At 70.7% G+C, this 57021-nt stretch carries 50 protein-coding genes and 2 pseudogenes (2 of these 52 only partly in view); 26 read left to right on the top strand and 26 right to left on the bottom strand.

Annotated features, from left to right (window positions below):
• Positions 1-196 carry the 5' end (the start) of a phytoene desaturase family protein gene (gene crtI, locus AQJ84_RS23670; protein WP_030038029.1) on the bottom strand. It extends 1343 nt beyond the left edge of the window, so 196 of the gene's 1539 nt are visible here — the first part of the coding sequence; its start codon is at positions 194-196; the stop codon falls past the left edge of the window.
• The gene (locus AQJ84_RS23665; RefSeq protein WP_053191008.1) at positions 193-1551 is read right to left on the bottom strand and encodes a polyprenyl synthetase family protein; all 1359 of its coding nucleotides are present in this window, start codon (positions 1549-1551) and stop codon (positions 193-195) included. The genes crtI and AQJ84_RS23665 overlap by 4 nt, the downstream gene beginning before the upstream one ends.
• 481 nt (positions 1552-2032) lie before the next feature.
• On the opposite strand from AQJ84_RS23665, the gene AQJ84_RS23660 reads away from it, so the two are divergent.
• The 3 genes from AQJ84_RS23660 to AQJ84_RS23650 are packed head-to-tail and all read left to right on the top strand — an operon-like array spanning position 2033 to position 5556.
• Positions 2033-3226: a lycopene cyclase family protein gene (locus tag AQJ84_RS23660; RefSeq protein ID WP_053191006.1), complete on the top strand. Its 1194-nt coding sequence runs from the start codon at positions 2033-2035 to the stop codon at positions 3224-3226.
• 48 nt (positions 3227-3274) lie between these two features.
• A complete protein-coding gene (locus AQJ84_RS23655; protein ID WP_030038031.1) occupies positions 3275-4000 on the top strand; it encodes a class I SAM-dependent methyltransferase in 726 nt (241 codons plus the stop codon).
• Positions 4000-5556 carry an FAD-dependent oxidoreductase gene (locus AQJ84_RS23650; protein ID WP_053191004.1) on the top strand — a complete coding sequence of 519 codons (1557 nt, stop codon included), beginning with the start codon at positions 4000-4002 and terminating at the stop codon, positions 5554-5556. Before AQJ84_RS23655 ends, AQJ84_RS23650 begins: the two co-directional genes overlap by 1 nt.
• A 277-nt stretch (positions 5557-5833) precedes the next feature.
• On the opposite strand, the gene AQJ84_RS23645 is transcribed toward AQJ84_RS23650, so the two are convergent.
• The 3 genes from AQJ84_RS23645 to AQJ84_RS23635 form a co-directional block, all read right to left on the bottom strand.
• Positions 5834-6358, bottom strand: a complete 525-nt coding sequence (locus AQJ84_RS23645) for a GtrA domain-containing protein (RefSeq protein WP_030038034.1) — start codon at positions 6356-6358, stop codon at positions 5834-5836.
• Between the two features lie 318 nt (positions 6359-6676).
• Positions 6677-7504, bottom strand: a complete 828-nt coding sequence (locus AQJ84_RS23640) for a class I SAM-dependent methyltransferase (protein ID WP_030038035.1) — start codon at positions 7502-7504, stop codon at positions 6677-6679.
• Between the two features lie 301 nt (positions 7505-7805).
• Positions 7806-9929, bottom strand: a complete 2124-nt coding sequence (locus AQJ84_RS23635; protein ID WP_053190999.1) for a SpoIIE family protein phosphatase — start codon at positions 9927-9929, stop codon at positions 7806-7808.
• Positions 9930-10254: 325 nt separating this feature from the next.
• Here AQJ84_RS23635 and ku point away from each other — a divergent pair, with 325 nt between their 5' ends.
• Positions 10255-11343 (top strand): non-homologous end joining protein Ku, encoded by a 1089-nt coding sequence (ku, locus tag AQJ84_RS23630; protein ID WP_037802165.1) that lies wholly within the window; start codon positions 10255-10257, stop codon positions 11341-11343.
• 193 nt (positions 11344-11536) lie between these two features.
• Positions 11537-12295, top strand: a complete 759-nt coding sequence (locus AQJ84_RS23625; RefSeq protein WP_051869565.1) for a GAF and ANTAR domain-containing protein — start codon at positions 11537-11539, stop codon at positions 12293-12295.
• 292 nt (positions 12296-12587) lie between these two features.
• Here AQJ84_RS23625 and denD read toward each other — a convergent pair whose 3' ends face one another.
• The 5 genes from denD to AQJ84_RS23600 all read right to left on the bottom strand — a co-directional run bounded on the left by denD (position 12588) and on the right by AQJ84_RS23600 (position 18297).
• Positions 12588-13634 carry a D-erythronate dehydrogenase gene (denD, locus tag AQJ84_RS23620; protein ID WP_030038038.1) on the bottom strand — a complete coding sequence of 349 codons (1047 nt, stop codon included), beginning with the start codon at positions 13632-13634 and terminating at the stop codon, positions 12588-12590.
• Between the two features lie 283 nt (positions 13635-13917).
• On the bottom strand, positions 13918-14772 hold the full coding sequence (locus AQJ84_RS23615; RefSeq protein ID WP_030038039.1) for a carbohydrate ABC transporter permease: 855 nt from the start codon (positions 14770-14772) through the stop codon (positions 13918-13920).
• A gap of 2 nt (positions 14773-14774) precedes the next feature.
• A complete protein-coding gene (locus AQJ84_RS23610) occupies positions 14775-15782 on the bottom strand; it encodes a carbohydrate ABC transporter permease (protein WP_030038040.1) in 1008 nt (335 codons plus the stop codon).
• A 63-nt stretch (positions 15783-15845) separates the two neighbouring features.
• Positions 15846-17189 (bottom strand): ABC transporter substrate-binding protein, encoded by a 1344-nt coding sequence (locus tag AQJ84_RS23605; RefSeq protein ID WP_030038041.1) that lies wholly within the window; start codon positions 17187-17189, stop codon positions 15846-15848.
• An 88-nt stretch (positions 17190-17277) separates the two neighbouring features.
• Positions 17278-18297 carry a LacI family DNA-binding transcriptional regulator gene (locus AQJ84_RS23600; RefSeq protein WP_030038042.1) on the bottom strand — a complete coding sequence of 340 codons (1020 nt, stop codon included), beginning with the start codon at positions 18295-18297 and terminating at the stop codon, positions 17278-17280.
• A 181-nt stretch (positions 18298-18478) separates the two neighbouring features.
• On the opposite strand from AQJ84_RS23600, the gene AQJ84_RS23595 reads away from it, so the two are divergent.
• The 6 genes and pseudogenes from AQJ84_RS23595 (at position 18479) to AQJ84_RS43140 (ending at position 25570) form a co-directional block, all read left to right on the top strand.
• Positions 18479-19816 carry a glycoside hydrolase family protein gene (locus AQJ84_RS23595; protein WP_030038043.1) on the top strand — a complete coding sequence of 446 codons (1338 nt, stop codon included), beginning with the start codon at positions 18479-18481 and terminating at the stop codon, positions 19814-19816.
• Between the two features lie 375 nt (positions 19817-20191).
• Positions 20192-21349 (top strand): DNA topoisomerase subunit B, encoded by a 1158-nt coding sequence (locus tag AQJ84_RS23590; RefSeq protein ID WP_030038044.1) that lies wholly within the window; start codon positions 20192-20194, stop codon positions 21347-21349.
• A gap of 154 nt (positions 21350-21503) precedes the next feature.
• Positions 21504-22148 carry a class I SAM-dependent DNA methyltransferase gene (locus AQJ84_RS23585; protein ID WP_051869568.1) on the top strand — a complete coding sequence of 215 codons (645 nt, stop codon included), beginning with the start codon at positions 21504-21506 and terminating at the stop codon, positions 22146-22148.
• A 358-nt stretch (positions 22149-22506) separates the two neighbouring features.
• Positions 22507-24210: a SpoIIE family protein phosphatase gene (locus AQJ84_RS23580; protein WP_079022647.1), complete on the top strand. Its 1704-nt coding sequence runs from the start codon at positions 22507-22509 to the stop codon at positions 24208-24210.
• Between the two features lie 321 nt (positions 24211-24531).
• Positions 24532-24825: pseudogene (locus tag AQJ84_RS44280) on the top strand (zinc-dependent alcohol dehydrogenase); the annotation flags it as partial.
• A gap of 295 nt (positions 24826-25120) precedes the next feature.
• The gene (locus AQJ84_RS43140; protein WP_030038049.1) at positions 25121-25570 is read left to right on the top strand and encodes a protease inhibitor I9 family protein; all 450 of its coding nucleotides are present in this window, start codon (positions 25121-25123) and stop codon (positions 25568-25570) included.
• Between the two features lie 364 nt (positions 25571-25934).
• Here AQJ84_RS43140 and AQJ84_RS23565 read toward each other — a convergent pair whose 3' ends face one another.
• Positions 25935-26708, bottom strand: a complete 774-nt coding sequence (locus AQJ84_RS23565; protein WP_051869531.1) for a dienelactone hydrolase family protein — start codon at positions 26706-26708, stop codon at positions 25935-25937.
• 109 nt (positions 26709-26817) lie between these two features.
• Between AQJ84_RS23565 and AQJ84_RS23560 the strand changes: the two genes are divergently transcribed.
• A complete protein-coding gene (locus AQJ84_RS23560) occupies positions 26818-27300 on the top strand; it encodes a MarR family winged helix-turn-helix transcriptional regulator (RefSeq protein ID WP_030038052.1) in 483 nt (160 codons plus the stop codon).
• A 479-nt stretch (positions 27301-27779) separates the two neighbouring features.
• On the opposite strand, the gene AQJ84_RS23555 is transcribed toward AQJ84_RS23560, so the two are convergent.
• Positions 27780-29282, bottom strand: a complete 1503-nt coding sequence (locus tag AQJ84_RS23555) for a DUF1996 domain-containing protein (protein WP_030038053.1) — start codon at positions 29280-29282, stop codon at positions 27780-27782.
• 505 nt (positions 29283-29787) lie between these two features.
• Between AQJ84_RS23555 and AQJ84_RS23550 the strand changes: the two genes are divergently transcribed.
• Positions 29788-31014: a lactonase family protein gene (locus AQJ84_RS23550; protein ID WP_225877112.1), complete on the top strand. Its 1227-nt coding sequence runs from the start codon at positions 29788-29790 to the stop codon at positions 31012-31014.
• 185 nt (positions 31015-31199) lie between these two features.
• Positions 31200-31376: a hypothetical protein gene (locus AQJ84_RS45130; RefSeq protein ID WP_374935290.1), complete on the top strand. Its 177-nt coding sequence runs from the start codon at positions 31200-31202 to the stop codon at positions 31374-31376.
• A gap of 161 nt (positions 31377-31537) precedes the next feature.
• Here AQJ84_RS45130 and AQJ84_RS23545 read toward each other — a convergent pair whose 3' ends face one another.
• Positions 31538-32326 (bottom strand): IclR family transcriptional regulator, encoded by a 789-nt coding sequence (locus AQJ84_RS23545; protein WP_030038055.1) that lies wholly within the window; start codon positions 32324-32326, stop codon positions 31538-31540.
• A 116-nt stretch (positions 32327-32442) separates the two neighbouring features.
• Here AQJ84_RS23545 and AQJ84_RS23540 point away from each other — a divergent pair, with 116 nt between their 5' ends.
• From AQJ84_RS23540 to AQJ84_RS23520, 5 genes are all read left to right on the top strand, one after another.
• Complete coding sequence (locus AQJ84_RS23540) at positions 32443-33402, top strand: 5-dehydro-4-deoxyglucarate dehydratase (protein ID WP_053190996.1); 960 nt, start codon at positions 32443-32445, stop codon at positions 33400-33402.
• 160 nt (positions 33403-33562) lie between these two features.
• Positions 33563-34900 carry a gluconate:H+ symporter gene (locus tag AQJ84_RS23535; RefSeq protein ID WP_030038058.1) on the top strand — a complete coding sequence of 446 codons (1338 nt, stop codon included), beginning with the start codon at positions 33563-33565 and terminating at the stop codon, positions 34898-34900.
• 71 nt (positions 34901-34971) lie between these two features.
• Positions 34972-36300: an enolase C-terminal domain-like protein gene (locus AQJ84_RS23530; protein ID WP_037802176.1), complete on the top strand. Its 1329-nt coding sequence runs from the start codon at positions 34972-34974 to the stop codon at positions 36298-36300.
• 424 nt (positions 36301-36724) lie between these two features.
• A complete protein-coding gene (locus AQJ84_RS23525; protein ID WP_030038060.1) occupies positions 36725-37075 on the top strand; it encodes a hypothetical protein in 351 nt (116 codons plus the stop codon).
• A gap of 133 nt (positions 37076-37208) precedes the next feature.
• Positions 37209-38210, top strand: a complete 1002-nt coding sequence (locus AQJ84_RS23520; RefSeq protein ID WP_053190994.1) for an aldo/keto reductase family protein — start codon at positions 37209-37211, stop codon at positions 38208-38210.
• 173 nt (positions 38211-38383) lie between these two features.
• Here the strand turns inward: AQJ84_RS23520 and AQJ84_RS23515 are convergent, their stop codons facing one another.
• A complete protein-coding gene (locus tag AQJ84_RS23515; protein WP_259294298.1) occupies positions 38384-38884 on the bottom strand; it encodes a Rossmann-fold NAD(P)-binding domain-containing protein in 501 nt (166 codons plus the stop codon).
• A 56-nt stretch (positions 38885-38940) separates the two neighbouring features.
• Between AQJ84_RS23515 and AQJ84_RS23510 the strand changes: the two are divergent.
• A pseudogene (locus AQJ84_RS23510) lies at positions 38941-39264 on the top strand (CoA-transferase); the annotation flags it as partial.
• 23 nt (positions 39265-39287) lie between these two features.
• Here AQJ84_RS23510 and AQJ84_RS23505 read toward each other — a convergent pair.
• From AQJ84_RS23505 to AQJ84_RS23485, 5 genes are all read right to left on the bottom strand, one after another.
• Complete coding sequence (locus AQJ84_RS23505; RefSeq protein WP_053190991.1) at positions 39288-41660, bottom strand: glycoside hydrolase family 65 protein; 2373 nt, start codon at positions 41658-41660, stop codon at positions 39288-39290.
• A 122-nt stretch (positions 41661-41782) separates the two neighbouring features.
• The gene (locus AQJ84_RS23500) at positions 41783-42664 is read right to left on the bottom strand and encodes a universal stress protein (protein WP_030038065.1); all 882 of its coding nucleotides are present in this window, start codon (positions 42662-42664) and stop codon (positions 41783-41785) included.
• A gap of 151 nt (positions 42665-42815) precedes the next feature.
• Positions 42816-44540 (bottom strand): GAF domain-containing sensor histidine kinase, encoded by a 1725-nt coding sequence (locus AQJ84_RS23495; RefSeq protein WP_053190988.1) that lies wholly within the window; start codon positions 44538-44540, stop codon positions 42816-42818.
• 160 nt (positions 44541-44700) lie between these two features.
• Positions 44701-45375, bottom strand: coding sequence for a helix-turn-helix domain-containing protein (locus AQJ84_RS23490; protein ID WP_030038068.1), 675 nt, complete (start codon positions 45373-45375; stop codon positions 44701-44703).
• A 19-nt stretch (positions 45376-45394) separates the two neighbouring features.
• Positions 45395-46468, bottom strand: coding sequence for a zinc-dependent alcohol dehydrogenase family protein (locus AQJ84_RS23485; protein ID WP_030038069.1), 1074 nt, complete (start codon positions 46466-46468; stop codon positions 45395-45397).
• Between the two features lie 407 nt (positions 46469-46875).
• Here AQJ84_RS23485 and AQJ84_RS23480 point away from each other — a divergent pair, with 407 nt between their 5' ends.
• Positions 46876-47457, top strand: a complete 582-nt coding sequence (locus AQJ84_RS23480; RefSeq protein ID WP_030038070.1) for an Rv1733c family protein — start codon at positions 46876-46878, stop codon at positions 47455-47457.
• Positions 47458-47482: 25 nt separating this feature from the next.
• Here the strand turns inward: AQJ84_RS23480 and AQJ84_RS23475 are convergent, their stop codons facing one another.
• Entirely contained in the window at positions 47483-47983 is a 501-nt protein-coding gene (locus AQJ84_RS23475) for a flavodoxin domain-containing protein (RefSeq protein WP_030038071.1), read from the bottom strand.
• Positions 47984-47999: 16 nt separating this feature from the next.
• Positions 48000-48734, bottom strand: coding sequence for a CBS domain-containing protein (locus tag AQJ84_RS23470; protein WP_053190986.1), 735 nt, complete (start codon positions 48732-48734; stop codon positions 48000-48002).
• 215 nt (positions 48735-48949) lie between these two features.
• On the opposite strand from AQJ84_RS23470, the gene ppk2 reads away from it, so the two are divergent.
• The gene (gene ppk2 / locus AQJ84_RS23465; protein WP_030038073.1) at positions 48950-49753 is read left to right on the top strand and encodes a polyphosphate kinase 2; all 804 of its coding nucleotides are present in this window, start codon (positions 48950-48952) and stop codon (positions 49751-49753) included.
• Positions 49754-49758: 5 nt separating this feature from the next.
• Here ppk2 and AQJ84_RS23460 read toward each other — a convergent pair whose 3' ends face one another.
• Together AQJ84_RS23460 and AQJ84_RS23455 are read right to left on the bottom strand one after the other, a co-directional pair.
• Positions 49759-50622, bottom strand: coding sequence for a universal stress protein (locus tag AQJ84_RS23460; protein WP_053191062.1), 864 nt, complete (start codon positions 50620-50622; stop codon positions 49759-49761).
• 5 nt (positions 50623-50627) lie between these two features.
• Positions 50628-50912 (bottom strand): universal stress protein, encoded by a 285-nt coding sequence (locus AQJ84_RS23455; RefSeq protein ID WP_078631540.1) that lies wholly within the window; start codon positions 50910-50912, stop codon positions 50628-50630.
• 275 nt (positions 50913-51187) lie between these two features.
• Here AQJ84_RS23455 and AQJ84_RS23450 point away from each other — a divergent pair, with 275 nt between their 5' ends.
• The 3 genes from AQJ84_RS23450 to AQJ84_RS23440 all read left to right on the top strand — a co-directional run bounded on the left by AQJ84_RS23450 (position 51188) and on the right by AQJ84_RS23440 (position 53239).
• A complete protein-coding gene (locus tag AQJ84_RS23450; protein ID WP_030038076.1) occupies positions 51188-51655 on the top strand; it encodes a Crp/Fnr family transcriptional regulator in 468 nt (155 codons plus the stop codon).
• A gap of 37 nt (positions 51656-51692) precedes the next feature.
• Positions 51693-52334 carry a CBS domain-containing protein gene (locus tag AQJ84_RS23445; protein ID WP_030038077.1) on the top strand — a complete coding sequence of 214 codons (642 nt, stop codon included), beginning with the start codon at positions 51693-51695 and terminating at the stop codon, positions 52332-52334.
• 203 nt (positions 52335-52537) lie between these two features.
• Positions 52538-53239 (top strand): response regulator, encoded by a 702-nt coding sequence (locus AQJ84_RS23440; protein WP_030038078.1) that lies wholly within the window; start codon positions 52538-52540, stop codon positions 53237-53239.
• A 118-nt stretch (positions 53240-53357) separates the two neighbouring features.
• Here AQJ84_RS23440 and AQJ84_RS23435 read toward each other — a convergent pair whose 3' ends face one another.
• Positions 53358-53819 carry a membrane protein gene (locus AQJ84_RS23435; protein ID WP_030038079.1) on the bottom strand — a complete coding sequence of 154 codons (462 nt, stop codon included), beginning with the start codon at positions 53817-53819 and terminating at the stop codon, positions 53358-53360.
• A gap of 64 nt (positions 53820-53883) precedes the next feature.
• On the opposite strand from AQJ84_RS23435, the gene AQJ84_RS23430 reads away from it, so the two are divergent.
• The gene (locus AQJ84_RS23430) at positions 53884-54582 is read left to right on the top strand and encodes a helix-turn-helix transcriptional regulator (protein ID WP_374935280.1); all 699 of its coding nucleotides are present in this window, start codon (positions 53884-53886) and stop codon (positions 54580-54582) included.
• A gap of 268 nt (positions 54583-54850) precedes the next feature.
• Here the strand turns inward: AQJ84_RS23430 and AQJ84_RS23425 are convergent, their stop codons facing one another.
• The gene (locus tag AQJ84_RS23425; RefSeq protein WP_030038081.1) at positions 54851-55618 is read right to left on the bottom strand and encodes an alpha/beta fold hydrolase; all 768 of its coding nucleotides are present in this window, start codon (positions 55616-55618) and stop codon (positions 54851-54853) included.
• Positions 55619-55817: 199 nt separating this feature from the next.
• On the bottom strand, positions 55818-57021 hold the 3' portion of the coding sequence (gene secD / locus AQJ84_RS23420) for a protein translocase subunit SecD (RefSeq protein WP_225889138.1). 1022 nt of this gene lie beyond the right edge of the window; only the last 1204 of its 2226 coding nucleotides appear in the window; the start codon falls outside the window, past its right edge; it ends in the stop codon at positions 55818-55820.

Genomic DNA, 57021 nt, shown 5'->3' with positions numbered 1-57021 from the left:
TGGTCAGCACGGTCGGTCCCGTGTCCACCCGGTAGCCGCCTCGGTCGAGGCGTCCGGCGCGGCCTCCGGGCTGCGGGTCGCGTTCGACGACGGTGACCCGGCGTCCGGCGCCGAGGAGGTGGAGGGCGGCCGAGAGACCGGAGAGACCGGCGCCGACGACCACCACGTGGTCCGTGCGCCCGGGCACCGTCCTCATCGCACGGCTCCCTCGGACTCCGCGGCCAGGGCCAGGGAGACGGAGACTGCGTGGCCGGGAGGAGGCGGCGCGCCGCTCCCGTCGGGCAGCGGCAGGCCGGCTGCGGAGCGCAGCAGCCGGTCGAGCCGGCGGCGGGGGCCGGTGTCCAGGACGGCCCGGTTCAGGTGACGCGTCCCCTGCTCGGCCAGCCGGGCGATCTTGGCCTCCACGGTCGCGCGGGCGCCGGTCGCGACCAGCACCTCACGGACCTGGTCGAGGTCCGTCTCCGTGAGGTCGGCCGAGCCCAGACGCCGACGCAGCACGGCCAGTGCCCGGTGGTCGCCGGCCGCCTCGGCCCGCGCCTGCGCGACGGCGACCAGGTAGGTGGGTTTTCCGTCCCGGACGTCGCCGCCGGACGGCTTGCCCGTGCTCCGGGTGTCTCCGAACACGTCGTGCAGGTCGTCCCGCAGCTGGAAGGCCATGCCGACGCACCGGCCGGCCGAGCACAGTGCCCGGGTGGTGGCGACGTCGGCACCGGCGACGGCGGCACCGAGCGCCATCGGGCGCTCGACCGTGTACAGGGCGCTCTTGAGACACGCGGCGCGGACGGCCCGCGCCACCGACCGCACCGAGGTCGCCTGCCCCTGTACGTCGAGGTACTGCCCGGCCACCATCTCCGTGCGCATGGCGCTCCAGACGTCCCGCACCCGACGGTCGGTGGCGGGTGCGGTCACCGCGGCGGCGACCAGGTCGTCCGCCCAGGCGAGGGCGAGGTCCCCGGCGAGGATCGCCGCGGCTTCTCCGAGGCGTTCACCGCCTCGGTCGGGAACCGCGTAGGCGTACTGCGCCGTGACGTCGGCGTGCAGGGAGAGGCGGCCGCGGCGCAGCCTGGCCCCGTCCATGACGTCGTCGTGGACGAGGGCGCATGTCTGGACGAGTTCGAGGGCGGCGCCGATGTCCAGGACGGCCCGGGCGTCGGCGGGATCGGTGCCGCCGCAGGCCCGCCAGGCCCACCACGCGAACTGGGAGCGCAGGCGCTTGCCGCCGTCCTGGGTGAAGCGGGCCACCCGGTCGGCGATGTCGCGCTTGAACACCGGGTCCAGGCCGGCCGCCCTGGTCAGATGTTCGTCGAGGGCGGCGTCGAGGGCCCGGGTCACGGCGTACGGGACGTCCTGGTCGGCGCCGCGCACATCGCGGGCGTCCGCCGGGTAGGGCGACTGCGGGCGGTCGACGGACGCGTCGGGAATCTCCGGCGGCGACGGCAGAAGGAGACCGGGAGGAAGCGGGTCCGTGGTGCGCGGAAGCTGACGAGAACCGCTGCGGGGACCGGGCGACGGCCCGGCAGCGCCATGGTCCTTCGTGTCGGTCGAGCGCATGCCGCTTCCTCTCGTTGTCCGGTGGCCGGTCGTCATGCATTCCGTGCGCGGGCCACCGGCGGATGCGCGCGGAGCGAAAAGAATCGACGCCCATGCGGAGGCGGCGGCGCCCATGCCAAGCGGTGGCGCCCATGGCTCGCGGGCGTGCCGACGGTCTCTTTGCAGCGAGCACGTTCCGCCACGCCCCTCTCGCGATGCCAAGGAGCGGGGTGCCCTCTCGCGATGCCAAGGAGCGGCGTGGGCGAGGCCTGACGGCCATGGCCACGGCCTCGCTGCGCCGCGCCCGCCGGGTGTGGCGGTGACGCCGCGTGCGGAACCCGCCTTCGCCCGTGGTCGGTGGCAGAGCGGGAACCTGCGCCTCGGCCGCATCCGAACCGCGGTGTGCGGCGGAATGTTCGTGGCAGGCGCTCCTGCGCGGTCGCGCCGGAGACGTGTTCGTGGCAGGCGCTCCTCCGCGGGCGCGCCACAGAGGGGAGACGTGGTGATCGAGGCGGACGTCGCCGTCGTCGGCGCGGGAGCCGCCGGCCTCTCCCTGGCCCACCGGCTGGCACGCCCCGCACCCGGTGCTCCGCCGCTGACGGTCGCCCTGATCGCGGCGCCACCGGGACCACTCCAGGCGCCGCGACGCACCTGGTGTTTCTGGGAGGCTGGCACCGGCCCCTACGAGGCCGCCGTCACGGCGTCCTGGCAGCGCCTGCGCGTACACGGCCCGGATGGCCGTGCCCACACGAGGGACATCGCGCCGCTGCGGTACAAGATGATCCGCTCCGACGACTTCGAACGACTGGTCACCCGTGACCTGGCGGCGGCTCCCACGGTCCGACGGGTGGAGGCCGCCGTTGACACCGTGCAGAACGTGCACGGCGGCGCCGAGATCCTCGCGTACGACGCGGCCGGCGACCCCTGCCCGGTGAGCGCCCGCTGGGTGTTCGACTCCCGTCCGCTGGGCGGTCTCCCCGCCGCGCGCACCACGCTCCTGCAGCACTTCCACGGCTGGTTCGTGCATACCGAGCGAGTGGTGTTCGACCCACTGGTGGCGGAGTTCATGGACTTCCGCACGCCCCAGCCCGCCAAGGGTCTGTCGTTCGGCTACGTGCTGCCCACCGGTCCCCACCACGCCCTCGTCGAGTACACGGAGTTCTCCCCCACCGTGCTGTCCCCGCGGGGATACGAGTCGGCGCTGCGCCGCTACACGCAGGAGGTGCTCGGACTCGGCCGTTTCGCCGTCGTGGGGACCGAGACGGGCGTGATCCCGATGACCGACGCGGTCTTCGCCCGCCGGACCGGCGAGTCCGTCTTCCGTATCGGCGCCGCCGGCGGCGCGACCCGCCCTTCGACCGGCTACACCTTCGCGTCCGTGCAGCGGCAGGTCGAAACCGTCGCGTCCGCGCTGCGGGCAGGCCGCCACCCGATGCCTTCCCCGGCGCACTCGGTGCGCTCACGGGCGATGGACGCCGCCCTGCTGCGGGCTCTGGACACCGGCCGCATCGAGGGGGCCGCGTTCTTCACGCGGCTCTTCTCCCGTGTCCCCGCCCAGCGGCTGCTGCGCTTCCTCGACGGCGGCACAAGGCTGCACGAGGACCTCGCCATCGGCGCCCACGTCCCCGTGCTGCCCATGCTCCGCTCGGTCGCGGAGCTGCCCTTCCTGCCCCGCCGCCCCTCCGACCGGCCCTGACCGCCGCTGCCAGGGGACCCATCCCCCCACCTCCCCCCAGGAGTTCGAATGACCTTGTTGCGCGACGCGGATCTGGCCGTCGCCTTCGACCACGCCGCCCGCAGTTACGACGCCCTCGTGGCCGCCAATCCGGGCTATCACTCCCATCTGCGCCGCTCGGTCCGCCGACTCGGCCTGGGGCACGGTGAGGGCCGCCGCGTGCTCGACCTGGGGTGTGGCACCGGCGCCTCGACGGCCGCTCTCGTCGCGATGCTGCCGGGCGCCGAGATCATCGCCGCGGACGCCTCCGCGGGCATGCTGGAACGGGCGGCCGCCAAGCGGTGGCCGGAACGGGTCACGTTCCTGCACACCCCGGCGGAGCACCTCGACCAGGTCGGCGTCCGCGGACCGCTCGACGCGGTCTTCGCCGCCTACCTCTTCCGCAACACCGCGGATCCCGACGGAGTGCTGCGCGCCGTGCACGGTCTCCTCGCCCCCGGTGGACGGCTCGGCGTCCACGAGTACACCCTCAGTGGCCGCCTGATCGACCGTGCGGTGTGGACGGCCGTGTGCGGGGGCCTCGTGCTTCCCGTGGGCAGTGCCCTGGGAGACAGTCGTCTGTACCGCCATCTGTGGCGCAGCGTCGTCGAGTTCGACACCGTCGAGGAGTTCGCCGCCCGGGTGCGCTCCGCCGGGTTCGACCACGTGCGGGTCCTGCCCTTGCCGGGCTGGCAGACCGGCATCACCCACACGATCGTCGCGCGGCACACCGACACCGCCCCGGAGGGGAGTTGATGAGCGAGCGGATCGCACCCACCGCACGACGCGGCCGGGACCGCCGGGCCCTGATCCTGCCCGCCCACCCGGGCGCCGACCGGGTCGGCGGTCCGGGCGCCCCCACCACCGCCGTCGTCGGCGGTGGCATCGCGGGCCTCGCGGCCGCGACAGCCCTCGCGGAACGGGGCGTACGGGTCACGCTCCACGAGCGCGAACCCGCCCTCGGCGGACGGCTCTCCGGCGCGCCGGTGACGCTGCGCGACGGCAGCACCGCCACCATGAGCCGCGGCTTCCACGCCTTCTTCCGCCAGTACTACAACCTGCGCGGACTGCTCCGTCGAACCGACCCTGGCCTCCAGCGTCTGGCGCCCCTGCCCGACTACCCGTTGCAGCACGGCAGCGGACTGCGCGACAGCTTCCGCCGGGTCCCGCGAACACCGCCCTGGAGCGCACTGGGCTTCGTGGCACTGAGCCCCACCTTCGGCGCCCGCGACCTGCTGCGCATGAATCCCGTCGCCGCACTGCCCCTGCTCGACGTCCGGGTCCCCGAGGTGTACGGGCGTCTGGACTCCGTCAGCGCCCATGACTTCCTGGCGGCCATCCGCTTCCCCGAGGCCGCCCACCACCTGGCGTTCGAGGTGTTCTCCCGCAGCTTCTTCGCCGACCCACGACAGCTGTCCGCAGCCGAGATGGTGCTGATGTTCCACATCTACTTCCTCGGCTCGGCCGAGGGCCTGCTCTTCGACGTGCCCAACGAGCCGTTTCCGCAGGCACTGTGGGAACCACTGACCGACTATCTGTGCCGTCACGGCGCCGACATCCGGACGGCGACTCCCGTCGAGAGCATTACGCCGACTCCCGACGGCGGGTTCACCGTCGCCACGGCGGAGGACGAACGACCGTACGACACCGTGGTCCTGGCCATGGACACTCCGGGCCTGCGGGCGGTGGTCGGCCGTTCGCCGCGACTCGGCGACGCCCGCTGGCGCGAGCGGGTGGGGCAGTTGCGCAGCGCGCCGCCCTTCCTCGTCTCCCGCCTGTGGCTGGACCGGCCGGTAGCGCACGACCGGCCGGGATTTCTGGGCACCGCCGGTTACGGCACCCTCGACAACGTCAGCGTGCTGAACCGCTGGGAGGGCGAGGCCGCCCGGTGGTCGGCCCGCACCGGCGGTTCGGTGGTGGAACTGCACGCCTACGCGCTCGCGGTGGACTCGGGGCAGGACGTGGAACGCAGGCGTCTGCTGGATCAGTTGCACCGGGTGTACCCCGAGACCCGCTCGGCTCGGATCGTCGACGAGCGGCACGAGTGGAGGGCCGACTGCCCGCTGTTCACGGTGGGCTCCTACACGGACCGCCCTGCCGTCCGCACCCCTGACCCGGGACTGGTGGTGGCGGGGGACCTGGTGCGCACGGACCTGCCCGTGGCGCTGATGGAGCGTGCGGCGACCAGCGGCTTCCTCGCGGCCAACGCCCTGTTGAGGCGGTGGGGCGTGCGGGGACAGACCCTGTGGACGGTGCCGAACGGGGGGCGGGGGGCAGTCCTGCGGGCCTTGGCGCGCGTCACGGAAGGGTGAAGGCAGCACGACAGGTGCGGCCCGGCACAGTGCGCCATACGCAACAGATCCCGCCCCCTGGGTCAGGGGGCGGGATCTGCAGCACAGAGCGCCGGGCAGGCCTTGCACCTGCATCTCCCCGCAGGAAGCGGGACGTCTTTCCTTGGACCACCAACGCACAGTCGGACACCGGGAGTTCCGGCAGCCAGCTCAAGATCGAGTATAGCGGGAGAGAGGGAGATCCATGCCACTCACGCCCGGCGACCCGCGCGGCCCGCCGGGCCCGCCCGGCACACGGTCAGGCGGCGCGGCACAGCACCGCCGAACCGGCCGGTGTCGCCGCGCGGGTCACCGTCGCGTGCACGGGTCGGGCGGGGCCGGCGGTGGCCGCGACCTGCGAGTGGTTCCGTGCGAAGACGACGAGGCGCAGCACCGCGAAGCGTCCGATACCGGCGAGTGCGGAGGCGGACAGGTAGACGGCCTGCTCGAGCACCGCACCGGGTGCCTCCACCAACCGCTGCAGGACAAGCATCGCCCCGCAGGTCACCGCGTACGCGGCCGTCGCGGATCCGGCCGACTGCGCATGCTGGCTCCAGGTCGCGCGCCCGCCCGCGCCGAAGGTGAAGCGGGCGTGCAGCTCGGTGGCCAGGAGCGTGGAGATCACGGTGACCAGGGCGTTGGCCAGACCCCAGGGCATCCGGGAGGCGAGGGCTGCCACGGCGAAGCTGGAGGCGAGCCCCACTCCGCCGCCGCAGAGCACGAAGCGGGCCAGGGAGGTGAAGGCGCCGGGTGCCACCTGCTGCCGGCTCTGCGCTGTCTCCATGATCCGACTCCCTTGGTCGCCCACTCCGCGAAGCACGGACCCCTGGACCTGCGAGGCCCTCGGCCCGTCGTTTCTCATGACAGAAACGCTACGTTGCATTCACAGAACGGGCAACAAAGTATTTGCGAAAGCTCAACATAATCCCAGGTCAAAGCAGATAAATCATTGCAATGGTCCGGAGCTAACGCAACAAGCCCCACTCATAAAGTTGCAATGGAATGAAGGTGAACGCTAGCCGGTCACACCGGCCACGGCTCGATCCGGGGCGCGGCGTCACAGCCGACAGCTCGGGGACGGGTCATCGCGGGTCATCGCGGGTCATCGCGGGGCTTCGCCGGGTTTCCATCCCCAGACGGTCAGCATGCCGGCCGACAACGCGGCGCATTCGTCGGAGTCCAGGTACCGGATCGCCTCGTCGACGCCCGTGCCGTCAACCAGGCCGGTGGCGAGCATCGCCTCTCTGCTCCGTTCCCACGTGTCCGCCCAGAAGCGGCTGAGGGGACTGCCCGGCAGCAGCGGCGGCACATGGATCTCGGCAGCGATGGACTCGAGCCCCGCCCCACGCAGCAGATGTGGGTACGACGGCACCCAGGAGACATCGGTACCGATAGTGGCCCGCAGCCCCTGCCACATCGCCCGCATCGCCGCGCCGTACGGCGTGCCGGGCACCCGGTCACTCGTCAGGTCGACCGCGTCGCTCAGCACCAGCACACCGCCGGGCGCGACGAGTTCGGCCAGAGCTGTGATCAGGCGTTCGCGCTCGGGCAGGTGCATCAGCACGAAGCGTGCGTGGACGAGCGAGAACCGGCCGGGTACGGCATCCGGGGCCGTGATGTCGGCCTCCAGCACGTCAAGCCCGGGCACGGGCCGCGCGCTCACGAAACGCACGTCCCGGTCCACCGCCAGCACGCTCTCCGCCCCGGCCTCCTCCAGCAACCGGCGAGAGACCGTGCCCGTTCCGGCACCCACGTCAAGACAGCGCCACCCCGGGCCGACCCCGAGGGCCCGCAGCCGCGCCATGGTGATGTCGTCGTACGCGAGGGCACCGAAGTCGATGCGCTCGCCCTCGCCCGCCTGTTCGGGACGGAAGACGGCCTCGCCGTAGCGGCCGCCATCCGACGCGTCCCCGCGCGGAGCGGTGGTCACGTCGCGGTCGGCGTGACGCCGAGGGTGTCGTCCTGGACGGGTTCCAGTGCCGGGTGGGCGAGGGACTGCGACATCGGGTCGTCGAACGGTGTCATGGCCGGACCTCTTCACACGGTGGGCTGTGCCGGGCAGCCCCTCCCACGGCCGCCAGACCGATCCTGCACCGGCCGCCGCCCACACAGCCGAGGCGCGCCGCACCTCAGCCGATCGGCCCTGGAGCCCGGCCCACGCGGCAGTCGAGCCGGCAACCCGGTCACGGCCAGACGGCGGCTCGTGTGAACAACGCTTCAGGTCAATCCATCTAGCGCGCGTGGATGAGCAGCAGCGCGACGTCGTCGCTCTGGAGCGCGGGCTGCCCGGCGTGGTCCACCAGGCTGTTGGCGAGGATCTCGATGTCCCGGGTGCGGGCCTGGGCCAGCCGGTCGGCGAGGCTGTGGATGGCGTCCTCGATGTCGACGTCGGGCGCTTCGATGAGTCCGTCGGTGTACAGCGCCAGCACGGAGCCGGGTGGCAGGCAGATCTCGGTGGTGGGGTAGTCGGCTGCGGGGTCGATGCCGAGCAGGAGGCCGGGCTGGAGGGGGAGGACTTCGGTGTGGCCGTCGGGGTGGCGCAAGATCGGAGGTGGATGGCCGGCGGTGGCCAGACAGGCGTGGTGACGGGCCATGTCGAGGGCGATGTAGACACAGCTGGTGAACAGGCCCGGGTCGAGGTCGACGAGCAGGCGGTTGGTACGGGCGAGGACCTCGCCGGGGGGTTCGCCGGCGGTGGCGTGGACGGCGGTTCGGACCTGTCCCATGAGGGTGGCGGCCTGCACGTTGTGGCCTTGGACGTCACCGATGGCTGCGGCGGCGGTCGTCTCGTCGAGGCGGATGAAGTCGTAGAAGTCGCCGCCGATACCGGTGCCGCGCCCGGCGGGGAGATAGCGGGCTGCCACCTCGAGGCCGGGGATGCGGGGCAGCGTACGGGGCAGCAGGCCGGCCTGGAGATTGTGGGCGAGCTGGTGTTGGGCGTCGTAGAGATGGGCGCGGTCCAGGGCCTGTGCGATCAGTCCGGCGAGGGCGGTGAGGACAGCACGTTCCTGCGGGGTGGAGAGATGGGGCTGGTCGTAGGCCAGAACCATGGAGCCGACGGGGCGGCCGGTGGTGATCAGCGGCAGGAACGCCCAGGAGGCCATGCCGTCCACGAGGACGGCGGGGGGATGGACCCGTTTCAGCTCCTCGAAGCTGGCGAAGAAGGAGGGGATGCCGGTGGTCAGGACATGCACGGCAGGGGTGTCGGCGCTCAGGGGGGTGGCGTCGAAGCTGTCCATGAGGTCGGCGGGATAGCCGCGGTGGCCGATGATCCGCAGTCGCCCCTCCTGTGTGGTCATCAGGGCCAGGGCCCGGGCGCCGAAGGCCGCCAGGACCTGGTCGGCGACCCGGTCGACGACATCGCGCACGCCGACGGCCTCGGTGAGGGCGACCGCGAGATGCGTCAAGGCGTAGAGGGCGGTGGCCCGGCCCGGTTCGGCGGGCGGCGCGGGGTGGACCAGCCGCGGAGGGTCTGCGTTCTGGGCCGCAGGAGTGGGGACGATGCGCACACTGATGCCGCTGGCGTCCGGGTAGAGGTGGAAGGACAGCCAGTGCCCCGGTGGGCGCAGCGTGGTGAAGGACGTGGGCTGGCGGCTGAGCGCTGCGGACCGGTAGCGGTCTTCGGCGACGGGGTTGTCCAGCCACGGCAGCGCCTCCCAGGGCCGTGCTCCCAGCAGGTCGGACACGTCGACGCCGAGGAGGTCGGCCGCGGCGATGGTGATGAAGGTGATCCGGCCGTCCACATCCAGCGAGCAGCAGCCGTCGGGAAGACGCTCGGCGAAGCCGACCGCGGCCTGTGCCTCGTCGTGCCCGGCGGTGCGGGTCCGCGGCGGAGGGAGTATCCGCGGCTCGGAACCCGGCAGCACGGGACGACCGCTGTCGGCGGCCTGCCGAAGGATCACGCCGAGGCGGTCGCAGACGCTCCGGATCTCCTCACGTTCGTGCATGCTCAGCGTCGGGGGGTGGGATGCGGGCCAGTGCAGCACCAGGCCGCCCCACAGGATCGGGCCGGTCGTGATCGGGGCGGCCATCATGGCGAAGGGGTGGGGCAGGACGAGCGCCAGTTTCGGGTAGTGGCGTGCCCGTTCCTCTTGGGTGCCGATCCACACCAGGCGGCGCTCCCGCACGGCGTCGGCCACCGGGGTCGACGCGTCCAGCTTCACCCGCGCCCACGGAACGGCGATCCGCCACGAGACTCCGCTCAGCAGAGACAGCTGCATTACGGGCTCGTCCGGTGACGGCAGGTAGAGCCCGCATACGCTGGCGCCGATCTCCCGCACGAACTGCAGCAGGACGGACTCCAGCGCCTCCGGGCCGAAGCTCTCAGAGGTATCGGTGGACGCGGCATCGGTCACGCTCTCACCTGCCTCTGCAGATGCCGGGTGATCCCCCCACACGCCCGGAGCGACTTCGAGCAGCCCGTGCGTCGGTGCCCATCGGGAACCCGTGCGACGCGGCTCCGGTCCGACAACACCGACCATCTCCCATATACGGACAATACGCCTGCAAGGCGTCCTTCATGGGCGTACGGCGCTTCCCCGACGCTCCGACGGCTGCACGGTGCCACTCCCCCGGCCCGCGCCCGACGCGCGCTCCGGGTCATGAGGTGCCAGCGTGGTGTCGACAGGAGCATCTGCGCTCGTCGCGCCGATGAGGACGGACGGACTGGAGTGTGCGGTCATGGCACGTGCGATCTGGACCGGTGTGATCACCTTCGGGCTGGTCAGCGTGCCGGTCGGTCTGTACACGTCGACCCAGGACCACACCGTCCACTTCCACCAGCTGCAGCGCGGCAGCGCCGACCGGATCCGCAACCGTCGGGTCAACGAACGCACCGGCGAGGAAGTGGACGGCAAGGACATCGTGAAGGGCTTCGAGGTGGCCGACGGCGAGTACGTGGTCGTGGAACCGGACGAGCTGGACCGGATCGCGCCGGGTCGCTCCCAGACCATCGACATCAGCGACTTCGTCGACCTGGCCGACATCGAGCCCGTCTACTTCAACCGCACGTACTACATCGCCCCGCGCGGCAAGGAGTACACCAAGGTCTACGAGCTGCTGCGTGCCGCCCTCGCCGAGGCGGACAAGGTCGGGATCGCCACGTTCGTGATGCGCGGCAAGCAGTACCTGACCGCCCTGCGCGCGGAGGACGACATCCTGGTGCTCCAGACTCTGCACTGGGCCGACGAGGTACGCGACCCGGACAAGGAACTGCCCGAACTGCCCTCCGGCCGGGCGGGGAAGGGCAAGGAGCTGGACATGGCACTCCAGCTGGTCGACACCCTCAGCGGCCCGTGGGACCCGGCCCGGTACCACGACACCTATCAGGAGAAGGTGCGCGAGCTGGTGACGGCGAAGGCCGAGGGCCAGGAGATCGAGGCGGCGGAAGGGGCGCCGACCGCCACGAACGTCATCGACCTGATGCAGGTCCTGCAGGGCAGCATCGACCAGGCCCGCGGCGACCGTAAGGCGGCAGGTGAGCCGGGGCGGAGGAAGGCGGCCCCGACGCGCAAGGCGGCGCGCAAGCCGGCCGCGAAGGCGGCGAAGCAGACCGCCCGCAGGCAGGCGCCGCCGAAGTCGGCCCGTGCCTCGGCCACGGCCCGCGGCCGGCGCGCCACAGGCAAGAGCGAGCTACGGCAGCTGAGCAAGGCGGAGCTGTACGAGCGGGCCACCGAGCAGAACATCACCGGCCGCTCCAGGATGAGCCGGGAGGAGCTCGTCGACGCGCTGGCCGGAGCGGCCGGACGCCGCAAGAAGAGTGCTGCCTGACACCTGGTGAGCGAGGCGGCCGGGCGGTGATGCCGGAGTAGCGTGTGAAGCGGAGGCCACACCGCGCCGCGCTTGCACGGGCGTAAGGCCGTGGCCGCACTGGAGGCGTGCCTTCGGATCCTGGACTCCGAAGCCCCGGTGGCAACGACCGATGCCGACCCAGGGGGCCGTGGGCCTTGCGAAGGAACACATGATGAATGGCCATGACAGGTACGACAGCAGCCAGATCCATCAGTGGGTACTGGAGACCGACTCGGTGGAGGACTTCCTGCAGACGCTGGCCGACGCCGCCCTGGAGCTGTCCCTCGCCGAGGGGGCCGGAGTGACCCTGGAGGGCGACGGCCGGCCGGTCACCGTGGTCAGCGTCGGGCCCCCGGCACCGAAGCTGGACGAGAAGCAGTACGGCCAGGACGAGGGGCCCTGCCTGCAGGCGCTGCGCACCGGTGTGGAGATCGCCGTACACGACATGCTCGGTGAGAGCCGCTGGGGCGACTACCCCGCCTACGCCGCCGCCTGCGGGATTCGCTCCTCCCTCTCGCTGCCGATCGCCCCGCACACGCACACAGCCGGCGCCCTCAACCTGTACTTCGGTCCGCCTGCCGCGTTCGAGCACACCGACCTCGCCGCTCTGCGCTCTCTGGCCGCGCAGGCCACCGGTGGCATCGCCCTGGCCCGACGCATCAGCGACACCCAGGAATTCGCCGACCAGCTGCAGACCGCCATGCAGTCCCGCAGCGTCATCGACCAGGCCCTCGGCGTGATCATGGGCCAGCGACGCTGCACCGCCCAGGAAGCCTTCGGCATCCTGCGCTCCGCCTCCCAGCACCGCAACATCAAACTCCGTGACCTGTGCACACAGATGATCACCAACCTCACCGGTGAGTCCCCCACCCTCCCGGAATTCCGCCCCAGTGCGGGCGATGCCGGAACCGAGGGGCCGTCGGGACGCTGAGTAGGTGCTCGCGGAACGGCGTCACGGAAACGCCGTGGCCTCGAACACCCCCTGTCTGCACTACTGCGATGCGACGGCTTTGACCCAGTCCGCGACGGCGACGACATCCGCCCACTGCGGGAGGGCGATGATCATGATGCGGGCGGCAGACCGCGGGATCACCTCGCGGAGATGCCCAAGCGCGACGCCTTCGCTTCCTGCCCCCTACCCCCGCACCTGACGCCGGCAACTCGCGCAGGTCGATGTCGAAGTCGGTCAATGCCCCGTGTCAGCGACCGCGTCACTGACCGCGTCACTGACCGCGGACCGCGTCACTGACCGCGTCACTGACCGCGTCACTGACCGCGTCAGCGTGATCGGTGAGGTAGTCCCGCACCACGGACACGAAACTCGGGTCGGGCCGCAGACCGAGGCCTGCGGCGCGCCGGTTGTCGAAGAGGGCGGGCCACGAGCCGACGACTGCTTCCACGGCCGGGTCGGGGGCGAGGGTCACCAGGTCGGCGATCGGGTCGCCGGCCAGCTCCCGGAGCGTGGCGAGCATCTCGGCGACCGAGACCGTCAGGGCGGGCAGGTTGACCGGCATCGCGCCGTCCAGGCGCCCGGGCCCGGTGCCGAGTTCGGCCTCGGCTATGCGCAGGATGCCCTGGACGGTGCGTCGCGGCGAGGACAACGCCACCTGCAGGCCGGGGTCGACCGGGCAGACGGCCGGCCGTCCCGCGAGCGGCTCGCGGATGACGGCGGAGACGAAGCCGGAGGCGGCCGCGTTCGGCCGGCCCGGCCGTACCGCGACGGTCATCAGCCGGGCGATCCGCCCGTCGACGAAGCCGCGACGCGTCATGTCCGCGATCAGGTGCTCGCACATCAACTTCTGTGTGCCATAGCTCGATTGGGGCGTCGGCAGCGTCGTCTCGCTGATCACCGGGGCCGGCCCCGGTGTCGGGCGGGTGCCGTAGACGGCGAGACTGCTGGCGAAGACCACCCGCGCCACCGGCCCACCGGCCACCGACTGCGCTCTCGCCGCCTGGAGCACCGCGCGGGTGGTGTCCAGGTTCACGCGCATGCCGAGGTCGAAATCGGCCTCGCACTCGGCCGACACCGCCGCCGCGAGATGGAACACCACGTCCACCGGTTCCGCGAACACCTCGGTCAGGCGGTCGACCACATCACCCTGCACCACCTCCACCAGCGGATCAGCCGTCGACCGCGGGTCGGGCCATGCGACGCGGTCGACCAGCACCAGCCGGGTGACCGGCTCGCCGGCGAACACTTTCCTCTTCAGCAGTGCTCCGGCCAGCAGGCGTCCCAGGAAACCAGACGCTCCCGTCACTGCGATCCTCAACCGCACACCCCCGTACTCGCGACCGACACCCCACCATCCCGCAACCGGCCACTTTCCCGAAAGCCCACCGCGAGGACGTAGGCGGCGAAGTGCACGCAGCGCCAAGGAAATGTGGACCGGCTGCCAAGGACAGCCCGTGATCAACCAGATGTCCGCCCTGACCGGAATCCCGCACCTCTGAGCGGGCTGCTCACACCCGCGATGCCTGAACCCCCGCCCACCCACCCGGCAGTCCCCTGTACGCGGGCCGTCCGCCTACAGGGGACACCTCTCGGGCAGCGGCTCAGCCCTTGACCGCGGAGCTGGCCACGCCTTGGACGAACCAGCGTTGGAAGAAGACGAAGACGATCAGTACGGGCAGGACCAGGAGGACGCCGAAGGCGAGGGTCTGGCCGTAGTCCGGGGGCAGTTGGGCCTGGAAGACGCTCATCTCCAGGGGGAGGGGGCGTACCGAGGGGTCGGAGACCATCAGCACCGGCCACAGGAAGGAGCCCCACTGGGTGAGGAAGGTCAGGATCGCCACGGACGCGAAGGCCGGCTTCGACATGGGGACGACGATGGCGAAGAAGGTGCGCCAGGGGCCCGCCCCGTCGATGCGTGCGGCTTCCTCGATACTCGGCGGGATCGAGCGGAAGAACGTGTGGAACTGGTAGACCGAGAAGGCGTTGGCGATGAACGGGAGCGCCAGGATGTAGAGGGTGTTGCGCTGGTCGTTGAACAGGTAGAAGAGCGGGACGGCCACCGACTCGAACGGGACCAGCATCAGCAGCAGGACGAGGGTGAAGACGGCGTTCCGGCCGCGCCACTTCAGCCGTGACAGCCCGTACGCAGCCATCGAGTTGACGAACAGACCGCCGGTGACGACGACGAACGCCAGCAGCAGCGAGATGCCCATGAAGCGCCAGAAGTAGCCGGTGCTGTCTGAGTTGAGGCTGTCGAGGACGGCTGTGTAGTTGTCGAGGGACAGGTGGGTGGGCAGGAAGCCGGACAGGCCGTCGAGTACCTCGTCCGACGGCTTGAGGCTGCCGACGAACAGGTAGAGGACGGGCAGCGCGAAGACGAACGCCAGGACGGACAGGACGGCGTAGTCGAGGAAGCGTCGCAGGGGTGTACGGGTGAGGCCCGTGGTGCTGCTCATGGTCAGTCCTCGTTGTCGGGCCGGACGACGCGGCGCTGGATGAGGGTCAGGGCGACGACGATCAGGAAGAAGACGACGGTGATCGCGGACGCCTGGCCGATGTTGTTCTGGTCGAAGGCGGTGGTGACGGCCTGGTACATCACGGTGCGGGTGGCGTCCTCGTTGAGGCCGCCGCCGTCGATGAGGACGTAGACCTGGTCGAAGACGCGGAAGGAGAGCACCGAGGTGAGCAGGACGACGAAGACGAGGGTGCCGCGGATTCCGGGCAGGGTGACGTGGCGGAACTGCTGCCAGCGGCCGGCGCGGTCGAGTTCGGCGGCTTCGTAGAGCTCGCCCGGGATCTGCTGGAGTCCGGCGAGGAGGATGACCATCTGGAAGCCGACGCCCTGCCAGATGGACAGCACGATGATCGAGGCCATCGCGGTGGCGGAGTCGCCGAGCCAGTCGAGGGCGCCCCAGTTGCCGAAACTCACCGCGTGCAGTGCGGAGTTGAGCATGCCCTGGTCGCCGCGGGCGAGGATGAGCCGCCAGATCACGGCGACCAGCGCCATCGGGAAGACGACCGGCATGAAGAAGAAGGACCGGAACAGGCCGATCGCCTTGAGCTTGCGGTTGAGCAGGATGGCCAGTCCGAGGGCCAGGGCCGTCTGTACGGGGACGACGACCACGGCGAAGGTGAGGTTGTTGAGCAGGGCCCGCAGGAAGGGGCCGGACAGGTCGGGGTCGGTGAACAGCCGCCGGTACTGCTCCAGGCCGAAGAAGGTCGGTGCGAGCGGGGAGCCGAGGCGGACGTTGTAGAAGGAGAGGACGACGGCGTAGCCGAACGGGATGGCGACGAAGGCTATGAGTCCTGCGACGGCGGGCGTGGACATGAGCAGTCCGTGCAACCAGTCGCGGTTCTTGCACACGGTGCGCGCCTGACGCACCGGACGCTCGGGCTTGACGGCGGTCACGGGTGGGGCCTTCTCCCGGGCGTGGGGCGCGGCGTGCGCCGGTTCGGCGGAGGTCACGGATGGGTCCTGTTCCCGGCCGGGGCGGGCGCGGCACATGCGGGCCCGCCCCGGCCGACGGTCCTACGGGATCTGGTAGCCGGCGTTGTCGGAGAAGTCCTGGTCTATGGCGCGGGCGGCCTTGGCCAGGGCTTCCTCGGGGTCGGCGCCGCCGTAGATCGAGTTGAGGGCCTCACCGAACTTGGCGGTGACGGTGGGGTATCCGGCGGTCACCGGGCGGGTCACCGCGACGCAGGACTTGGTGATGTCGCTGTCACCGCAGGGCTTGGCGAGCTGGTCGGCGAAGAGCTGGAGCGGTCCGCCCTGCTTGTACAGGGGGCTCGCGGCGAGCGCGCTCGTGGTGGCGGGCGGGGCGCCGTTGGCCGTCGTCATCGCGGTGACGTTGGCGTCGTTGAGCAGGTAGTCCATGAAGGTGCCGGCGGCCTTGGCGTTCTTGCTGTCGGCGCCGATGCCCCACGCCCAGGAGCCCTGGCCGGTCTTGGGGCCGTCCCCGAAGTCGGGCAGTGGCAGGACGACGAGGTCGTCGCCGAGGGCCTTGCTGTAGGTGGGGTACATCCAGTGACCGACCCAGCTCAGGGCGACCCGGCCCTTGGCGAAGGCGTTGCCGTCGGTGTTGGGGTCGACGTAACTCTTCCAGAACTGGAAGGTCTTCAGCGCCGACACGGCTCCGGGCGAGTCGAGGGCGCCCTCGGCCTTGCCGTCCTTGAGCAGCGAGCCGCCGGCCGACCAGACGATCGGGGCGAAGCCGTAGGTGCCCCACTCGGTGGCGAATCCGTTGTTCTCCTGGACGTCGAGGGTCTTGCCGTCGGAGTCCTTGGCCTTGAGCGCCTTGAGCGCGGCCGTGAACTCGTCCGCCGTCCAGGCGTCGTCCACGCTCGTCGGGTACTTCACCCCGGCCGCGTCCAGCAGCTTCTTGTTGCCGTAGACGCCCAGGCCGGAGTCGTACATCGGCAGGCCGTAGTGCTTGCCGCCGATCTCGCCCTGCGCCTTGCCGGCGGCGGTGGCGTTGCCCATGGTCTTGACGGAGACGTAGGAGTCGATCGGGGCGAGCTTCTTGTTGTAGACGAAGTTCGCCATGGTCGGGCCGTCGAACTCCATCACGTCCGGCAGCTTGGAAGCGTCGGTGGTGGTGATCGTCTTGGTGTAGTCGTTGCCGGGCAGCAGGGTCAGCTCGACCTTGATCTTGCTCTGCGCGGAGTTGAAGGACTTCACCGCGGCCTGCAGCGCGGCGTCCTCGCTCTTCTGGCCCTGGTGGGCCCAGACCTTGATGGTGCCCTTGCCGCTGCCGGCCTCCGCCGACGCGTCGGTACCGCTGCCCCCGCCGCAGGCGGCCAGTGCCGCCAGGGGCAGGGCGAGAGCCAGGCCCGTACAGGCTGTGCGGCGGAACCTTCTGCTGGTCGAGCTCATGATCTGTGCCTCCGTGCTGTGGCGAGGGTCAGTGGTGCGGGCGGGTGTGCGAGGCGTGGGGGTGTGGGGCTCGGAGAAGGGGTCGTGGTCACTGCGGTCCGCGCGGCCGGGGTGGGGCCGTGGTCTCGCGCAGGACGAGGCGGATGGGCATCTGGACGTGCCTCGGGGGCTCGGCGCCGGGTTCGTCGAGCTGGCGCAGCAGCAGCCGGGCGGCTTCGGCGCCCTGTTCGGCGACCGGCTGGGCGACGGTGGTCAGGCCGACCACGTCGGCGAGTTCGTGGTCGTCGAAGCCGACGACGGACACGTCGTCCGGCGCTTTGAGACGGTGGCGGCGCAGGGCGCGCAGGGCACCCATCGCCATCTCGTCGGACTGCGCGAAGACGGCGGTCGGCGGGCGGGAGGCGGCCAGCAGCTCGGTCATGGCCCGCTCGCCGCCCTCGACGGTGTAGTCGCCGTCCGCCTCCAGGGCCGCGTCGTGCTCTATCCCGGCCTCGGCCAGGACGTCCAGGTAGGCGTTGCGGCGCTCGATGGGGGTGGTCCAGTGCAGCGGCCCGCTGGCACCCGAGATCATTCCGATGCGGCGGTGGCCGAGGTTGACCAGATGGCGTACGGCGCTTTCGGTGCCGGCCCGGTCGTCGATGCCGACGACGGTGAAGCCGGGCCGGGTGCCGCCGACCGTGGTGGCCAGCGGCACTCCCAGTGAGCGCAGCGCCGCCGACTCATCGTCGTCAGGGATGAGAAGTGACAGTACGGCGTCCACCCGCTTGCGGACCGGCAGTTTGGTGAAGAACCGCTTGCGGGTCTCCGGCGAGCCCAGGTTGTACAGCAGCACGTCGTAGCCGGCGGTGCTGAACACCTTCTCCGCGGCGTCCAGCACCGTGCCGAAGAACCAACGGCCCACGTAGGGGACCAGCACGCCGATGGTGTAGGTGCGGCCGCTGGCCAGGCTGGAGGCGGAACGGGACGCGGTGTAGCCGAGCTGGGCGGCGACGGCCGCGATCCGGTCGCGCACCTCGTCGGACACGCCAGGGCGGCCGCGCAGGGCGCGGGACACGGTGGACGCGGAGACGCCGACCGCCTGAGCGACGTCGTTGATGCTGGCCGTCACGGCGCAGTTCCTCCCGTTGGTTTCACATCGGTGTGATCTGTGAGTGACGTGACCGTAAACCCGACTACCTTGTTGCGCAAGCGTTTGCGTTCATATTTACTTGGGCCGATTCCGAAGAGAGTTCGTTTTGATCGATGGTCAGCGCATGCGTTTGAGCGCTGTGATCCGACAGGAAATGCGCATGCGATACGCCCCGCCCGGCCTCTGCGTGAACGACTTCGCCCTGCTCCGGGACGAGGACGGCACGTACGCGGTGCTGCACCTTCAGGGCCCCTGGACGGCCGAGTTCGACCACCTGCGGATGGAGACCTCCTTCGGCCGTGCCACCTCCACCGACCTGGTCGGCTGGAAGCCGCAGGGGCCCGTGTTCGGGGTGGGCCTGCCGGGCCGCTTCGACCAGCAGGCGGTGTGGACCATGCACCCCGTGATGCACGGCGCGGGAATGGCGATGTTCTACACGGGCGTGAGCGGGCTGACGGCCGACGGCTGGCCCGTCCAGTCGGTCGGCCTCGCGTACTCCGAGCGCACCGACGGCACCGGCTGGCGGCGCCACGGCACCGGACCGGTCGTCGAGGCCGACCCGCGCTGGTACCGCACCGGCGCTCAGATGGCCTGGCGCGACCCCTTCGTCGTGCGCGACGACGAGGGCGACGGATGGCTCATGGCCGTCTGCGCCAACGACGCCTCCCTCCCGGTCGAAACCGGCGGCTGCGTCGGCTGGGCCACCTCCGACGACCTGGAGCACTGGACGGTCCAGCCGCCGCTGGTCTCGCCGGGCGACGTGGACGAGTTGGAGTGCCCGGTCCTGGAACGCCTCGACGACGGGAGCTGGCTGCTGATCGGCTCCATCGGCGCCACCCGTGGCTTCGAGTCCTGGACGGCCCCCCGGTTGCGCGGTCCCTGGACCCGCCGCGGCCCACTCGGACCCACCGGCTCCTACGCCCCCCGCGTCATCGCCGCCCCGGACGGCTCACGCGTCGTCCTGCACACCACCCCCCGCCAAGTCGGCCTGACCGACACCGGGGACCGCTGCCGAGGCATGCTCGCCCAGCCCAAGTCCCTTGTCGTGCACGGCGATCGCGCGCCGCGCCTGGAATGGTGGCCCGGTCTCGACGCATGGCTCGGCGAGAAGACCGACCAGCCAACCCTGCACGCGGTGGGCGACATCGACATCACCGGACCCGTCGAGGTCACCCTGCGCAGCCACACCGACGGCAGGCGCTCCGCCCTCGCCGTGGGCTGCGACGGCGAGAACCTCTGGATCACCGGCCCCGACGGCACCCGCCTCGGCGAGACCGTCCTGGCCGCACCGGCCACCACGCTGCGCGTCCTCATCATCGGCGAGTACGTCGAGGTCTACGCCGACAACGTCTTCGCCCTCACCACTCTGTGCTACTCCGGGCGCCCCGCCGCGTGGTCGGCCGTGACCGGCGACGACCGCCGTACGATCCCGGTCCGCCCGATCAGGCTGCCCGACCCCGAACGCGACGACGCCTCCGCCATCTGGCCCGGCCCCTGAGCGACGTGCGAGTGGTGGGATGCAGGTACTGGTGCTGATCTAGCCTCCCTGGCTCTCCCTGGCCGTCCCTGGTCACCCCTGGTCGCGCTTGGTCGTTTTGGTCGTATTGGGACGTCGTCCCTGGACGACCTCCCAAGTACCGGAATCGGGGACCTCAAGGGCGTCGGAAACAGGGGCGTGCACGGCTTCGACGGGCCCCCGGGCGCACTGTGGGCACGGTGCGTGGCTCCTGGGTCGACCGCACCCTCGCAGGTCCTCACCCACCCGTCCACGCCCTTAGCGAAACAGCTCTGACCTGGCCTTTTCCTCGAATTCGCCTAGGCTGGGGACGTCTGCCTGACGCCCATGGGAGGGGACTTCGTGAGTGGGGAAGGTATGGGGTACGACGCTGCCCGTATCGAGGTGCTGGAGGGACGGGAAGCCGTCCGGAAGCGTCCCGGGATGTGGGTCGGCTCGACCGGCGAACGCGGCTTGTACCAGATGGTGTTCGAGGTCGTCGACTGGGCGGTGAACGAGGGACTGGCCACGGGTTCCGGCTTCGTCAGCGTCACGCTCACGCCCGACGGCGGTGTACGCGTCACGGACGACGGACCAGGGGTTCCCTTCGAGGCCGGGGTTGTCCGGGGCACGGACGCCCCGGGTCTCGAAGCGCTGCTGACCACCCCGCGCCCCGGGCCCGAGCGAGAAGGTCGGCACATCGTGGCCGTGAGCCATCCTGGTGCGGGACTCCTCGTCCCCAACGCCCTGTCGAGCCGGCTGACGGCCGAGGTGCGGCGCGATGGAGTCCTGCGAGTACAGGAGTACGCGCGCGGTGTCCCGGTCGCCCCGCCCGCCACCGTGTCACCCGCGACCGGAAGCGGGACGACCATCACCTTCTGGCCCGACGCCGACATCTTCGAGACGACACAGTGCTCGTTCGCCGTGCTGGCGGAGCGTTTCCGGCAGGTGGCCTTCCTCAACCGGGGTCTGGGGATCTCGTTGACCGAGGAGCGTGCGGCGGGCGATGCCCGCGCGGTGCTGTTCCGCTTCCCTGACGGAGTGCGGGACTTCGTGGCCGCACTCGACGCTGAGACAGGCGCGGGCATCCATCCGGACATCCTCTGCTTCGAGTGCGAGGACCCGCGGATGGCAGGCACGATGGAGGTCGCCCTCATGTGGATGAGCTCCCACAAGAGACCGGTGCGGGGTTTCACCAACAGCCGGGCCACTCAGGAGGGCGGCACGCACGTGGACGGCTTCCTCGACGGGGTGGTGGGCGCGGTCACCGCGTACGCGCGGCAACGCGGACTGCTGGGTGCGGCGGACCCCGGCCCCGACGCCGTCCGGATCGGCGAGTGCTGCACGGCAGTCGTGTCGGTGAAGCTCGACCGTCCCGAATTCCTCGGCGCGACGCGCGGCCTGTTGGGCAACGCCGACGTGCGGGGCTGTGTCGATGAGGCCGTCCGGCGACACCTCGGCGACTGGTTCGAGGAGCGGCCGGAGTGGGCCACGAGGGTGGTCAACCGGGTCGTCGGGGACGATCACCGGGACTGAAGGGCAGCGGAAGGCTCCGCGGACAGGCCGCGGCAACGGCCGACGACCAGCCGTCCGGACCCCACCCAAGTATGTACAAGTGTGAAAAAATTGCAGGCGAGGCAGAAGGAGGATCCCCGTGAGCAACCCTGCCGACGAGCTTGGCTACGGGAGCATGCGGCTAGACCGCACCGGCCAGGCCGAGGCCTTCGACGCCATCGGCGACGAGTACGACGACGCCTTTCCCCACAAGGAAGGGCAGGTCGCGTCCGCCGAGTGGCTCGTCAGGTCCCTCCCGGGCGGGTCCCGGGTACTGGACCTGGGATGCGGCACCGGAGTCCCGACCGCCCGCCGACTGGCGGAGGCGGGCTTGCAGGTGGTCGGTGTCGACCTGTCGGACAGGATGATCGGGCTTGCCCGTGAGCACGTGCCGACCGGGGTGTTCCACCAGGTGGACATCGCGGACCTGCGGCCCGGAGGATCACGGGACCTCGGCCGGTTCGACGCGGTGACGGCCTTCTTCTCCCTGCTCATGCTGCCGCGCGCCGAGATTCCCCTCGCGCTGCGGACCATCCACCACCTGCTGCTTCCCGACGGCCTGTTCGCGCTGTCGATGGTGGAGGCCGATGTGGACGACTTCTCGATCCCGTTCATCGGAAAGACCATCCGGGTGTCCGGCTATCTGCGGGAGGAACTGCGCGAGGTCGTCGAGGCGGCGGGCTTCGAGATCGTCGAGGAGTCCTCGTACACGTACGCTCCGGCGACCGCGGACGTCCCGCCCGAAGTGCAGATCTTCCTGCGCTGCAGACGACCCGCCTGACGACGCCTGATCTGCCCGCCCCCGACGCGGGCTCGTACGGCCGGAAGGACAACACGTGACGAAGCGTCTCGGAGTCGACGGAGACACCGGCGGGCAGGCAGCCGGGGTGCCTGGACCTGCCACCCGCTCGCATCGACGGCGACCACCCGCTCCGTCACCCGGGTCCGGCGACCAGGCCGACAAGGCCCGTACGCAGTCAGGTGAGGATCCCCGTTCCCAGGACAGCGGCCGAGCGAAGCGCAGGTCAGCCGCGCAAGCTCCCACAGGACAACCGAGCGGCACCCCGAACGACCTCACCGAACCGCAGACCGACAGGCTCCGGTACCTCGACGCGGCGACCCGACAGATCGCCCGGGGCATGAACCTCGACGAGACGTTGCACGAACTGTGCCAGGCGGCCGTACCGGCATTCGCCGACGTGGCGTTCGTTCACTTGTACGCCCCACTGCCGGTCGGTGACGAGACCGCCGCGCCCCACGGCGTCCTGCGACTGCACACCACGGACCGCGCACCGCCACGGAAGGCGGCCACCGGTGGGACCGGGCCACTCCCCCCAGCCGCCGACACCGTCCAGGCGGCAGAGGCCGTGCGACCGGCTGCCACCGGTCCGCTCGCCAAGCTGCTACGGGCCGGGCAGCCGGTGTTCGGAGACCGCCCGGGCATCCGTTCCGTGGTGGCCGAGCTGCTGGGGGTGGCGAACGATCCCGCCGCGGTGCCGCCCGGAAGACGGCTGATCCTCGCTCCGCTGCACGGCCGCAGCCACGCCATGGGCAGCGTCGTCCTGATCCGCGGACCCGACCGGGCGGACTTCACCGCCGACGACCTGATCGTCGCCTCACAACTCGCCACCCACACCGCACTCGGGATCCACAAGGCGGTGCTGTACGCGCATGAGGCGTCCGTCGCGGACACGCTCCAGCGCACGATGCTCCCGCCGTCGCTGCCCAAGCCGGCCGGAGTCCTGCTGGCCAGCCGCTATCTGCCCTCCTCGCGGACCGCGCAGGTCGGCGGTGACTGGTACGACGCGATCCCGCTGCCCGGCAACCGGGTCGCGCTGGTCATCGGTGACGTGATGGGCCATTCCATGACCTCGGCCGCGATCATGGGCCAGTTGCGCACCATCGTGCAGACCCTGGCCGGGCTCGACCTGCCGCCGGACGAGATCCTGCACCACCTCGACGAGCAGGCGGAGCGTCTGGGCAGCGAACACACGGCGACCTGCCTGTACGCGATGTACGACCCCGTACTGCACCGGTTGCTGGTCGCCAACGCCGGTCACCTGCCCCCGGTCCTCCTGCACCCCGACGGCAGCACGGAGGTCCTGCTGGTCCCGCCCGGAGCTCCGATCGGTGTGGGTGAGGGTGAGTTCCAGTCCTTCGAGATGCCCGCGCCGACCGGAGCGACCCTGCTGCTGTACACCGACGGCCTGGTCGAGTCCCGCGACTCGGACGTGCTGACCGGCGTGGACCGGCTGCGCGCACGACTGCGAGCAGCCACCTCGGGCTCCGCGCCCCCCGCGCTGGACGAACTGTGTGATCAGGCCCTCGGCACTCTGGGGGCGGGAGGCCGGGACGACGACATCGCGCTCCTCGCCGTCCGGTTCGAGGGCATCCTGCCGGAGACCGTCGCCTACTGGTACCTGGCTCCGCGTCCACAGACCGCGCGACAGGCCCGTCGGCTGACCCGCAGGACACTGCACGGCTGGGGACTCGACTCCCTGGCGGAGTCCACCGAGCTCATGGTCAGCGAGGTCGTGGCCAACGCCGTTCGCTTCGCCTCCCGACCGATCACCCTGCGCCTGCTCCGCACGGACGTACTGCGCTGCGAGGTGGGTGACGACTCGTCGCTGGTGCCGAGGATGCGGCACGCCCAGCTGAACGACGAGGGCGGCCGGGGCCTGTTCCTGGTGGACCGGCTCGCACAGCGCTGGGGAGCGACACGGGTGAGTACGGGCAAGGTGGTCTGGTTCGAGCAGCCGCTGCCCGTCAGCTCCCACACCGCATCCGTCACGTCCATCAACGACGGATCAGACCGCCGTTCCGCAATCGATCCGGTGGTGTAGACCACGTTGGCCACGTCCCGGACGGCGAGCAGTTGCACCGCGTACCTGCCTATTCGCCGGTGGCGCCGTTGACCCGCACGCCCCGCCCCGGTGCGGGGCGATGTGATCGACAGCGGCGGTGGCGGCAGCGCGGTGGCGGTGGCGGTGCATGGCCGACCGCGCGGTGGCGCCAAAGGCAGCGCGGCGGCGGTGAAGTCCAGCCCGGCCGGCTCGGCCACGCCGGTGGCAGCAGACAGCAGCGCGTACTCGGCGAGCTGTGCCGGACCGGATCGGCGAGAAGGCCGAGACGATTGGCGGCGATCGTCACCTGACCCCGGCAGCCCTCACTTGGCCATGTACGGCGCACCGATCGGCGGGAACTGGGGCGGCCTCTTCTCCGACCTGGTCCGCGTCCCGTGGGCGGACGCCATGCTCGTACCCCTGCCCGTCGGACTCGACCCGGTAGCCATGGCCTCGGCCAGCGACAACTGGTCCCTGTCCTGGCGCCTGGTCGCCCCGCACCTCAGGAACAAGCCCGGCGCCCGCGTCCTGGTCGTCGCCCGCGGCAGCATCGGCCTCTACGTGTGTGACATCGCTCGCGCGCTCGGAGCCTCCGATGTCCTGTACGTCGACCCACTTTGCCCGTGGCCGCCCAGGTCACGGAAGTCGAGGACCGCAAGATCCACGTCACCGGCTCCATTCACCACCGAAGCGGCCCCCTCCCCCTGCCGGGCACATGAATCGTTCCGCCGGTCCCGCAGGCCGCCTGGAGAAGCGCCCGTGAAGCATCTGTGCAGGGTAGATACAACTTTAAACCTCAAGATTCCATTTGGCTGCGACTCCTGTGACAGTGGATCCATGGGGAGATCACACATGTCAAGTCGACCGATTGGGACCCAAGTTGACCTCCAACCACCAGCATCGCGGGACAGTGGGCGCACTTCTGATACCCGTCCTGGCCGGAACCCTGGTATTCAGCGGTGCCGTGCTGCCCGCGCTGTCCGAGGCACCGGCCGCGGGACAGCAGAACGACTCGGGCATCTACGTCGTGCAGCTCAGTGATACGTCGGCCGCGTATGACGACGGCGCGCTGGACGCCGTCCCGGACGGGAAGAAGCTGCACGCCTACCATTACACGGCCCACGGTTTCACCGCCCGTCTCACCGGTGAACAGGCCGCCGCGCTGGGCGCATTGCCCTGCGTGACGTCCGTGACCCGTAGCACGCTCGAGGAACCGCCCTCATCGGTGCCTGCGAACCAGGGGCACGACCTGGCGCCCCCAGCTCCCTCGCCCGCTCCGCTGCCGGCACCTTCTCCTCCGACGCACCACGGCGAGGTTCCCGCCCCCGCGCCTCAGTCCATGGGCGGGCAGCCCGCATAGGTCCGCCGGCCGCCCGACGCGGCACCCGGGACAGCTCGCCACGGCGGTGGACGACGCTCCCATCGGCGGCCGCCAAGCCTGCACCGGCGCCAAGGCAGGGTCTGGCTCCACCTCAATCCGACCGACCGGCGCCGAGTCGTGCCGCCGGGGTGGTGTCGCCCAGATCAGCACCCTGATGCTCGACGACCTCGACGGCGGCAACCTGCTGAGCAGCAACCACACAACCACCAAGACCAGCCGCGCCGGCAACCACCGGATCAGCGCCACGTCGCGCGGACAGGACGCGACGCTGGACCGCTCCGCGTCGACCGGCAACTGGAACAGGCCGCCGAACAGCAGCTTCGGTGACGTCCGGGTTCTGCCGTCAGCTCTCCGGGAGTTCAGGGAGCCGCGGCGGCACGGGTTTCAGTCCGCCCAGAGTGAGGTCGAGGAGGGGGAGCAGCCGGTCCCAGTGGCGCTGCCGTGCGGAAGGGCTGAAGGCGTCGGTGTCGCACATGGTGAAGCCGTGGACGGTGCCGGGGTAGATCTCGGAGGTGTAGTCGACACCTGCGGCGTCCAGGGCCTGGTTGAGCTCGCCGAGGGCCTCGGGCGTCACGTCGGTTTCGGCGTGGCCGAGGTGGACCTGGGCAGTGATCTCGGCGAAGGCGTCGGGCCCGTCCGCGCCCACGGGGCCGTGGAACGCGGCGAGGGCGGCCACTGCGCCGGGGTGGGCAGCTGCGGTGCGCATCGCCAGGAGGCCGCCTATGCAGTAGCCGGTCACCGCGACCGGTCCGGCGCAGACCTCGGGCTGGGTGGTGAGGAACCTGAGGTAGGCGTCGGCGTCGCTCAGAACACGTTCGACGGTGTGCGCCTCGATCAAAGGCATCAACTGGGCCATGAGCGCGGGCCGGACCTCTTCTCCGATGTATTCGGGAAGTGCGATCAGCGGTGCCGGGCCCTGGCGGTAGAAGACGTTGGGGACGAGCACGTAGTACCCGTGCCCGGCCAGTTCACGGGCCATCTCCCGCAATGCGGGCCGGACGCCGAAGCCGTCCGCATACATCAGCACCCCTGGGTGCCGCTCGCCGTGGTCGGGGAAGGCGGCGAAGGCATCGGCCTGGCCGTCTGTGGTGGGGATCTGCAGTGTTCTGGTAGGCAAGAGCGTCCTTCATCGGAGTTCACTCGATAAACGTTCGTCGCACTAACGTTTTCGGCGCGAATGAACGTACATCGTTAGTCGGACTAACGCAATGGATAGGATGGGCGCCATGATCAGAGCCGAAGCCGCGGACCTGCCCGACGACGGCGCGCTCAAGACGCCCGACAGGCTGAGTCGGCGGGCGAGCCGACTGTTGTCGCAGCTGACCACGCGGTCGGACCGGCTGATCACCGAGGGACTGGCCCTGGCCGACGCCCGCAAGTGGCACTACGCCGTGCTCGCCTCACTGCAGGAGCACGGGCCGGCCAGCCAGGCGGAACTGAGCAGACGCTCCGGTATCTACCGCAGCGACATGGTCGGCGTGCTCAACGAACTGGCCGAGCGTGATCTTGTCGAGCGGGCGCCGGATCCCGATGACCGACGCCGCAACATCATCACGATCTCAGCCCGAGGCCGCATTCACCTACGCCGCCTCGACAAGGTCCTGGACGACCTCCACGACGAACTGCTCGCACCGCTGAGCCCGGCCGAACGCGACCAGTTCGTGCAGGTGCTCACCCGCTTGCTGGACCACCACACCGGGACCGCCTGACCCCGCGTTCCTACCGAACTCGCGCTTACCCCCGACTGATACACACGGAGCCTGAGCAGCGGCCGGCCCCGGCGCACGACCCTCACTCCGGGAAGTCCTGATCGGCTCCGCCATCGCCCTCGGCGTCATGACGGCGGTCTCGGTCGGCCTCGGCTGGTTCGTCGCCCGCCGGGTGCTGCGCCCGCTGCGCGTGATGAGAGCGGCCACACGGTGAAAGACCGGACAGCCAGGCACCAGCCCATCGAGCACCACGTGCGTCTCGCGCTGAAAACAGCAACACAGCGCTGAGAGGGCCCGCGACGCGTCCGTTTTCGCGGCAGTGGCCATGCCCGGCGCAACCGATCTGCCCCCTTGGCTCTTGGCCCCAGCCCCGTCACCGCAGCGCAAGTGGGGCGACAAACCGGGACACGACCAGCGCCGGCCCGTCTGCGGCAGCGATGGCCGCGGACGGGTCCGGCCGGTGGCTCAGCGCATACCGGTCACCGGCATTCCTGACCGGTGTTGATGCACTCCACCATGGTGTTCATCAGCTGCTCGTCGAAGACGTTGACGAAGTCTCCGTGGTCGGTGATCGGCTTGTGCATCTGCTCCGGGAAGCCGTCCACCGCGTAGAAGGCGCTCGACCGGCCGTTGTCGTTCAGGCTCGGCGCGTCCACGTCGTACACCAGGCGCTGCACCAGCTGCGGAATGGCCTTGAAGCCGGTCGGGCAGGCCCCGGTCTTCGGGTCGGTGAAGGCGACGTGCGCGCGGTGGTTGGCGCTGTCGGTGTTCCGGCCGTCCCAGCAGCTCTGGAACTTGGAAGTCCGGACCACACTGCTGCCCTCGGGACAGGTCGGGTACTTGTCCGTCAACTGCCGGTCCTCGAAGCCGGTGCAGCTCCAGGCGGCGTTGGCGTTGGCCGTTCCGTTGGTGAACGCCTTGGCGTCGCCGGTGATGATCCGCAGGAACCTGGGCATCGCCACGACCTTGCTGCTCGCGTTGCCCACGTACTCCAGGGTCACCTGGGAGGCAGTGAGGATCCTTCCGGTATTGCCCTCGGCACCGCCGCCCGGCTGATCGGCGTCGAACTCCTTGGTGCCGTCCTGCAAGCGGAGCACCGGCCAGTAGTACGACGACTTGTCGCCCTGGTTCTGGCAGCTGGTCTCGCCGCCCGCGAAGTCCTCGTCGCCGGCGAAGGCGTCGTTGGCCTGGTTGCCGACGTAGTCGTGCGTGTGGTGAGCTCCGTTGTCCACACCGGGCGCGACGATGATGTTGTCGCTGTTGTACAGCTTGTTCTCGTTCACCCCACAGTCCGTGGTGAACTTGCCGAGCGAGGCGTTCTGTTGTGTCTGAGGGCTGCTGACGTCGGGCTGGACGGTGGTGATGTCCACGAAGTCGGCGGCGAACGGACCGTTGCCGAACTGTCCACTGTTGGCGGGGTTCTCCTCTTCGTTCCCCGGGCCCGGGTCCTGGCCGTTCTGGTTTTCGCCGCCCTCGCCGGTGCCGGCCTGGTTTCCGGCGGCTTGGAGGGTGCAGGCGGCAAGGGACTCCAGTCCCTGTGGCCGGTCGGCCGTGCGGCCGATGGCGATCGCGATGCGGTCGATGGTCGCGGTCCGCTTGGCCTTCAGCGGGCCCATGATCGCGTTGTCGGCGAAGTCGCCGTCCTGTCGTATCGCCTGGGCCGAGTTCCGCAACCGCTGGTAGGCGTCCGCGACTTGCTGGTCCAGCGACGCGAGTTCCCTGTCGACCTCAGCCCTGGCACTGTCGGGCACCTGTCGCAGCCGGGGACTGACGTCGGGGCAGTCGATGGTGGCGGCCCCCGCCGCCATGGCTTGGCCGATTTGGTTCCGGGGCGAGCTCTTGGTCGTGTTGCCGCTCCCGTTCTCACCGGCCGAGGCATACACGTTCACCACTACGAGCCCCCCGGCCCCCAGCGCGGTCGCCGCCACGGCGGCGATGGCCCGGCGGGTCGTCTTCGAGCGCTTGCGGGTGTTGTGGCGCATGGGACTCCTCTGAGATCGCTGGATCACGCGCTGCTTCAGTGCTGCTTCAGTGCTGCTTCAGTGCTGCTTCAGTGCTGCTTCGGTGCTGCGTCAGTGCTGCTCGCGCTCACCGCAGCCGCGCGTTCGATGCTGGTGTCGTTCCGGGAGGGGGAGGCCCAGCTCCGCCTGAAGGGCAGCCGGGCAGCACGGGGTTCGCGTTCGCACTCACGAGCACACTGCTGGTCGCGGCCGATGCCGGCAGCGCCGGGCACGTGCCTCCGCCCTACGTGACTTCGTAACCAGAGTTACGGATGGGACGAGTGAGGTGCGAGAGTTCGTCAGACCTCGTCAGGCTCTCGTAAGGATTCGGGGAGCCAGGTCCCGCCCTCGCGCTCGCTGACGCGAACGTAAGTTCTTACGAGAAGCTGACGCGGGCTCGAATCACCTTCGCCCCACCTGCCCCACAGACAACTCTGGCTCTGCACGTCACCGACCGGCGGTGGCGGCAGGGTACGAGGAGTCAGGCGTGAGCAGGCATATCAGGCGCAGGTCGAAGCTGAAGGTCCGACTGACCGTTGCCGGGGCCGGCGTCCTCGCCTCGGCGGCCGTGGCGGCGACAGTGGCCATCGCGTCGGCGGGGGAAGTCCCCCGGACACACGAAGGCGCGACGACGAAGACGGCGAAGGCCGGAGCCGACCACGCGGTCTTCGTGCAGGGCAACGAGCTCGACGGCAACACCATCCACGCCTTCAAGCGCGGTGACGACGGAAAGCTGACGGCCGCGGGCACCTACGGCACCGGCGGCAGGGGCGGGGACCAGGTCGACGCGCCCACCGACTCCCTCGCCTCCCAAGGCTCGCTCGTCTACGACCGCAGGTCGCATCTGCTGCTGGCGGTCAACGCGGGCAGCAACACCGTGACCTCGTTCCGTGTCGCGGGGCAGAAGCTGACGGACCGACGGGTGGTGCACTCCGGCGGGGACTTCCCCGCCTCCATCGCCGTGTCCGGCAAGCTCGCGTACGTCATGAACGCGGGCGGTGCGGGCAGCGTGCAGGGGTTCGAGATCACATCCAGGGGCCTCAAGCCCCTGGGCGGTTCGCATCGCACCCTGGGGCTCGACAACGAGAGGGTGCCGCTTTTCAGCAGCTCGCCCGGCCAGGTCGCCTTCACCCCGGGCGGCCGTGAACTGGTCGTCACCACGAAGTCGGCCAACACGATCGAGGTCTTCCCGATGCGGCGCGACGGGCGTCCCGCGCGTCAGGCGGTGGTCAATGACTCAGCCGGTGGCGTGCCGTTCGCGATCACCTTCGACAAGGCGGGGCGGATGCTGGTGGCCGAGGCCGAGAAGTCGACGGTCAGCACCTACAAGGTGCGCGCCGACGGCCGCCTCAAGGTCGTCCAGAAGCCCCTGGCCAACGGCCAGAACACGCTGTGCTGGCTGGAGCGCGCGGGTGACTTCTTCTACGGCGGCAACACCGGCAACTCGACGGTCACCGGCTACCGCACCGACGCACACGGCAGGCTCGCGCTCACCAACGAGGTCGGCATCGCCACCCCGCCGTCGGCCATGTCCCAGGGAGTCATCGACCTGGCGGTGACGCAGGACGAGAGGTTCCTGTACGTGCAGAACGGGACCTCCGGCACCGTGGACGGCTTCCGTATCGGCCGGAACGGCTCGCTGACCAAGGTCACGACCGTGACCGGACTACCCGCCTTCGCCGAATCCGGCATGGAGGGCATCGCCGCGGTGTAAGAACCCTTGTTCCGTCCCCAGCTGAGGCCTGCCCGACCGTTCGCCGCCCCGTCCGAGAGCGCACGGCGCTTGCCGGACGCCTCCCGGTTGCCCACCGTCGCGGCCCTCCTGGAGCACCGCGACCTCTCCTGGCCGCGGTTCTTGCGGCGGCGGACGCCGACGACGACCTCGACTGGACGGTGTCGGTGGACTCCACGGTCGTGCGGGCCCACCAGCATGCTGGCACACCCCGCCGCAACCCGTTCCCACGCCAGGCGGTCCTGCTGCCCGCGCCGGCCTGCGCCCTGGCCGGCGCGGTCGTGGGCGGTCTCGCCCTGACCGACCGTGACGGGAACTCTGCCTGGCCACCGGGCGCGCCCTGACGACCCGGATCGGCACCGCCGACGCCCGGGGCGCCGACCGCTGCTCGACTTCCTGCCCGTGGCCCGACCGGCCCTGTCGGCGACGAAGGAACTGCGGGTGAGTGTGCGGGCGGTGGAAAGCCGGTGGTCAACGACGAAGAGCCGGGCCTATGCTCGCGGCCTCAGCGCCAGTCGGGTACACCGGAGACGGGTGGCAGGCGGGTTTCGATCTTCACTCGTACCTCCTGCATCACGGAGATGATGCGGGCCTCATGTTCCCTGGTCAACCGGGCCACCGGCACCGAGCAACTGATGGCGTCGGTGGCCGGTGTGTCGTACCGCAGGGCAAAGCCGAAGCCGGCGATACCGGGCACCGTCTCCTCGCGGTCGATGGAGTAGCCGCGCTCGCGCACCTGGGAGAGGTCGGCGAGCAGTGCGGCACGGTCGGTGTGCGTGTTCTTCGTGAGGGTGGTCAACAGCCCGTCCGCGAAGGGCAGTTCGTCGTCGGCACGCTCGGCGAGCAACGCCTTGCCCAGCGCGCCCGCATGGGCCGGGACGCGACGGCCGACCCGGCTGATGGTGCGCAGGTACTCGTGGGACTCGCGGGTGGCGAGGTAGACGACGTCCGTGCCGTCGAGTCGTGCCATGTGGATCGTCTCGCCGAGCGCGTCCGACGCCTCGTCGAGGTACGGGCGGACCAGGCGGATGCGCCGGTCGCCGTCGAGGTAACTGGTGCCGGTGAGCAGCGCGCGGATGCCGATGCCGTAGAGGGAGCCGGTGGCATCGGTGCGGACCCAGCCGTATTCGACGAGGGTCTGGAGCAGCTGGTACATGCTGCTGCGCGGCACACCAAGCTCCTGCGCGAGCTGATCCAGGCGCGAGGGCTGCTCACCCCGCTCGGCGAGGAGTTCCAGCAGCACGACGGTCCGGGCCGCTGACTTCACCCCGCGAACGCCTCTCGTCTCTGACATGCGCTCATCGTAAATCCGCGTCTATTCGTGTCCGCGCACCCATTGACCCATCGGGTTCATGGTTCTAGCCTCCATCTGCATACATAGACAGCATCTGCATACAGGGACAGGCAGGCATGACAGCAATCAGCATCGAGACCGCAGGGGTCGTCCAGCGGCTCCGCGAGGGAATGGCGAGCGGGGTACTGTCCTTCCCCCTCACGAGCTTCCGGGACGACGGCCGCCTCGACCTGGACGCCTACCGGGCATACCTGGCCGACCGGTTGGACAGCGCACCCGGCGCGGTGTTCCCGGCCTGCGGGACCGGGGAGTTCTTCTCGCTGGACGAGGACGAGTACCGGGCCGTCGTACGGACCACGGTCGAGATCGCCGACGGACGGCTGCCAGTGGTCGCGGGCATCGGCTACGGCTGGGCACAGGCGCTGCGCTTCGCCCGCATCGCGGAGGAAGCCGGTGCGGACGCCGCGCTGGTACTGCCCCACTACCTTGTCGGTGCCCCACAGGACGGCCTGGTGGAGCAGCTGCGCCACATCGCCGACGGCACCCGGCTGCCACTCATCGCGTACCAGCGCGGTCAGGTCGCCTTCACCGCCGACAGCCTGCGCCGGATCGCACACATCCCCACCGTCATCGGCCTGAAGGACGGACACTGCGACCTCGACCGGCTCCAGCGCCTCACACTAGCCGCGCCCGACGGCTTCCTCTTCTTCAACGGCGCCTCTACCGCCGAGATCCAGGCCCGTGCCTACGCCACCGTCGGCGTGCCCGCCTACTCGTCGGCCGTCCACGCCTTCGCACCCGAGATCGCGAACGCCTTCTTCGCCGCTCTGCGGGAAGGCGACGACGCGGGCGTGACCAAACTCCTGCGCGAGTTCTACGTCCCGCTGGTCGAACTGCGCGACCGGGTGCCGGGTTACGCCGTCTCCCTGGTCAAGGCCGCCGCCCGGCTGCGCGGCCTCCCGGTCGGCCCGGTGCGCGCCCCGCTCACCGACCCTGGCCCGGTCGACCTTGCCGATCTGGAGAAGGTGCTGGACCACGGCCTGAGCCTGGTCGGCGCCGTACGACGAACCGCTTGACGAACCCGGTCACCTCTCGTGCCCGGCCGCTCCCGGCTCTGCCACACGCCGGCGCCCTCTGCCTTCCGAGACCTGCGGCCGTTCTCGCCGTACGCCGATCGGGCCGCCCAGAGCCGACGGAGCGTCCGACTGCCAGCCAACAGTTCAAAGGGGAACTGTCATGCCCATACTCGTAGTCGGGATCAGTGTTCTGATTCTGCTGCTCCTCATGACCAAGCTGAAGGTCAACGGCTTCGCGGCCCTCCTGCTCGTGGCTGTCGGCGTCGCACTGGTCCAGGGAATCCCGGTGGCGACCATCCCGGACGTCCTCTCCGGAGGCATCGGGGACCAGATCGGCGACACCATGCTCACCATCGGACTCGGTGCCATGGTCGGCCGCATCATGGGGGACGCGGGCGCCGCTCAGCGTATAGCCGGCAAGCTCCTGGACGCTTTCGGCCCCCGTGGGGTTCAGGTGGCCATGGTGGTCACGTCCATGCTGATCGGCGTCACCATGTTCTACGAGGTCGCGTTCGTCATCGTGGTGCCCATAGCCTTCACCCTGGTCAGGGTCACCGGAACGAAGCTGCTGTGGGTCGGCCTGCCGATGTCCATCGCCCTGTCGACCATGCACAGCTTCCTGCCGCCGCACCCCGGCCCCACCGCGGTCGCCGCGACCTTCCACGCCTCCGTCGGGCTCACGTTGTTCTACGGCCTGTTCATAGCCGTTCCCGCCGGTGCGCTCATCGCCCTGACCTGGCCTCGTCTTCCATTCATCAAGGCGATGAACCCTTCCATCCCCAAGGGACTGGTCAGCGAGCGCGAGGTCACCGACGAGGAGATGCCCGGGCTGGGTTGGTCGCTGTTCGTGGCGCTCTTCCCCGTGGTGCTGATCGTAGCCGCCGCCGTGACCGACATGGCCACCTCCACCGAGAGCCCGCTCCTGCACGCCGTCGCCTTCATCGGCTCGGCCCCGATCGCGTTGCTGCTGACCCTTTGTCTGGCGGCGTGGGCGTTCGGACCACGGATCGGCCGAAGCCTGGACGACGTCGGCGCCTCCTGCACCTCAGCGGCCAAGGCGATGGCAATGATCCTTCTGGTGATCGGCGCCGGCGGGGCCTTCAAGAACGTCCTCGTCGAAGGCGGGATCTCCGACTACATCAAGGACGCCACGGACGGCTGGTCCATCTCGCCGATCGTCCTTGCCTGGCTCGTCGCCGTCATCCTCCGCATCGCGCTCGGCTCGGCGACGGTCGCCGTCGTCACGGCCTCCGGCGTGGTGCTGCCGCTCCTGGCGGGCAGCGGGGTCCACCCGGAGATCATGGTGCTCGCCGTCGCCTGCGGTTCGATCGCGTGCTCCCACGTCAACGACCCTGGATTCTGGCTGTTCAAGGAGTACTTCAACCTCTCCGTCGTCGAGGCGATCAAGGTCCGCACCACCTACACGACGGTACTCGCCGTGCTCGGCCTGGGCGGCGTCCTGGCGGCCGAGTGGGCCCTCGACATCCTCAACCTCTGAACCGGAACCCCCTGAACCGGAAACCTCCGATCACCCGCACCGTCTCACCCGCAGAAGGACACCCGATGAGTATCGGACAGCCGACCGTCACGGCGCTCTCCGTCTACCCGGTCGCAGGCCGGGACAGCATGGCGCTGAACCTCTCCGGCGCCCACGGCCCCTACTTCACCCGCAACATCGTCGTTCTCACCGACTCCGAGGGACGCACCGGACTGGGCGAAGTACCCGGTGGGGAGAAGATCACGCAGACGCTGCGCGACGCCGAACCGCTGGTCGTCGGGGCGAAGGTGGGCGACTACAAGCGCGTCCTGCGCGAAATCAGCGACCGGTTCGCCGACCGCGACACCGGCGGACGGGGCGCCCAGACCTTCGACCTGCGCACCACCGTCCACACGGTCACCGCCATCGAGTCCGCCCTGCTCGACCTGCTCGGGCAGCACCTCGACGTGCCCGTCGCGGCGCTCCTGGGCGACGGGCAACAGCGGGATTCCGTACGGGTGCTGGGCTACCTCTTCTACGTGGGTAACCCAGACCGGACCGACCTGGAGTACGTCCGGGAACCCGACTCCCCCGTTGAGTGGTACCGGGTCCGGCACGAGGAGGCCCTGACGCCCGAGGCGATCGTCCGTCAGGCCGAGGCGGCCTACGGCCACTACGGATTCCGGGACTTCAAGCTCAAGGGGGGCGTCCTCAACGGCGCCGAGGAGATCGCGGCCGTACGGGCCCTCAAGGACCGCTTCCCCGAGGCCCGCATCACCCTCGACCCGAACGGCGCGTGGTCACTGAGTGAGGCGGTCGAACTGTGCCGTCCGCTGGTCGGCACGCTCGCCTACGCCGAGGACCCCTGCGGAGCCGAGGACGGCTACTCCGGACGGGAGATCCTCGCCGAGTTCCGCCGCGCCACCGGCCTTCCCACCGCAACCAACATGATCGCCACCGACTGGCGCCAGATGACCCACGCCCTGGCCCTCCAGTCGGTCTCCATCCCGCTGGCCGACCCACACTTCTGGACCATGCAGGGCTCTGTCCGGGTGGCGCAGCTGTGCAACGCGATGGGACTGACCTGGGGCTGTCACTCCAACAACCACTTCGACATCTCCCTGGCCATGGTGACCCACTGCGGCGCCGCGGCCCCCGGCGAGTACAACGCCCTGGACACCCACTGGATCTGGCAGGAAGGGCTGGAACGCCTCACCACCACCCCACCGCTCATCACCGGTGGCGAGATCGCCGTCCCGGACGCGCCGGGGCTGGGAGTCCACCTCGACATGGACCGGCTCCTCGCAGCCCACGACCTCTACCAGGAAAAGACGTTGGGGGCCCGCGACGACGCAGTCACGATGCAATACCTCATTCCTGACTGGAAGTTCGACAGTAGGCGCCCCTGCCTGGTTCGGTAGGCGACTGTTCGTGGACCCGCCTTCGTTCGATCCTGGTGAGCGCACCCCCGTCCTCAGGACCGCGACCACCGGGAACCGCGCCTGGTGCTCCTCCTCCTCGCCCTGGTGGCGGGGCTGCTGATCACCGCGGCACCATCCGGAGCTGATCGACTCCGGTTCGACGCGTCACACCGCTCCAGCGATCGCCGCAGACCTCGACGCTGAACCCGCTACTTCTGTACGAGCGGTGCGGCGAAAGGGGTCGCTGGGATCCTTTTCATTGTGGTCGGCGGGTTCCGTTCACGCTGGATGCCGGCCCGCGTCCACTGCCGACCGGACACGGGCCCTCGGCATCCTCGACCAGAGCGTGTCTCTTTGATGGATTGGTCGGTTGATCGGATGGGCCTGTCCGATCAACCGAGGAGACAGAACCTAGGCTGCGCTCATGGAGCAGCGAGAGACCATGCAGAAGGTCGTCGGCATCCTCACCGAAGCACTCGAGCTACGGCGACAGGCCCGCGAGAACCCCAACAGCCAGACCGCTCTGACCGGAACCATCTCCACCCTTCTCGCCGAGACACTCCCGCACATCCGGCTGCCTGCGAGCGCCGACGGCCGTGCGGCGGCAGACATCGTCGCCGAGGAGCTGGGGCCCGCCATCGTGGGCATCGCCAACTGCTTCTCGTTCGCCTTCGTGCAACTGGCCGAGGCCCACGACGAAGGACGCACCGACACCTCCGCCGCGGACATCCTTCGCAGCATCTCCCTGCAGTTCGCGAACAAGCCTGGGCTGTAGCCCGTAACCCGAGGTGAGTGGGCGGGCGACAGTCCGGTCACACGATCTTCATGGATGATCCGCCCCTGGGCCCGTCGCCTCAGCGACCGGCTCGGGGGATCATGAGCACACGTACGCGACGAAGGGTTGGACGATGGAATACCGGCACCTCGGCAACAGCGGCATGATCATCAGTGAGATCGCCTACGGCAACTGGCTGACCCACGGCTCACAGGTCGAGGAGGAGGCCGCCGCCGCATGCGTGCGAGCCGCTCTCGACGCGGGCATCACGACGTTCGACACCGCTGACGTCTATGCGGAGACACGCGCCGAGTCGGTGCTCGGGCGGGCGCTGAAGGGTGAGCGTCGCGAGGGCATCGAGATCTTCACCAAGGTGTACTGGCCCACCGGCCCCGGGAAGAACGACCGCGGGCTGTCGCGCAAGCACATCATGGAGTCGATCGACAACTCCCTGCGCAGGCTGGAGACTTCTTACGTCGATCTCTACCAGGCGCACCGGTTCGACCGGTTCACGCCGCTGGAGGAGACCATGGAGGCGTTCGCCGACGTGGTCCACTCCGGCAAGGCCCTGTACATCGGTGTCTCCGAGTGGACGGCCGACCAGATCCGGCGGGCGCACGCGCTGGCACGGGAGCTGCGGATCCCGCTGGTGTCGAGTCAGCCCCAGTACTCGATGCTGTGGCGGGTCATCGAGGACGAGGTCGTGCCGACCTGCGAGGAGCTGGGCATCGGGCAGATCGTGTGGTCGCCGATCGCCCAGGGTGTGCTGACCGGCAAGTACCTTCCCGGGCGGCAGCCGCCGGCCGGGTCGCGGGCGACGGACGACAACGGCTCGGCGATGATCAGCCGCTTCCTGCGCGACGAGGTGCTCGAGGCGGTGCAGCGGCTGAAGCCGCTGGCCGACGAGGCCGGCCTGACCCTGGCTCAGCTGGCGGTCGCGTGGGTGCTGCAGAACGGCAACGTGTCCGCCGCGATCGTCGGCGCCTCCCGTCCGGAGCAGGTGGCGGAGAACGCCAAGGCGGCCGGTGTGACGCTGGACGCCGACCTGATGGCACGCGTCGACGAGCTCGTGGCGCCGGTGGCGGTGACGGATCCGCATCTCGTACATCAGGGCGTGCCGGCGCAGCGTCCCTGAACCGCCGTGGCGCAGCGGGCCTTGGGGTGTGCGCCGGGCACACCCCACAGCCCCGTACGACCGGGCTCACGGCAGGTCGTACGGGGCTGTGCCCCCTGCACCGGGATTCCGCCTGCTTCACCGGGGTGACGACCCGCTCGGTACTGGTTCTGCCGGAAACCAGCCGCGGAACGTCAGCTGTTCCAGGCACCCGCCGAGGCGGCGCTCTTCGCACAGTCCACGAAGTCCCGGGGAGTCCGGCCGAGTGCTCGCTGAACGCCGTCGCTGAGGGTGGCCAGGCCGCCGGAGCGGACGTACTCGTACAGGCCGGTGGAAGTCCGTACCCATTCCTCGGGTACGCCCCGCGCCCGCTGTTCGTCCGCGTACGCCTCGGGAGTGAGCGGCACGTAGCGGACATCCCTGCCGGTTGCCCGGGCTATCTCCGCCACCGCGTCGCCGAAGGTCATCAGCCGGGGCCCGCTGAGCTCGTAGTGCCATCCGGCATGCCCTGCCTCGGTGAGCGCCGCGACCGCCACCTCGGCGATGTCCTCGGCGTCGACGAACGCCTCCTTGCCGTCGCCGGCCGGCAGCCGCACCTCGCTCGCCCCCATGCGGGCCCAGGTCAACAGGTTGCCGAGCGCGTCGGCGTTGCGGGCGACGTGGGCGATGACGTGGGCTCGGCTCCAACCCGGCAGGTACGAGGGCCTGGTGAGGTTCGCGTGGGCCGCACAGCGGACGGCGGCCTCGAAGGCACACCGGTGCGCCCCAGTCGATCCCCGCCGTCGGGGGTGCGATGGACCTCGCGATCGGAGCCAGGAAGGTGTTCGTCATGATGACGCTCTTCGCGAAGGACGGCGCACCCAAACTGGTGCGGGAGTGCGGTTACCCGCTGACCGGGCTGGGATGTGTCGACCGCGTCTACACCGACCTCGCGACCTTCCGGGTCGGCCCCGAGGGCGCCACCGTGCTCGAGACCTTCGGGATCACCCACGCCGACCTCTCGGCGCGCCTTGATGTGCCTCTCGTACCGGCGCATGAAGCCGGAACCCCGCCGTCCGGTCAGTCCCGAGCATGACCGCTTCATGGTTGCCGTGTCCGTCAGTAGTCCGCGAGCACCAGTTGGCACGTCTCCCCCGGCTCCACGCCGACCGAGCGGTCAGGCAGCCGGATGTCGATCGGCGGGCGGTCCGACGGCGGCACCGTGATCTCCATCCGGCCGTGCTCCAGGCGCAGGTGTACGCCCCAATGCCCCTGGTACTGGATGGAGAACCGGTACGACGACAGCTCCGGCAGCGGCACCGGATCGAGCCACAGTGCGCCGGCCCGGGTCTCCAACCCGGTCAGCCCACGCTGGACGAGGTCCAGGGTGCCGGCCATGGCACCGAGGTGGATGCTCTCCCCCGTGGTGCCACCCTGCAGGTCGGCGATGTCGCCCCGGAGGGCCTCGAGGCAGAACCGCCAGGCCTCGGCGCGCCGGTCCCGGGCGAGAACCCAGCCGTGCACCAGGCCGCTGAGTGTGGAGCCGTGGCTGGTGCGGTTCAGGTAGTAGTCGACGGTGCGCCGCCAGACGTGCTCGTCGAGTCCGTACCCCAACCGGCGGAAGAGTGCCTGCAGTTCGGCGGGTGAGAAGAGGTAGCCGAGCATGAGTACGTCGGCCTGCTTCGACGCCTGGTAGCGGTTGACCGTGTCACCCTCCGCCTCCAGGATCCGGTCCAGGCGCCGGATGTCGTCGTACCGGCTTCGGTAGCCGCTCCAGTCGAGTTCGGCGAGGTCGCCGTAGCCCTCGAACTGGCTGATCACGCCGGCGTGGAAGGGCACGTGGAGCCTGCGGGACACGTCCTCCCACAGGGAGAGCTCGGCGCCGTCCAGGCCGGTTCGCTCGACGAGCTCCTCCCGGCGCGGTTCGGGCAGGCTGCGCAGCACGTCCAGGGTGCGGGTGAGCACCCACGCGGCCGTGACGTTGGTGTACGCGTTGTCGTCGAGGCCCGGGCGCTCCGCTTCGGGGTAGGCCTCGTGGTACTCGTCGGGGCCGACCACGCCTTTGACGCGATAGCGCCCGAGGTTCTCGTCGTAGGTGGCCGCGTCCGCCCAGAAGCGGGCGATCTGCAGCAGCATCTCGGCGCCCTCGGTGTGCAGGAACTCGGCATCGCCGCTCGCCTCGCAGTACTGCCAGACGTTGTACGCGATCGCCGACCCGACGTGGTGCTGGAGGTGGGAGTGGTCCGGGAGCCAGCGCCCCGAACGGGGGTTGAGATGCAGCTGCTGGGTCTCCTCGCGACCGTCGCTGCCGCTCTGCCAGGGGTACAGGGCACCGCGTCCGCCCACCGCCCGGGCCGCCGCGCAGGCCTGGTCCAGGCGGCGGTGACGGTAGCGGAGCAGCGCGCGGGACACCTCCGGGAAGTGCAGGTTCAGGTAGGGCAGGACGAACAGCTCGTCCCAGAAGACGTGCCCGCGGTACGCCTCGCCGTGCAGCCCCCGCGCCGGCACTCCCACGTCCAGGTCGGCGGTGTGCGGGGAGAGCGTCTGGAGCACGTGGAAGAGGTGCAGGCGCAGGATGCGGCCCGCCTCGCCGGGGACGTCCAGTTCCGCGCGCCGCCACAACTGGTCCCACGCCGTCGTGTGCGTCTCCAGCAGCTCGTCGAATCCGGGGGCGGCGCCCACGCGGTCGACGGCTGCGCGCAGCGGGTCGCTGATCGCGGGATCGTGCGAGGTGTGCAGGGCGACCGTCTTGTCGACGGTGAGCGTGCGGCCGGGCGTCAGCCGCAGGCGGACCCGCTGCAGGGCACGCGCGGGTTCGTGCCGGTCCGACACCGGCGCGTCGACGGTCAGGCGGGCGGCCATGCCGATCCGGATGTCCGAGGTGCGGGTACGGCACCTCAGCCACACCGTGTCGGGTGCGTGGGGGCCGGTGTGCACGTGGGTCAGGTGCCGGCCGTCCAGTTCGCGGTAGCGCGGCACCCCGGCGTTGGTGACACCGCCGTCGAGCGCCGCCTCGACGTCGAGTTCGTCGGCGAAGCCCTCAGCCGTGAACTCCGTGCGCAGGACGGCCAGATGAGGGTCGGCCATGTGCACGAGGCGCTGCTGCCGCACGAACAGCACCCGCCGCTCGCCGAGCGCGTACCGTGTTCGGCGCTCCAGGAGCCCGAAGGACAGGTGCAGGACCTGCCGGTGGTCGAGCACCGTCGCGGTGTCCGGCGTGAGCCAGTCCTGGCCCCTTGGGCGGAAGCGGAGCGGCAGCCAGTTCGGGAGGTTGACCATGTCCTCGTTCTCGACCCTGCGTCCCGCGACGGCCGAGGTCAGACGGTTGTAACAGCCGGCCACGTAGGTACCCGGGTAGTGCACGGCGTCCGCCGCGCACTCCGGCAGCGCCCCGCGCGTGGCGAAGTAACCGTTGCCCACCGTGCACAACGACTCCCTGAGGCGCTCGTCGGCCGGCTCGTAGCCGTCGTACTCCCACGTCCAGCCGTTCATCTCGGCGGCCGCTCCTCGGGCAGCCGGACGAGACCGGGTTGGACGCCCCGCAGCACGGCTGCGCGCACGTCGCGGGGCGGACCGGGCATCGCTGCTCCCCTCATGGCCGAACACCTACAAGGTCACACCAGCTGCGGCACGATCGCCACCGGGCAGTCCGCGTGATGGAGCAGGGTGTGCCCCACCAGGCCGAGCTGGAGGCCGCGGTGGCCCTGCCGGTGCCGTGCCCCGATGATCACGAGGTCGGCCGCGGCCGAGCGGTCCAGGAGGATCCTGCGGGCCGGGCCTTCGACCGTGACCCTGCGCACCCGGACGGCCGGGTGGTCCGCCATGGCGTCGCGCAGCAGCGCGTCCAGCTGGGCCGATGCCCGCTCCTCGTGGTGACGCGCCGGTTCCTCGGCGAGCCGTCCGGGACGGTTGGTGCCGCCCTCGTGCGCGGGGCTGCGCCAGGCGCGCACCGCGTCGAGGGTGCACGCCCGCGCCTCGGCCTCCTGGAACGCGAACCGCACGGCTTCGCCGCCTGTGTCCGGGTCTCCCACGCCGAGCAGGATGCGCTCGTGGCCGCCGGAGAGACCCGCGGTGTCCCCGCGGACCACGATCACCGGGCAGTGGGCTCGGGCCGCCACGGCCAGCCCCACCGAGCCGAGCAGCAGTCCTTTCAACCCGCCGCGACCGCGCGAGCCCGTCACCAGGGCGGTGGCGTTGTTGCCCTCGTGCAGGAGGGCGGACGACGCCTCCTCGGGCACGATCTCGGTGGTCACCTTCACATCCGGATCGCGCCGCCCCGCACGCTCCGCGGCGGAGGCGACGATGTGCTCCGCCAGTACCCGCGCGGAGGGGCGCTTCAGACTGTTCGGCAGTACGGCGCCCTCGTAGCGCTCCCAGAGATAGGCATGGACCAGGCGCAGCGGCAGACCGTGGCGGGCCGCTTCGTCCGTCGCCCAGTCGACCGCCAGCAGGCTCGAATCCGATCCGTCGACGCCCACGACCAGGGGGAGCGTCATCGTCCTCACCGCCTTTCGTCGGGCTGCCACGTGGTGCAGCACGGGCCTCCTACCTCAGCGTCGCATCCGTCGGCGGGTGGCACGAGGGGCAGGTCGGCCCCTGCCGGGCCCGTTCGGCCCATGTGGCGCAGGTCTTCAGTTCTCCGGGTCTTCAGTTCTCCGGCAGCCGTACTCTCCACACCAACGTGGTGCCGCCTTCGGGCGGACTGCTCAACTCCATCCCGCCCCCGAGCTGCTGGGCCCGTTCGGCCATGTTGCGCAGCCCGCTGCGCCGACCCTCGGGTGGGACACCCACACCGTTGTCGGTGACCGTCAGCCGCACCTCGCGGCCGCCTGCCGTCAGTACGACGTCGGCGCGGCCGGCGTGAGCGTGCCGGGCGATGTTGGTCAGTGCCTCGGAGAGGACGGCGACCACATGGTCGGCCACGTCCTTGGGCACGTCGGTGTCCACCAGTCCTTCCATGCGCACGCTGGGGGCGAAGCCCAGCACCGGCGCCGCCTCACCGACGACCCGCACCACTCGTGCGCGCAGCCCGGATCCGGCGGCACCCTCACGCGAACGCAGGCCGAAGATCGTCGAACGGATGATCTTGATCGTCTCGTCCAGGTCGTCCACGGCCCGCAGGACCCGCTCGGAAGCCTCCCCGTGCTCGATGAAGCGGCCCGCGCTCTGCAGCGTCATCCCGGTGGCGAACAGTCGCTGGATCGCCAGGTCGTGCAGGTCCCTGGCGATCCGGTCGCGGTCCTGCAGCACCGCGATCTCCTCGGCGTCCTTGCGGTGCTCCGCCAACTCCATCGCGATGGCCGCCTGCGCGGCGAAGCCCTGCAGGAGCTCGGTCTCCTTCTCCGAGAACACCATCCGGCCGGCCTCGCGGACCAGCAGGACGACTCCTCGTACGCCGTCGCCCGTGCCGATGGGGGCCGCGACCGCCGGGCCCAGGCCCGAAAACCGTGGTGGGCCGGCCGCGACCCGCCTGTCGAGGGAGACGTCCGTGCTGGTGACGGGGGCCGCGGTGGCGAACGCCCTGCCGATCAGACTCTCGTCGACGGGCACCACGAGTCCACGATGGGCTTGTGCGTTCCGCCCGATGGCGAGCTCCACCGTGAGTGATCCGGTGTCCTCCATCGGCACGGCGACCACGGCGAGGGCCGCGCTCGTGATCTCCCTGGCCCCCTCGGCGATCAGACCCAGCACCTGTGCCCGCTCGCTGCCGGACATCAGACTGTGGGTGATCTCCGCACTCGCCCGCAGCCAGCGTTCACGCAGCCGCGACTCCTCGTACAGGCGGGCGTTGTCGATCGCCACACCGGCCGCAACGGCCAGCGTCGACGTCACCGAGACGTCCTCCTCGTCGAACTGCGCGCCGTCCCGCTTCTCGGTCAGGTAAAGGTTGCCGAAGATCTGGTCCCGCACCCGGATCGGGACGCCGAGGAAGGTGTTCATCGGCGGATGGTTCGGGGGGAACCCGTACGAGGACGGGTGCTCGGAGATCTTGGCGAGGCGCAAGGGCTCGGGATGGCTGATCAGCTCTCCGAGGATGCCGTGGCCCTCCGGGAACGGGCCGATGCGGGCGATCTGCTCCTCGCTGACCCCGACCGTGTGGAAGGCGGACAGTTTCCTTCCGTCCGGTCCGATCACACCGAGGGCGGCGTACTCGGCGTCGACGAGCACCGCCGCCGCCTCCACGATGCTGCGCAGGGCCTGCTCCAGGTCGAGTTCCCGGCCGACGGAGAGCACCGCCTCCAGCAGGCGGTGCACCCGGTCACGAGTGCCGCGGGCCGCGTCCAGACGCGCCTGCAGCTCCTCCAGCAGCTCGTCCAGCTTCAGCTGCGGCAGTCGTACGCGGGGCCCTCGGAACTCGTCGGAGCGTCCCACCTGCGTACCTCCGGTCCCTCGACACGCGGCCACCGACCGCGCCGGTCACGTGCCACGTTAATCGCCCGTGGCGGGTGAGGGTACGGAATCGGATGCGGCGGCTCCTGGCGTGGGAACGGGGCCGGGAGCGGCCCTCCTTCCAGGTCGGGGCGCACCCACCTCACACAGTGATCCGGCGGCCGCTGATGGCGATCGGGTCCAGGCGCACCCACAGGTCGCGGCGGCCTCCGGCCCAGGGCGTGCTGTAGGCCCGCCGGTCGAGCCGGCGTGCCTCCTCGGGATCCGTCACCGACCGCGCGTCCCCACGCACCAGCACGCTCCAGCCCCGGCTGAACACCTCGTCGATGCGGTCGGCCTCGAAGGCCACCCGGCAGCCGACCGCCAGCGCCGGTGTCGCGCCGGCGGCTGTCCTGAAGACGACCGCGCCGTCGACGACGCTGTAGTTGACCGGCACGATGACGGGTCCCTCGGCGGTGGACAGCGCGAGTCTCCCGACTCCGTGCGTCGAGAGCAGTGCTCGGCACTCGTAGGTGCTCAGCTCCCTGAACTCAGGGGTGCGGGCGGCCTGTCCGCGGCCGGGTGGCAGATCGGCGTTGCCGCCGGTCAGCTCCGTCACGGTGGTCTCCAGGGCGTCGGCCAGCTTCAGGAGTACGCCCGCGCCGGGTGCGGCGACGGAGTGCTCCTCGAGGTGCGAGAGGTAGCTGGCCGCCATGCCCGCCCTGGCCGCCGTCTCCTCGCGGTTCAACCCGAGTTGCTCGCGTCGCGCGACCAGGCGTCGCCCCAGGTCGCCCAGAGGCTGTCCGTCCCTCTCGTTCGCCTGTGTCCGTTCGGTCATGGACGATCACGTCCTCTCGTCAGGTCGCGTCGACGGCGACGAGCTCGTCGTGCTGCTGTCCGCCGAGCACGATCTTGAGTGCGCCGGTGTCGGCCGCGCGGGAGAAGACGTCGTAGGCCTCCTCCATGCGGTCCAGCGGGAAGGTGTGGGTGACCAGCTGCGAGGTGGGCAGCCGGCCGGCGGCCGCCATCCGCAGCAGGGTGGGGGTGGAGTAGGTGTCGACCAGGCCGGTGGTGATGGTCACGTTCTTGATCCACAGGTCTTCGAGGTGCAGTGTGGCCGGCTTGCCGTGCACGCCCACGTTGGCCACGTGTCCGCCGGGCCGCACCACGCGGGTGCACAGCTCGAAGCTCTCCGGCACACCGACCGCCTCGATGACCACGTCGGCGCCCAGCCCGTCGGTGAGATCGGCGATCAGTTGCTCCGGGGCCTCCGCGGCGTCGGCCACCGCGTCCGCACCGAGCCGCTTGGCCGCCTCCAGCCGGGCCGGGTCAAGGTCGACGGCGACGATCCGCTCGGGTGCGAACAGCCGCGCCGTGGCGATCGCGGCCAGGCCGATGGGCCCGGCCCCGACGACGGCGACGGTGTCGCCCGGACGTACGTGTCCGTTGAGCACGCCCACTTCGTACGCGGTCGGGAAGATGTCGGCCAGCAGCACGGCATCCTTGCCGTCCACCGCGCTGGGCAGCGGGTGCACCGACAGGTCGGCGTACGGGACGCGGACGTACGAGGCCTGGGTGCCGTCGATCAGGTGGCCAAGGATCCACCCCCCACCACCACGGCACTGGCCGTACATCCCCTCCCGGCAGTAGGTGCAGCGCCCGCAGGAGGTGATGCAGGAGACCAGCACCCGGTCCCCCGGCCGCACGGTCCGTACGTCGCTGCCGACCTCGACGATCTCGCCGACGGCCTCGTGCCCCAGCACCGTGCCCGGGCGCACCTCGGGTACGTCGCCCTTGAGGATGTGCAGGTCCGTGCCGCAGATGGTGACCGCGCCGACGCGCACGATGGCGTCGGTGGGATCCTTGATGTCAGGGTCCGGCACCTCTTCCCAGGCGGACTGCCCGGGACCGTGGAAAACGAAGCCTTTCATGATGCAGCTCACCCCACTCGGTCTCCTGCGGGGCCCAGACGGCCCGGCGAACCGTCGGTTGCCGGTCGGCGCCTGCCACCGGCGCCGCGTCGCGCTTGCCCCACACCTCCAGCTTGTCCGGCAGCCGCGGATACCGCATGGGCCGATCGGCCCCCATCGCCGGCTGGACGGGGTCGTGGGTCGCGGCCGCCTGCGGCCGGTCACCGACAGCAGCCGCTTCCTGTGGACGCCTCGGGCCACCGGTCCGGACGGGTTCTTCGGGATGCGCCCCCACCTGCCGGGGGCACCGGCCGGGGCGCGGGCCTCCGCCGCGGCAGGTCTCCGGGTTCCCGGGACCCGGGGCCGAACGGCCTCGCCGCCGGGAGTGTCACCCGCACAGCGTGACGACGAGGAGGAGGTGCGGACCCATGCGCGGCAACGAGCGGGCGAAGGACCGGCTCTGGCGGTGGCGGAGCAACCCGATGCGAAGGCGCGAGGACATCGTCGAGGCCTGGGTCGTACTGGCCGTATGGGTGGTCGTCGCGGTGGGAGGCACGGTCGCCGGTCTGGTGACCGCTCATGCCGCCGACGAGGTGCTCTCACAGCAGCGCGCCGAGCGCCGCTCCGTTCGCGCCGTGCTCCTGACCGACGTACCGCACCGCGAGGTGACGGTCAGGGCGGCCGACGACAAGGCCCTGGCGAAGGTCCGCTGGACGGCCCCCGACGGCTCCACCCACACGGGCAGGACGTTGGTGAACACCGGGCAGAAGGCCGGAGCCGGGCTGACGGTCTGGCAGGACGGCCGGGGCACGCTCACCACCCCACCGCCGAGTCCCACGGGGGCGGCAGTCGAAGCAGGTGTCCTGGGCACGGCCGCAGGACTCGCCCTGACCGGCGCCACCCTCGCGGCCGGGGCCGTCGCACGGTGGCGACTCGACCAGCGGCGTATCACCGCGTGGGACCGGGAATGGGAGTCGGTCGGTCCCACCTGGGGCCACAAGACCGGCTGACACCCAGCCCGGGCTCGCTCTTCCGCTACTGTCCGTGCACCAGCTCGTCGGCGACACGCGCCGCCCACTGCTCGATCCGAGCGAAGTCCCTGAAGTCCCCGCCCTTCCCGGAGCGGATGATCATCCGGGCGACGCGTCCCTTCGCGCCTTCCTCGAGACGGCCGCCGAAGGTGACGTGCTCGTCGACGTCCAGCCGCGTCATGATCCGCCGCACGCCGGGCACGGGCGGGATGTCCCGCTCGGAGGCCGAGGCGTCGAGCGGACCGCTGCTGAAGAGCCAGAGCGGGCGTTCCGCGAGGGTTCGGCGGTGGCGCCGGACGAAGCGGCGGGCGTCCTTGTGCCAGCGTCCGACGTAGAGCCCGCCGCCGACCACCACCGCGTCGTACGGTGCGACGGTCGCCACGGACCGGGCCGGCAGCGCCTGCGCCGTCAGGCCGTTCTTGCACAGGACCTCGGCGATGGTCTCGGCTATCTCCGCGGTCGCCCCGTTCGTCGTTCCGTAGGCCACCAACACGTTGCCGGTCATGGCGGTCCGCCTCCTCTCACAGCCGGCGCGGCCAGTCCTCGGCCACGCCGTGCAGGGCTTGCTCGTCCGGCTGCCGCCGGGCGTCGTCCAACCGGTAGGTGAGCTTGTCCACGACGGCGACCACGCCGTCGACCTGCCGGGTCATGGCTACGGCGATCTCCGTCTCGCTTCTGCGCTCCATGTGGCCGGCGAGCGTGACGACGCCTTCTGTCACCAGGACCTCGACTCCGCTGGGAACCGGCCACAGCGCGCGCGCCAGAACCTCCTTGATCACCTCGCTCCGGATCTCCGGGTCGGGCCGCAGGAAGACCCGGAGCAGGTCGCGCCGGGTGACGATGCCGACCAACCGGTCCGCCTCGTCGAGGACCGGCAGCCGCTCCACGTGCCGGTCGGCCATGGTCCGGGCGGCCTCGACGATGGTGTCGTCGGCGTGCACGGTGACCGGCGGTTCGGTCATCAGCCGACCGGCTGTACCGGCCTCCGCCGCCGCGGCCCGTCGCCGGACACCGCGGGCGCGGGCCGGGAACCTCAGGCGGCGCCGTGGCTCCTCGTCGGGGTCGGGGGCTGTCGCCTGGCGCAGTGCCAGGTCTCTTTCGGAGACGACGCCGACGACCTTGTCGTCCTCGTCGACCACCGGCAGACCGCTGACGCGGTGATCCGCCAGCAGCCGTGCCACTTCCTCGACCGGGGTGTCGTACTCGGCGCGGACGACGTCCATGGTCATCACGGAGCCGACCTTGTCGTGCTTCATATCCGTCTCCTCCTTCGACACGTCGAGCATCCAGCGGATCGGAGGGGGTGTCATGAGCTGTCAGGGGTCGTGACGAGGGCCGGTCGGCCCAACCTCTCGCGGCGTCCAGGGTGCGCGGTCCCTCGTCGGTAAGTACGGTGGCGTCCTGGTGTTCGGCCCTGGGCACGGGTGACTCGTAAGTCGTCGGCGTGGATGAATCGGGTGGTGGAGGCGGCATGGCCGACAAGAAGGCGGCGACGCTGCCGCGCAAGGCGTACGAGAAGGAACTCCTGCGCCTGCAGACGGAGTTGGTGAAACTCCAGGAGTGGGTGCGGGCCGAGGGCGCCCGCCTGGTCGTGGTCTTCGAGGGGCGGGACGCGGCGGGTAAGGGCGGCACCATCAAGCGGGTCGCTGAGCACCTCAATCCGCGCGTGGCGCGGATCGCCGCGCTGCCCAAACCGACCGAGCGCGAACGCACCCAGTGGTACTTCCAGCGCTATGTCGAGCAGTTGCCGGCCGCCGGGGAGATCGTGCTGTTCGACCGCTCCTGGTACAACCGGGCCGGTGTCGAGCACGTGATGGGCTTCTGCACGAAGGAGGAGCACCAGCTCTTCCTTCGCCAGTGTCCGATCTTCGAGCGGATGTTGGTGGAGGACGGGATCCAGCTGCGCAAGTACTGGTTCTCGGTGAGCGACGCGGTGCAGCAGGAGCGGTTCCGGCGCCGGCTGGACGATCCGGTGCGACGGTGGAAGCTGTCGCCGATGGACCTCGAGTCGATCACGCACTGGGAGGCGTACTCCCGGGCCAAGGACGCGATGATGGTGCACACCGACATCGCCGAGGCACCGTGGTACGTCGTGGAGAGCGACGACAAGCGCCGGGCCCGGCTGAACATGATCGCCCACCTGCTGAGCACGTTTGCCTACCACGAGGTGCCGCCGCCCGTCCTGGAGCTGCCCCAACGGCCGCCGTCGACCGGCTACCAGCGTCCGCCGCGCGACCTGCAGACGTACGTCCCCGACCACGCGGCGGCGCTCTGAGCGATTCACGCCCGTCGGGGTACGACCGCGACGGGACACGCCGCGTGGTGCAGGACCGCGTGCGCGACCCGGCCGAGGTGTCCGTGGCGGCGTTGCGCGCCGATGACGAGGAGGTCGGCGTGGCGTGAGGCCTCCGCCAGGACCCTCCAGGCGTGGCCCTCGGCGGTGCGCCCGCGGAGGTCGACGGTCGGCGGGGCGTCGCGCAACGCCGCCTCCAGCGCCTGTGCGGCCCGCTCCTCGTGCAGCCGCGCAGGGTCACCCGCGAGCAGCGGATGGTCGGCGGCCTCGTGCCCGGGGGACCGCCAGGCCCGTACGGCCTCCAGACGCACCCCGCGCATTTTCGACTCCTCGCAGGCGAAGCGCACGGCTTCCGACTCCTTGCCGTCCGCTCCGACGCCTACGACCACGCGGCCGTGGAGCGCGGGCGGAGCCTGGTCCTCGCGGCTGCCGCGGACCACGATCACGGGGCAGTGGGCGTGGGTGGCCACCGTCAGGCTGACGGAGCCGAGCAGCGCCTCGGCGAGGGCGCTGCGGCCGCGGGTGCCGACCACCACGGCGGTGGCGTGGCGTCCCTCCCGCGGCAGGGTGTACTCCGGCTCCTCCGGTACCACGTCCGCCGAGACCACCAACGCCGGATGCCGGCCGAGGGCCCGCCGGGCGGCGACCGCGACGATGTCGTCGGCCATGACCTGCTCCGAGGGCCGGCCGAGATCCGCGGCGATCGCGGCGCCCTCGTAGCGCTCCCACAGCGAGGCGTACACCACCCGCAGCGGCAGCCCGCGCAGCACTGCCTCGTCGGCCGCCCAGTCCACGGCCCGCAGGCTCGGCTCGGAGCCGTCCACGCCCACCACCAGGGGTCGCTCCGTCATCGTCGTCACTGCTCCAGGTCCAGGTCCGGATCCAACTCCAGGTCCTGGTCGAAGAGACCTGGGTGGCGCAGCCGAAGCACTTGCGCCGATTCTCGGAGAGCCCGCTCGTGCCGGTGCCGGTACGTCACAGCGGCGAGCAGCAGTGCCTGCGCGACGGGTTCCGGGACCGGCTCCCGGACGTGCGCCGACTGCAACGGCAGATCGAGCATCCGTGTCTCGCTCGCTGCCCATTCCGCTGCGGCCCGGCTCTCGGGTGAGCCGTCGAGGCCTGCGGTGACGGTGCGGGTCATGCTCTCCACCTCCTGCATCGGGGAGCTCCGGTTGGACCATCGCCTCCGGGCCGGCTCGCCCGCAGGGGCCACAGGTCCCCGGTGTGGGCGCCGATCGGCCCTACCGCGCGGACCATGTGGTGGTCGGCGCAGCGCCTGGCTGCGAAGGGAAGCCGGGCGGCGCACGCGAGGGTGCCGTCCGGTCCCGGGACGAGGGCCGGGTGGCCCATGGCCTGCCGTACGGAGCGGATTCACGCTGGAAGTGGCAGTTCGTAGGCTCCATCGGGAGGCACGCCATGATTGCTCCACCCCCCACCCCCAGCATGCTGCGCGCGCTGCCCGCCGAGCACCGGCAGCGGCTCATGCGCATCGCCCGGGAGGTGTCCGTCCCCCAGGGGACGCGCCTGTTCGAGGAGGGGGCGCGCGCGGACCGGTTCTGGATCGTCCGTACCGGCACCGTCGCACTCGACATGCACGTACCCGGCCGCCGCGCGGCCGTCATCGAACGGCTCGGTCACAACGAACTCGTCGGCTGGTCCTGGCTGTTCGCACCGCGGGTCTGGCACCTGGGCGCCGAGGCGACGACCCCGGTCCGCGCGTACGAGTTCGATGCCACCGCCGTGCGCGCGATGTGCGACGAGGACCCGGCCATGGGGCGTGCCGTCGCCGAGTGGGTCGGCGAGGTGCTGGCCCACCGTCTGCGTTCCGCGCGGACCCGTCTTCTGGACCTGTACGCCCCCTACGGAGCCGGCAGCGCGGTGTGACCAGCCCGGGTCCGTGGCCGCGACGAAGGAGTCAGCGATGCACGGGACGCCCTACATCGTCAGCGACGTCATGACCCACACGGTCACGGCCGTGGGTCGTCAGGCCGCGTTCAAGGACGTCGTGCGGCTGATGCAGGACCGGAAGGTGAGTGCCCTGCCCGTCCTCGCGGGCGACGGCCGCGTCGTCGGCGTCGTCTCGGAGGCCGACCTGCTGCCCAAGGAGGAGTTCCGCGACAGCGACCCCGACCGGTACACACAGCTGCGGCGCCTCTCGGACCTGGCGAAGGCCGGCGCGCTGACCGCCGAGGAACTGATGACCTCCCCCGCCCTCACGACCCGTCCCGACGCGACGCTCGCCCAGGCCGCGCGGACCATGGCACGCGCCCGGGTCAAACGACTTCCCGTGGTCGACGCGCAGGGCGTGCTGAAGGGCATCGTCAGCCGGTCGGACCTGCTCAAGGTGTTCCTGCGCGACGATGAGGAGATCGCCGAGGAGATCCGGCGGGAGGTCGTGGCCCATCTCCTCCCCACGCCTGCGTCAGCCGTTCGCGTGGAGGTGTGCGACGGAGTCGTGACCCTCGCCGGACGCGTCCGGGACACGTCGCTGGTCCCCGTGGCCGCGCGCCTGGTACGCGCCGTCGAAGGCGTGGTGGACGTCCGGTTCACACCGGCCGGGTGACACGGCGCGTGCCGTCGGCAAGGCTCACCTTCAGGACTCCGGCGCCCTGCCGCGGGCGGCGAACGCCGGACAGCGCACCCGATTCGGTCCTGTTGTCGTGGGCCGATGGGGCCGGTCGGCCCTAGTGCATCAGGTCCCGGCGAGTAATGATCGTCGTCACGGGCAGTCCGCATTCCGCACGTCGTCGGAGACGAGGGGTCGTCATGACCGAGGAACACAGGTTCAGCGAGCAGAACCCCGTCCGTGTGTTCCTCCTGGACGACCACGAGGTCGTGCGGCGCGGCATCACCGACCTGCTCGACGCCGAACCGGACATCTCGGTGGTCGGCGACGCGGGCACGGTCGAACACGCGCTGGCACGCGGCCCCGCGCTGCGCCCCGACGTCGCCGTGCTCGACGTGCGGCTGCCGGACGGCGACGGCATCACGGTGTGCCGGGAACTGCGCAGCCGGATGCCGCACCTGGCCTGTCTGATGCTGACGTCGTTCGACGACGACGACGCCCTGCTCGACGCGATCATGGCCGGCGCCGCCGGCTACGTCCTCAAGCAGATCAAGGGTTCGGACCTGGTCTCCGCGGTTCGCACGGTCGCCTCGGGCCAGTCGATGCTGGACCCCGCCACGACGGCTCGCCTGATGCGCTCGCTGCGCGCCGACCCGGCCGAGAGCCCGGGCATGTCGCCCGAACTGGCGAGCCTGTCCCCGCGTGAGCGGGACATTCTCGCCCTGATCGGGGACGGGCTGACCAACCGCGAGATCGGCAGGAAGCTGTACCTGTCGGAGAAGACGGTCAAGAACCACATCAGCCGGCTGCTGGCCAAGCTCGGTGTGCAGCGCCGGGTACAGGCCGCGGTCCTCGCCTCCCAACTGGAGAACCGCGCTGCGGGCGAACGCCCCACGCACTGAGGAGCATCGCATCTGAGCCGTCGGCGTCCCCGCAGGGCGGTGGGACGCTGCCGGGTATGCCGTGGCCAGGCCCTCCCCTCGGCGCGGGCGGCCCGGAAGGCACGCCCGCCGGGGGTGATCAGCGCGAGTCGCGCCCGTGCAGTGCTCCCGCCTGCCGCTTGCCGTGGTAGCGCTCGGCGAGGCGGCCGAGTGCGACGGCGCCGAGGAGGAGGCCGAAGTCGCGCAGCGCGATGTCGTAGTAGTCGGGGATGGTCAGGAGGTTGACGATGATGCCGGCCAGCCAGCCGGCCACCAGCCAGGCTCCGAAACGGGGTGCGAGGGCCACGGCGACACCGGCCACGATCTCGATCACGCCGACGGCGTACATGGCCGCCTGACCGCTGCCGGGAACGAGGTCGTTGACCCACGGAGCGAGGTAGGCGGGCCAGTCCACGAGCAGGTTGGCGAACTTGTCCAGCCCGAACAGGATCGGCGCCACCGTGAAGGCGGTGCGCAGGATCACGAACGCCTGATAGCCGGGATCGGCGAACAGCGCACGCCGCGGGGTCGCGGACGTGGCGCTGGTGGTTGCGGAGGACATGAGAACCACTCCCTCTATCGACAACTCTCGTTATTTATAGAAGCTCGGAACTCTTCTTTAGTCAATGGCTGTGGGTTTTACACTGGTGTTCGTGGACGACACGAGGGAAGTACGCGATGCCGATGTCTCCGCGGTCGCCGCTCTGGATGAGCCGACGCGCAGGAGGCTGTACGACCATGTGGTGCGTCAGCCCGGTGCCGTCAGCCGGGACGAGGCTGCCGCCGCGCTGGGGCTGGCGCGGCAGACCGCGGCGTTCCATCTCGACCGCCTCGCCGATGAGTCCCTGCTCGACGTGGTCTACGAGCGACGCAGCGGTCGCGCGGGGCCGGGAGCGGGCAGGCCGGCCAAGCTGTACCGGCGCTCGGCGAAACAGTTCGCGGTCAGCCTGCCGGACCGGCGCTACGAGCTCGCCGGGCGACTCCTCGCCCAGGCCGTGGAGGAATCCGGGGCGACCGGTGAGCCGGTGCAGCAGGTACTGCACCGCAAGGCCGAGGAACTGGGCACGCAGCTCGGCGACATGGACGGCGCAGGCCTTCTCGACCTGCTGGAGCGGTACGGGTTCGAGCCACGGCACGACGACGGCGCGATCGTGCTGGCCAACTGCCCCTTCCACGCCCTGGCCCGTGAGCACACGCGGACGGTGTGCGGCATGAACCTGCACCTGCTGCGCGGTGTCCTCGGCGGGCTGGGCGAGACCGGCTACGAAGCGTGTCTGTCACCCGGACCGGGCCGGTGCTGCGTCCGGTTGGAGCCCGCCGCCTGATCGCCTCAGGCGACAGGGCTGGGCCGTGCCCGCGTCGGCGAAGGGCTCTGCTCCTGCCGATCGGCCGTGCGGCCCTGCCCGCGGGCCCGCCGTGGCAGCCGTGGCAGGCCGGTGGTGTACGGCCGGCCGCGGCGCGGGCGCGGAAGACGGACCGGACCGGGCGCCCTCGCGGTGGCGCGGCTCATCTCCGCAGGCGCCGCATACACGACAGTGCCGGGCGGCGGCATGCCTCCTGGGCCCGATGCGCAGCCTCACCCGAGACCGCCCCTCAGGCCGCTGTCCTTACCGCTCGGCCGAGGTGCCGGGCGAAGAACCGGACCGCGCCGTCGGCCTCGAACCTGGGCAGTTCCTTGTGCCTGCCCGCGTTGGCGTGCAGCGTCTTCTCCGTCGAGGCGAAGGCGTCGAACAGGGCGAGTCCCGACTCCCGTGGGATGTGCTCGTCGTCCCACTGGAGCATGTACTCGATCGGGATGGTGATCCGCTGCGCCTTCTCGGCCAGCGCATCGGGCCAGTGGAGACCGAAGACCGCGGCGGTGATCCTGGGATCGGCCGCCGTCAGCGGCACCCCGATCGCGGTGCCCATGTTCAGGCCGAAGTAGCCGACCGGCCCCTCGGTGCCGATCTCCGGAAGCGCCTGGAGGGCGTCCAGCGCCTCCTGCCACTCGGGTACGGCGCGCTCCGCCAGGTGGGCGTTGTAGCGGACGACGATCGGGCCTTCCGGCTCGCCCGCCTCCCGCGCCCGGTACAGCGCGGCGATCTCCTGCTCGTCGTACGCCGTACGCGGCCGGTCACCGTGCCCGGGCGCGTCGATGCAGGCGACGTGGAAGCCGCAGCCGGACACGAGGAGATGTGCACGGCCAGTCATCGCCGGCCACTTCTTGTGCGTGCCGCCACCGTGCCCCAACAGCACCAGGGGCGCCCGGTCGGCGTCGGCGGATGCGGGCGACCAGAGCACGCCCGGAATCCCGCCCACGGTGAAATCGCGCTCGACGACGCCGTTCGACGTGGTCTGCGCGGTGAACTGCACAGAATGCATGGGGTGTTGCCTTTCGGGAGTGCCTTTTCGTCGGGGCACTCCCGGCGACACCTACGCCAATCGCCGGACCGTGACGACGAGGGGGAGCACCCTTGCGAACACAGCGTTCATGGGTCTCACCTCCCTGGGCGGGGTCACGGTCAGCTGCAAGCTAGCAGCCCGATCGGCACCCCGCCCAACCCTTTTCCCTCTCACACGATCAGAACTTCGTACGGCCCTGGGTGCGTTGGTGCAGTTGGATGGCCAGCGGTGTGGCCGTGAACATCGAGGAGTAGGTGCCGACCACGAGGCCGACGAGGAGGGCGAGGGCGAAGTCCGTCAGGGTCTCGCCGCCGAGGACGGCCAGTGCGGTGAGGATGAACGCCGCGCCCATGCCGGTGTTGACGGTGCGGGGCAGGGTCTGCAGGAGCGCCTCGTTGGCCACGCGGGCGAGGGGCGCCTTGCCGTCGCGGCGGCCGAGTTCCCTGATCCGGTCGAAGACGACGACGGAGTCGTTGACGGAGTAGCCGATGACGGTCAGCAGCGCGGCCAGGAAGACGCCGTCGATGGGCTTGCCGAGCCACGCGAAGATGCCGATGAGGATCACGACGTCGTGCGCGAGGGCGGCGACCGCGGAGGTTCCCAGCAGCCAGCGGAAGCGTGCCGCGAGATAGACGAGCTGGGCGCCGAGGGCGACGACGAGGGCGATGAGGGCGCCCTGGCGGAGTTCCTTGCCGAGGCTCGGACCGATGGCTTCGTCGCGGATCTTGTCGGCCTGGTGTGTCAGGCCGGTGATGGTGTCGGTGACGGTCGCCGCCTGGGCGTTGCTCAGCTGGTGGGTGCGGACGGTGAACTGGTTGTCGCCGGAGGTCTGGACGACGGCCCGGGGGAATCCGGCGTCGGCGAGCGCGGTGCGGGCCCGGTCGGGGTCGACGGGGGTGGCCGTGGTGTATTCGATGAGGCGGCCACCGGTGAACTCGACGCCGAAGTCGAGACCACGCACAGCGATGCCGGAGGCGGCCAGGACCAGGACGGCGGCGGAGGCGGCCAGCCACCGGCGCGGGTGGCGCATCAGGTTCGGGTGGGTGCGGGTGAGGCGGTCGCGGACGGTACCGGTGTGGGCGATGCCGGTGAGGTGGGGGTGGCGACGCAGGCGGGGACGGGCGACGGCGTGGTCGGCGAGGGCACGGGTGATGACGAGGGCGCTGACCATGGAGGCGAGGACGCCGATTCCCAGCGTGACACCGAATCCGCGCACGGGTCCGGAGGCGAGGAAGAACAGCAGGCCGGCGGCGATGAGGGTGGTGATGTTGGAGTCGGCGATCGCGCTGAAGGCCTTCCGGAATCCGACGGTCAGGGACGACCGTGGGGTGGGACGGTGGCGCGAGGCGTACTCCTCACGGGCGCGTTCGAAGACGAGCACG

Origin of the sequence: Streptomyces resistomycificus, from assembly GCF_001514265.1 — a bacterium.
Taxonomy (GTDB): Bacteria; Actinomycetota; Actinomycetes; order Streptomycetales; family Streptomycetaceae; genus Streptomyces; species Streptomyces resistomycificus.
Note: the sequence above shows the minus strand (reverse complement) of the source record. Positions and strands in the feature narration are given on the sequence as shown.

Bases quoted from the DNA above. Each gene is read 5' to 3' on its own strand.
- AQJ84_RS23435 (WP_030038079.1), bottom strand. From the start codon at position 53,819: ATGTCCTCCGCAACCACCAGCGCCACGTCCGCGACCCCGCGGCGTGCG.
- AQJ84_RS23430 (WP_374935280.1), top strand. From the start codon at position 53,884: ATGGCTGTGGGTTTTACACTGGTGTTCGTGGACGACACGAGGGAAGTA.
- AQJ84_RS23460 (WP_053191062.1), bottom strand. From the start codon at position 50,622: ATGACGGAGCGACCCCTGGTGGTGGGCGTGGACGGCTCCGAGCCGAGC.
- AQJ84_RS23545 (WP_030038055.1), bottom strand. From the start codon at position 32,326: ATGTCAGAGACGAGAGGCGTTCGCGGGGTGAAGTCAGCGGCCCGGACC.
- AQJ84_RS23425 (WP_030038081.1), bottom strand. From the start codon at position 55,618: ATGCATTCTGTGCAGTTCACCGCGCAGACCACGTCGAACGGCGTCGTC.
- AQJ84_RS23625 (WP_051869565.1), top strand. From the start codon at position 11,537: ATGAATGGCCATGACAGGTACGACAGCAGCCAGATCCATCAGTGGGTA.
- AQJ84_RS23455 (WP_078631540.1), bottom strand. From the start codon at position 50,912: ATGACCCGCACCGTCACCGCAGGCCTCGACGGCTCACCCGAGAGCCGG.
- AQJ84_RS23555 (WP_030038053.1), bottom strand. From the start codon at position 29,282: ATGCGCCACAACACCCGCAAGCGCTCGAAGACGACCCGCCGGGCCATC.
- AQJ84_RS23480 (WP_030038070.1), top strand. From the start codon at position 46,876: ATGCGCGGCAACGAGCGGGCGAAGGACCGGCTCTGGCGGTGGCGGAGC.
- AQJ84_RS23535 (WP_030038058.1), top strand. From the start codon at position 33,563: ATGCCCATACTCGTAGTCGGGATCAGTGTTCTGATTCTGCTGCTCCTC.
- AQJ84_RS23440 (WP_030038078.1), top strand. From the start codon at position 52,538: ATGACCGAGGAACACAGGTTCAGCGAGCAGAACCCCGTCCGTGTGTTC.
- AQJ84_RS23445 (WP_030038077.1), top strand. From the start codon at position 51,693: ATGCACGGGACGCCCTACATCGTCAGCGACGTCATGACCCACACGGTC.
- AQJ84_RS23585 (WP_051869568.1), top strand. From the start codon at position 21,504: ATGCGGCTAGACCGCACCGGCCAGGCCGAGGCCTTCGACGCCATCGGC.
- AQJ84_RS23605 (WP_030038041.1), bottom strand. From the start codon at position 17,189: ATGAGCTCGACCAGCAGAAGGTTCCGCCGCACAGCCTGTACGGGCCTG.
- ppk2 (WP_030038073.1), top strand. From the start codon at position 48,950: ATGGCCGACAAGAAGGCGGCGACGCTGCCGCGCAAGGCGTACGAGAAG.
- AQJ84_RS23595 (WP_030038043.1), top strand. From the start codon at position 18,479: ATGCGATACGCCCCGCCCGGCCTCTGCGTGAACGACTTCGCCCTGCTC.
- AQJ84_RS23665 (WP_053191008.1), bottom strand. From the start codon at position 1,551: ATGCGCTCGACCGACACGAAGGACCATGGCGCTGCCGGGCCGTCGCCC.
- AQJ84_RS23560 (WP_030038052.1), top strand. From the start codon at position 26,818: ATGATCAGAGCCGAAGCCGCGGACCTGCCCGACGACGGCGCGCTCAAG.
- AQJ84_RS23615 (WP_030038039.1), bottom strand. From the start codon at position 14,772: ATGAGCAGCACCACGGGCCTCACCCGTACACCCCTGCGACGCTTCCTC.
- AQJ84_RS23485 (WP_030038069.1), bottom strand. From the start codon at position 46,468: ATGAAAGGCTTCGTTTTCCACGGTCCCGGGCAGTCCGCCTGGGAAGAG.
- ku (WP_037802165.1), top strand. From the start codon at position 10,255: ATGGCACGTGCGATCTGGACCGGTGTGATCACCTTCGGGCTGGTCAGC.
- AQJ84_RS23520 (WP_053190994.1), top strand. From the start codon at position 37,209: ATGGAATACCGGCACCTCGGCAACAGCGGCATGATCATCAGTGAGATC.
- AQJ84_RS23470 (WP_053190986.1), bottom strand. From the start codon at position 48,734: ATGAAGCACGACAAGGTCGGCTCCGTGATGACCATGGACGTCGTCCGC.
- AQJ84_RS23540 (WP_053190996.1), top strand. From the start codon at position 32,443: ATGACAGCAATCAGCATCGAGACCGCAGGGGTCGTCCAGCGGCTCCGC.
- AQJ84_RS23650 (WP_053191004.1), top strand. From the start codon at position 4,000: ATGAGCGAGCGGATCGCACCCACCGCACGACGCGGCCGGGACCGCCGG.
- AQJ84_RS23450 (WP_030038076.1), top strand. From the start codon at position 51,188: ATGATTGCTCCACCCCCCACCCCCAGCATGCTGCGCGCGCTGCCCGCC.
- AQJ84_RS23590 (WP_030038044.1), top strand. From the start codon at position 20,192: ATGGGGTACGACGCTGCCCGTATCGAGGTGCTGGAGGGACGGGAAGCC.
- AQJ84_RS23655 (WP_030038031.1), top strand. From the start codon at position 3,275: ATGACCTTGTTGCGCGACGCGGATCTGGCCGTCGCCTTCGACCACGCC.
- AQJ84_RS23475 (WP_030038071.1), bottom strand. From the start codon at position 47,983: ATGACCGGCAACGTGTTGGTGGCCTACGGAACGACGAACGGGGCGACC.
- AQJ84_RS23490 (WP_030038068.1), bottom strand. From the start codon at position 45,375: ATGACCGAACGGACACAGGCGAACGAGAGGGACGGACAGCCTCTGGGC.
- AQJ84_RS23580 (WP_079022647.1), top strand. From the start codon at position 22,507: ATGAACCTCGACGAGACGTTGCACGAACTGTGCCAGGCGGCCGTACCG.
- AQJ84_RS23645 (WP_030038034.1), bottom strand. From the start codon at position 6,358: ATGGAGACAGCGCAGAGCCGGCAGCAGGTGGCACCCGGCGCCTTCACC.
- AQJ84_RS23525 (WP_030038060.1), top strand. From the start codon at position 36,725: ATGGAGCAGCGAGAGACCATGCAGAAGGTCGTCGGCATCCTCACCGAA.
- AQJ84_RS23500 (WP_030038065.1), bottom strand. From the start codon at position 42,664: ATGACGCTCCCCCTGGTCGTGGGCGTCGACGGATCGGATTCGAGCCTG.
- AQJ84_RS23505 (WP_053190991.1), bottom strand. From the start codon at position 41,660: ATGAACGGCTGGACGTGGGAGTACGACGGCTACGAGCCGGCCGACGAG.